This window comes from Marivita sp., assembly GCF_022763305.1.
Lineage (GTDB): Bacteria > Pseudomonadota > Alphaproteobacteria > Rhodobacterales > Rhodobacteraceae > Marivita.
In genome coordinates this window covers 1-55,528 of sequence record NZ_JALEGT010000062.1, presented here as the reverse complement: position 1 = coordinate 55,528, position 55,528 = coordinate 1, and the positions used below count along the sequence as shown (strand labels likewise).

The window sequence follows — 55,528 nt, the reverse complement described above, 5'->3', positions numbered from 1 at the left end:
TCGTCCGGCGTGACCCAATGCGCCTTGCAGTTCCGTTCGTACGGTCCAAGGTTCAGACCGTACTTTTCCTGCCGCAGGTAGTAGGAGCTGTCCACATCGCGCAAGAGCGGCAGCTTGCCGTTCTCCTTCGACCACGCTTCCAGTTCGGCCACCGGTTCGGTCAGGAAATACTGGTGGCTCATCACCGTCATCGGCACCGTGCGCCCGCCATATGGCTTGAACCATTCGCCGACGCGCTGGGCATAGTAGCCCGCCGCGTTCACCACTTTTTCGCAAGTGATGTCGCCCTTGTCCGTGTGCACGATCCATTCGTCGCCTTTTCGGCTGACGCCCGTCGCGGGACAGAACCGTTCGATCTTCGCCCCCATCATCCGCGCGCCTTTGGCAAGCGCCTGCGTGAGCTGCGCCGGGTCGATGTCACCGTCGTCGGGGTCATACAAAGCGCCCGCCAGATCGTGGGTTTCGATGAACGGATAGCGGTCCTTGATGTCGCCCACGGCCATCATCTCGAGGTTCATGCCCTGATAGCGCCCCATCGACCGGGCGCGTTCGAATTCCTGCATCCGCTCCTTGCTGTGGCCCAGACGGATCGACCCGGTGACGTGGTAGTTCATCGGGTAATCGACCTCGTCGGCCAGTGTCCGGTAGAGCGACAGCGAATAGCGCTGCATGTTCATCACGGCCCAGCTTGTGCTGAAAGACGGGCAGTTCCCCGCCGCGTGCCAAGTGGAGCCGGCTGTCAGTTCGTTCTTCTCCAGCAGCACGCAGTCCCATCCGGCCTTGGCGATGTGATAGGCACAGGACGCACCAACGACGCCACCGCCGATGATGACGACACGGGTGGTTGTGGGGAAATCGGACATGGGTGGTCTCCTCAGTTCCAGGCAAGGCGGAGCGCAAGCCCGCCAAAGACAATTGCGGACAGTTTTCCCAGCCAGCCCGAGGCGCGCTGGATGCGGGCCGCAGCAAGTCCGGCAAAGCCGCCCAGCAGGCAGTAGGTGGCAAGTTCCCCGAACGCGAGAAGCGTGCCGAGGATCAGGATCTGCTGCCACACTGGGCCAATGGCCGGATCGGCGAATTGCGGCAGGAAGGCGAGCACGAAAAGCCCCACCTTGGGGTTCAGGATGTTGGTCAGAAAGCCACGCCGGAATGCGCGCCACGTGTCGCTGCGTCCCTCGCGGCGGGCGGGGTCGGACGTGTCGCGCCAGGTGTGCCAGGCGAGCCAGAGCAAATAAGCCGCTCCGGCATAGCGCAGCGCGTCATAGGCGATGGGATAGGTGATCAGCAGGACGGCCAGACCTGCCGCGGCAATCGCGACATGGCCCATCACTCCCAGACCGATGCCCGCTGCAGCCGCCATGCCAGACCGAGCGCCACCGCGCATACCGCTGGCCAGCGTGAACATCATGTCCGCACCGGGGGTGATATACAGGATCAGCGCCGCCCCCATGAAAGTGATGTAGGTCCAAAGCGGAATGGAAAGGGCAAGCTCCAGCACGTCTCAGTCCTCGCGCTGCGGATCGGTGGGGTTGATTGTGTAGTAATCGCCCTTGCTGCGCGTATGGATATGACCGCGCAGGGTCAGGCCGGTCGGTCCGTCGATGGAGCCGGTGGAGAAACAGATGAACGGATCGTCCTCGTGGTCCCAGAACAGCGCCGATCCGCATATGGGACAGAACCCGCGCCGGGCTTTTTCGGACGACTGGAACCAGCGCACCTCGCCGGTGATTTCGAGCGTGCCGTTCGGAACGTAGGACGAGGCCCAGACATGCCCCGACTGCTTGCGGCATTGGGTGCAATGACAGGCCGCCGGTGCTCCGGCCTCACCATGGGCCGTATAGGTGACTGCGCCGCACAGGCAGCTCCCCTTCAGCATCATCGGCCCGGGCTGCACGACATCGCTCATCAATACACCGGCGGGGCAATGACCCAGATCGCAACGGCGGGCTCATCATAAGGGTTGATCCACTCGAACGGCTCGGCCTTGATCCGGAAACTGTCGCCCGGTGTCAGGGTGAAGCGGCGATCACTGATGACGAGGTCGAGCTTGCCCGACAGGATGTAACCGACCTCCTGCGTTGGGCGTGTGACGACTTCGCCTATGCGGCTGTGCGGCTGGAAGGTGGAATGCACCACCTCGAAATCGTCGGACAGGTCGGGCGAAAGCAATTCCTCCACCAACCCGCTGTCCCCGCTCCCGATGGGCCGTCGCGCACCGGCGCGCACGACATACCCGGCCTCGTCCGCCGCCGCCTGAGGCGTGCCGAACAGTAGCGAGACAGGGACATCGAACAGCTTGGCGATATGGCGCAGGTCGGTGATGGACGGCGCGGAAAGATCGCGTTCGATCTGGCTGACCCAGCCAACAGACCGCCCCAGCCGATCCGCCATGTCCTGCAAGGTCAGCCCGCGCGCCTTGCGCAGCGCCCGAAGGTCCGCGCCTAGCGTCTTGCTGTGAAGAACCGGATCGTGCTGCACGACTCGCCCATGAAAATTCCGTCCGGAATTTCATGGCATGGTTTGGTGAAAATTCAAAAGGAATTTTCATCATGGCGACGCGGTCGCCAAGGCCATTGCATCCCAACTGTTTGGAACCAAACCGCGAGACTGCTGGTTTGAAAGGTAAGCAACCCAAGTCGAGGACCACTCCCATGAACCGCATCATCTATGTTGTCGGACTGATCGTGATCGTCCTTGCGATCCTGTCCTTTATCGGCATCGCCTGAGCCTACTGCACGGCTGCAAAGCTTTCCTTGAGGATGCCCGCCAGAGCATCCGCGTCCTCTTGCGTGAACGCATCCGGCTGGTCGCTGTCAATGTCGAAGACCCCCAACAAGCGGCCCTTGCCGTTCCAGACCGGCAGCACGAGTTCAGACCTGGTCGAGGACGCACAGGCGATGTGCCCGGGGAACGCGTCTACATCGGGCACAAGCTGAACCTCTCCGGTGCGGGCCGCAGCGCCGCAAACACCGCGTGAGAACGGGATGGCCAAGCAGCCGTGCCCACCCTGATACGGCCCGATCTTGAGCAACTCCGGCCCTGCGACACGGTAGAACCCCGTCCAGTCAAAGCGGTCGTCTGCGTGATGCACCTCGCAGGCGATTGTGGCCATCAGGCTGACCGTATCGGTTTCGCCTTCGGTCAGCGCGGCGATGGTTTTGGCAAGCGTCGTGTAATCGGCCATGTCATGTCAGTAGGGGCCAGCCCCCACACCCCCGAGGTATTTGCAGCTCAAAGAAACTTAGATGCGTTCAATCGCGATGGCCGTGCCTTCGCCACCACCGATGCAGATCGCTGCCACACCCCGCTTCAGCCCACGCTTTTCCAGCGCGTTGAGCAGCGTCACCATGATCCGCGCACCGGATGCGCCGATGGGATGGCCCAGCGCACAGGCGCCACCGTTCACGTTCACGATGTCCCGGCTCAGGCCCATTTCATGCATGAACGCCATCGGCACCACGGCGAAGGCTTCGTTCACTTCCCAGAGATCGACATCGTCCTTGCTCCAGCCAATCCGGTCCAGCAGCTTTTGCGCAGCGGGCACCGGGGCCGTGGTGAAAAGGCCAGGTGCCTGCGCATGGCTTGCATGCCCCACGATCCGAGCGCGGGCAGCGGTCCCGGCCGCCTCTGCTGTCGTCAGAACCAGGGCCGCCGCGCCGTCAGAGATGGACGAGCTGTTGGCGGGTGTGACCGTGCCGTCCTTGCGGAAGGCGGGTTTCAATGTCGGGATCTTTTCGGGCCGAGCCGAGCCGGGCTGTTCGTCCTCGGAGACCACCACCTCTCCCTTGCGGGTCGAGATGGTAACCGGCGTGATCTCGTGTTCGAAAGCGCCGGATGCCTGCGCATCCAGCGCGTTGGACAGCGACCGCAGCGCGTAGTTGTCCTGAGCCTCGCGGGTGAACTGGAACGCCTCGGCGCATTCCTCTGCGAAGGTGCCCATCAGGCGACCCTTGTCATAGGCATCTTCCAGACCGTCGAGGAACATGTGGTCGATGACCTGCCCATGGCCGATCCGCGCCCCTCCGCGCATCTTGGGCAGCAGGTAAGGCGCATTGGTCATGGATTCCATCCCGCCCGCGACGATGGTGGTGGCACGCCCAAGGGCGATGGCGTCGAAGGCCATCATTGCGGCTTTCATGCCGGAGCCGCACATTTTGTTGAGCGTGGTCGCCGGCACCTCCTCCCCCAGACCGGCGGCGAACCCTGCCTGCCGCGCGGGGGCCTGCCCCTGACCAGCAGGCAGAACGCAGCCCATCAGCACCTCGTCCACGGCAGATGCACCAGACTGCGCCAGCGCCGCGCGGATGGCAGCCCCACCGAGATCGGCCGCGGTCACTTCCGAGAAAGCGCCCTGGAACCCGCCCATCGCGGTGCGCGCCGCACCGGTAATCACAACGTCCGTCATCCTCTGCCCCCTGTTCGACTGGTCGTGCCTTGCATACCGGATGGTAAGGATTGGCGTCTAGGGTGTCCTCAGATCACAGGACGAGGACACATGGAACTGATTGCCGAACACCACCCCGCCGCCACGCTGATCCGTGTCAATGCCAGCCGGATCGACGCGCCCAACGCGCTTCAGTTCAAGGAAGAGATGCGCACGCTCACCGGGCGGCAGGATGGGCGGTTCATCCTCGATCTGCAAAAGGTCGACTTCATCGACTCCAGCGGACTGGGTGCGGTCGTCGCCGCAATGAAACAGCTCCGCCCGGGGCAAAGTCTTGAGCTCGCGGCATTGCAGCCCATCGTGGACAAGGTGTTCCGCCTGACGCGGATGGATTCGATCTTTGCCATTCATGATGACGCGGATCAGGTCATTGCCACCGTCAAGGACTGAGGCATCGCATCTGCTTGCCCTATGTCTGCCTGCACTGGATGTCGTCACACCCCATCTCTTGCGCCGTGTCGATCACGCGCTGGACGGCACGCCAGCCGCATCGCTGCGGGACGACACGCAGATCGTGCTTGCCGAAGCGATCAACAATGTCGTGGAACATGCCTATACAGGGTCAGGATTCGGGGCTGTTGCTGTCTCGGTTTCTGTACTGGCGACGGCGCTCGAAATCACCCTGACCGATTGGGGGCGTCCTGTTCCCGATCTGGCGCTCTGCGAAGGACGCCCTGATCCTACACTGCTCAGCGAAGGCGGCTATGGCTGGTTCCTGATTCGCAGCCTGACATCCGAGACCCAGCACGTCAGGGTCGGCGCGGAAAACCGCCTTTTGATGAGAATCGATCTGCCGATGGCGTAGATTGGCCGACACGGTTTCGCCACATTTACGGGTATTGTTCCCGTTTCGGAAATAGTCATGAAAACAAGGGATAAATTCTAACGATTTCTGAAAACGATGCCCAGAAATGGCCCCAATCCCAGCGAAATCTGGCCTTGGTCTGACGTCAAACAGAGACTGTAGCTGCTGAAAGCTTCACCTCGGCGTCGCACCGTTAACAGCCCCCACCCAGTGTGCGGCGTCGAGGTACTTCCCCCCGGACATCACCTGATTGACCTGACCCTGCGTCTGCCTATGTTGCACCGCAACAAGGGAGGGACAAATCCTATGCGCGATTTTCAGATGCCGGGCCGCTCTGCGGTGATGGCGACAAACGGGATGTGCGCCACGTCGCATCCTCTGGCAGCTCAGGCCGCCGTCGACATCCTCAAGCGCGGTGGCAATGCCGTGGACGCCGCCATCGCGGGTGCGGTGATTCTCGGTCAGGCCGAACCGGCGATGACCGGCATCGGAGGCGATTGCTTTGCCCTGATCTCTCCCGCAGGCGGGGACGAAGTGATCGCGGTCAACGGATCCGGGCGCGCACCTGCCGGAGCCAAAGCCGATGACCTGCGCAACCGGGGTGAGGCAACAGTGCCACTCTACGGCCCCGAGGCGGTGACGGTGCCGGGCGCGATCGACGCCTTCTGCACAATGTCCGAGCGTTGGGGGCGGCTTGGCATCGCGGACAGCCTCGCACCCGCCATCGACTATATGGAAAACGGCCTGCCTGTGGCCGAACGTGTGGCGTGGGATTGGGCGAAAAATGCGCATCTGCTTCAGGGGCACGCGCGTACGCATTACCTCCTGCAAGGCGCCAACCCGCAACGCGGTCAGGTCTTCCGCCTGCCCGGAAACGCCGAGGTCCTCCGCCGCATCGCAAAAGACGGGCGTGACGGGTTCTACAAAGGCGAAGTTGCCGAAGACATGCTCGCCACGCTCAACGCGCTGGGCGGCGTGCACACCGAGGCCGATTTCACCAACGCCGCCACCACCATCGGCGCGCCGATCAGTGGCACCTATCAGGGGCGCGAGCTGCTCGAGCATCCGCCAAACGGGCAGGGCGCGACGGCGATCCTGCTGCTCAACATCCTGTCGCAGTTCGACATCGCCTCTCTCGATCCCTTCGGCGCAGAGCGTGCGCATATCGAAGCCGAGGCAACGAAGCTGGCCTATGACGCGCGCAACCGTTTCGTGGCCGATACCGAGCATATGACCAAGCTGGATCACATGCTGTCGATGGAGACGGCGCAGAAACTGGCCACTCTGATCGACCCGAAAAAGGCGATGGCAGGTCCCGCAGCGCTCAGCGAAGCGGTGCACAAGGACACGATCTACATCACCGTTGTCGACAAGGACCGCATGGTCGTGTCGCTGATCTATTCGGTCTTCCACAGCTTCGGCTCGGGCATTGCGTCCGAGAAATTCGGCATCCTGTTCCAGAACCGGGGTGCAGGGTTCACCCTTCAGGAAGGCCATTCCAACGAATATGGCGGCGGCAAGCGGCCGATGCACACGATCATTCCGGGCATGATCCGCGACGCAGGCCGTGTCGCCATGCCGTTCGGCGTCATGGGCGGTCAGTACCAGTCCTGCGGCCATGCCCGTGCCGTCACCAACATGACCGATTTCGGACTGGCCCCGCAGGAGGCGCTCGATGCGCCGCGCTGTTTTGCCGAGAACGGCAAGCTGATGGTGGAACGCGGCTATTCCGACGCGGTCCGGGCGCAGCTTGTGGACTTGGGGCACGAGGTGGAAACCCCAGAGGTTGCCATCGGGGGCGCCCAGGCGATCCTGATCCACGACCATGGCGTTCTGGAAGGGGCATCGGATCCGCGCAAGGACGGCTGCGCGATCGGATATTGATCAACGGTGCCCGGCTTTTCGAAAAGCCGGGCGCAACCCGTCGAAGGGTTGCACCGCCTCAGTAACTGTACTCGCCGTAAATCCGGCTGATGTCGCCGTTCCAGTCGCCGTTGTAATGGTCGATCAGTTCGTCCGCCATGGTCTTGCCGGTCTCCACGCTGTCCTTCAGCGCGTTCAGGAAATGGGTCTCGTCCGGCACCAGACCGCCCGCACCGGGACGCGCCCGCGCCACCAGACCGGCCTCGGAAATCTTCAACGCTTCGCGCGCAAGATCGTGCATCCTGATCCCGTTCACCTCGGCCTGAAGCCCGTCCACCGACGCGGCCACACGCAGCCCCTCGCGGGTTTCGGCATCCCAGTCCTTGACCAGATCCCACGCCGCATCCAGCGCCGACTGGTCATAGGTCAGACCGACCCAGAACGCAGGCAGCGCGCACAGCCGTCGCCACGGGCCACCATCGGCACCACGCATCTCGATGTATTTCTTCACCCGCGCTTCGGGGAAGATCGTCGTCAGGTGATCCGCCCAATCCGACAGGGTCGGCATTTCTCCCGGCATTGCGGGCAATTCACCCTTGAGGAAATCGCGGAACGACTGCCCCAGCGCGTTGTGATAAACCCCATCGCGGTAGACGAAATACATCGGCACATCGAGCGCGTATTGCACCCACGCCTCGAACCCGAAACCGTCCTCGAACACGAAAGGCAGCATCCCTGTGCGTGCATCGTCCAGATGCCGCCAGACCCGCCCGCGCCAGCTTTTGTGTCCGTTCAGCTTGCCTTCGAAGAACGGCGATGTGGCAAAGAGCGCGTTGGCCACCGGCTGCAACGCCAATGCGACGCGCAGCTTCTGCACCATGTCTGCCTCGGACGAAAAGTCGAGGTTCACCTGAACCGTGCAGGTGCGCCGCATCATGGTCGTGCCAGCGGTGCCGACTTTTTCCATGTAGCTGTCCATCAGCTTGTAGCGCCCCTTGGGCATCAGCGGCATGTCCTCGTGCCGCCAGATCGGCGCAGCACCCAGCCCGATGAACCCCACACCGATCTTGTCGGCAATGTCTTTCACGTCGCGCAGGTGGTCGTTCACCTCGTCGCAGGTCTGGTGGATCGTCTCCAATGGCGCACCGGACAGTTCCAACTGCCCACCGGGCTCGAGCGAGATGTTCGCGCCATCCTTCACCAGACCGATCAGGTTTGCGCCTTCCATCACGGGGTCCCAGCCATGCGCGTCACGCAGACCCTGCAGGACGGCAAGGATCGAACGTTCGCCTTCATAGGGCAGGGGGCGCAACGTATCCTTGCAATAGCCGAACTTCTCGTGCTCGGTGCCGATGCGCCAGTCATCCTTGGGCTTGCACCCCGAGGCCAGATATTCGGCCAGCTGGTCGTGGTGTTCGATGGGCCCGCCGCCGGATTGGGGGATGGACATGGCGCGTCTCCGGTCTGTCTGCTCGTCAATCGGGGTCAGCCTTGGGCTGATTTCCCGGGGCTGTCAATGCAGGCTCTGGATCCGTTTTTGAAGGTCAGCCCTGCGCCAGAGCACAATTGGCCCGGTGCCCTCGTGTTTCAAGGTCGCCGCCACACGGCCCGGGCTCAGCCCCGGCAGGCTGGCAAAGGCATCGAACAGGACATCCGCGCCTTCCGCGTTCACGGGAATGTGCAGCGCCGGTCCGCCCTCGTGCGTGATGATCCAATGGCGCGGGTGTTCCGTCGGGTCGAGGCTGAGCGACGTCATGGCGTCCAGATCCACCAACCCGCCATTCAGCGGCCCGAAATAGCCGATCCGCCGTTCCACCACCTGCACCACGCCCGGCCCGCCGCCACCCATCCGCGCGCGTCCGCGCTGCAGCCCGGCAAAGAACAGCGCCGCCCCCAGAAACAGGGCCAGATAGCCGATCCAAGTAAGAAGGCCGGGCCTGACGCCCACGACCCAATAGACCCCAAGCAGCAGCACCGCAGCCCCGATCAACGCCTCGCGCCAACGCAGGATCGTCGCGCTTACTTCGGGACGGATAAAGCTCATCGCGGGCCACCGGGAGCCGCACATCCGTCGACGGATGTGCGATTTTCGGTCGACCGAAAATCCGTCACGCCCAGTCCCCCAGCGTGCTTTGCCACAGCGTCAACGCCGCCACCGCAGCCGTATCGGCCCGCAGGATACGTGGCCCGAGGCTGATGGGGCTGGCGCAGTCCATCCCCCGCAGCCGCCTGCGCTCGTCCTCGGAAAATCCGCCTTCGGGTCCGATCAGGATCGCCCACGGCCCCGGCGCATCCGGCAGTCGCCCGCTCTCTCCCGCCAGCGCCTCGTCGCAAAATGCGATCCGCCGCGACGGGTCCCACTTGCCCAACACCCGATCCAACCGTGCGAGATCAGTCACCTCGGGAACGAAGACCCCGCCGCATTGCTCGGCCGCCTCGACCGCATGGGCCTGCAACCGGTCCTGCCGGATGCGCTCGGAATTGGTGTGCGCGGTCTGCACGGGCATCACCCGCCGCACGCCCATCTCCACCGCCTTTTCCACGATGAAATCCGTGCGCGCCTTCTTGATCGGCGCGAACATCAGCCAGACATCCGGCGGCATCACCTGCGGCTGCGACGGCTCCCGGCACACAAGGATGCCACCGCGCTTGCCCGCCTCGGCGACCTCGGCCTGCCACTCGCCATCGCGCCCGTTGAACAGCGCCACAGGGTCGCCAACCGCCATCCGCATCACGCCAAACAGGTAATGCGCCTGCTCCCGCGTCAGAGGAACCGGTTGTACCGCCCCAAGCGGCTGCTCTACAAAAAGCCTGACTTTCGCACGCATCTTCGAATTCATGGAGCAACACATATGCCCGGCCCGCAGATTTCACCAGACCAGAGCGGTCAGGTTGCCGATGCCGTCACGGGCAACTGGGTCGACACGCTCGCCCCGGCATGGTCTCGCCCGTACCTGCGATTAAGCCGCGCGGATCGTCCCATCGGCACATGGCTGCTCTATCTGCCCTGCGTCTGGGGTGCGCTACTTGCGATGTTCCACACCGGAGAGGCGCGGCTCTTTGATGCGTGGATCATCCTGGGCTGCGGCATTGGCGCCTTCCTGATGCGTGGCGCAGGCTGCACATGGAACGACATCACCGACCGCGACTTCGACGGCAGCGTTGCCCGTACCGCCTCGCGACCCATCCCGTCCGGTCAGGTCACGGTGAAACAGGCGCTGAGCTGGGCCGTGATCCAATCCCTTATCGCGTTCTGTATCCTGATCACCTTCCCGGTTCAGGCGATCCTGCTGGGCATCATCGCGCTGTTGCCCGTTGCGATCTATCCCTTCGCCAAACGCTTCACGTGGTGGCCGCAAATCTTTCTCGGCATCGCCTTCAACTGGGGTGCGCTGCTTGCATGGACGGCCCATACGGGCGAACTGCAATGGCCTGCGGTGTGCCTCTACCTGGCCGGCATGGCGTGGACACTGTTCTATGACACAATCTACGCCCATCAGGACAAGGAAGACGATGCGCTGATCGGCGTCAAATCCACCGCTCGCCTTTTTGGTGAGGCGACCCCCAAATACCTTGCATGGTTCCTCGTCCTGACCGTTGCGCTGATGGGCTATGCCATCATCCTCGCGGCTCCGCGTGGCGAGATCCTCGCCCTGGTGCTCGCGTTGGGCGGACCTTGGGCGATGGGCTGGCACATGATGTGGCAGATGCGGCGCCTCAAGCTGGATGACATGGACCGGCTGCTGCATCTCTTCCGGTCCAACCGGGATGCCGGTCTGATCCCTGTGCTGTTTTTCGCCACTGCCCTTTTCGCGTGATTGCCATCCGGAGCGGTGCAGCGTATCGCTTTGCCGAGTTCAACTGACGCGGACTGTGCATGCGCCTGTCTTCTGTTTTCATCCTCTTCTGTGCCTTCGCCACGGCAGCGGTCCTCAGCATCGGGGCCGCATGGGTGGCGGCTGGAGCAGTCGAGGAAAGCTCGGAACGGGCTGTGCGCACAGAGCTTGACCGCGACGCGCTGACCTGGGCCGATGTGGACACAAACGGATTGCTGGTCTTCCTGATCGGCACCGCCCCAACCGAAGCCGCCCGGTTCCAGGCGCTCAGCGCCGCCGGTCGCGTGGTCGATTCCGCCCGTGTCATCGACCAGATCGATATTGTCGACAGCGATGGCATCACGCCGCCCCGCTTCTCGGTCGAACTCTTGCGCAACGACAGCGGTGTGTCCATGATCGGTCTCTTGCCGGCTGCGTTGGACCGCGAGCAACTGGTCGCGGACATCACCCGCGCGGTGCCGGATGTACCCGTGGCCGATCTGCTGGAAGTCGCGGAATACCCTGTCCCGGACGGGCTTGAAGACGCGCTGACCTATGCCGTGTCCGTGCTGCGGGTTCTGGACCGATCAAAGATCTCGATCGAGGCGGGGCGCGTCGCGATCAAGGGTGCCGTCGAAAACGAAGACGCCCGCCGCCGGGTCGAGGCAGATCTTGCGCGCCGCGCCGAAGACAATCTGCGCCTTGCACTCGACATCACTGCACCCCGTCCCGTGATCTCGCCTTTCACGCTGCGCTTCATCAAGGACGCCGAGGGCGTCCGCTTTGATGCCTGCGCCGCCCCGACCGAAGACGATCGCGCCGAAATCCTCAAGGCCGCGGCCGAGGTTGGTCTGACCGGAAAGCTCGATTGCCGTCTGGGTCTTGGCACGCCGACCAATGACTGGGGAACTGCCACAGCCATGGGCATCCGTGCCATCGACGCGCTGGGTGGTGGCAGCATCACCTTTGCCGATGCCGATGTGACACTCTTTGCGCTCGAAGGCACCGATCAATCCCTGTTCGACCGGGTTGTAGGCGCTCTTGAAACCGACCTGCCGGACGTGTTCGTGGTCAATGCAACACTGCCCATACCGCCCGAAGCCGCGCCGGAAGGCATCCCCGAATTCGTCGCAACCCGCAGCCCGGAAGGCGAGGTGCAGTTGCGCGGTCGCATCAACAGCGAAATCGCCCGCACCACCGCCGACAGCTTTGCCCGCGCCGCCTTTGGCTCTGCCACCGTGCGGACAACCGCGCGGGTCGATGAAGCCCTGCCTGCCACATGGTCCAGCCGCGTTCTGGCTGGTCTCGAAGCACTGTCGCGGCTGTCCAACGGTGCCGTCACCGTAACACCCGACGCGCTGACCATTACGGGCAACACCGGCAACCAGAACGCCAGTTCCGAAATCGCGGGTCTGCTTGCGGACAAGCTGGGCGAAAGCGAGCATTTCGAGATCGACATCACCTATCAGGAGAAACTCGATCCCCTGCTGGGCATTCCGACGCCCGAGGAATGTGAGGCCCAGATCGTCGAGATCATCGGCGACCGCAAGATCACCTTTGAGCCGGGCTCGGCCACACTCGATCTTGCGACGCAGGACATCATGGACGAGATCGCAGAGCTGCTGAAACTCTGTGGCGACATTCCTCTGGTGATTGCGGGCCACACCGACAGTCAGGGTCGGGAAGAAATGAACCAGCAGCTGAGCCAGGACCGCGCCCAGGCCGTTGTCGACGCGCTGCGCCAGCGCCGCGTCCTGACCGCCAGCTACGAAGTCCGCGGCTATGGCGAAGAACAACCCATCGCCAGCAACGACACCGAGGATGGCCGCGAGGCCAACCGCCGCATCGAATTCAAGTTGCGCCGCCCCGAACCGGTCGAAGAGTCAGAAACCACGCTGGAAAGTATTGAAGATTCCGCGCCAACAGACGAAACATCTGCAAGCGACGGCGCAGAGGGCACCAGCGATGGACAGAACTGAGTTTGTCATCACGACAGCGATCATCCTTTTTGTTGCATTCTGTCTTGGATGGTTTGCCAATTGGCTCGTGCACCGGTTCACCCGTGTCAGCCAGGCGGACATGGATCAGCTGGAGCGCATGAGCCAGGAACTGCATGAGGCCGAAGAAACCCGCGATCAGGCGATCACCTACCTTCAGCAGCGCGAAGCCGAACTGACCAACCAGCTGGCCCAGACCGAAGCTGAACTTGCCGCCGCAATGGAAGGCCTGCGCGATGCCCGTCATGAGGCCGAAGAACTTCGCGTCTATCTCGAACGTGTGACCGCTACCCGCTGACGATCCGATATCATGTAAAGGGGCTTTGCCATGACAGCGACACGTATACTGGCTCTTGGCGTGGCCCTTCTGGGCAGCCCCGTTTTTGCAGAGGGCGATGTCCCGCCCGGCACGGTGTTCGTCTGCGACGAAGGCAGCGCCACCTCTCCCGCCATACAGGTGGTCATTCCTCCGCGCCCCGATGGCACAGCGACGCTGATGCTGGACAGCGAAGCGCTCGAAATGGCACCGGTTCCGGTGGGGTCGGGCTTTGGCTACGACATCGTCCTGCCTCTCGGGCATTTTCTTGTGCGCGGCAAAGGCAGCGAAGTCATGCTCTTTGTTGATGATCAGGACCCGAAACTCTGCGTTCTTCCAGCGGGGTTTGAAGCGCCAGACACCGCGACATACCCCAAGGCGGCGTCACTCGGCGGCAATGTCCGCAGCGGACCGGGCATCGACTTTGCCCGATCCGGCAGTTTGGGCTATGGCGCGCCCCTGTCGATCCTGACCGCAACCGGTGTGATCTTCGACGGCTACGAATGGTTCGAAATCGAAGACACGGGTGGCCAGCGCGGCTTTCACTGGGGCGGCATCATGTGCAGCTTGAACGCCGATCTTCCCGGTGTTTTCAGCACCTGTCCCGCCGACATCCAATAGGGTCACCGATCCGGCAGCGGGATGAACTCCGCATCGTCCCCCGGCGGCAACTGGAACCGACCCGAGGCCCAATCCCCGGCGCGCCAAGCTTCCTTGGCCTCTTCGATCCGCTCTTTCGACGATGCAACGAAGTTCCACCAGATATACCGCGACCCTTCCAGCGTTTCCCCGCCCAAAAGCATCACCCGCGCGCCCATCGGCCCGGCCTGCAGGGACAACCGATCCCCCGGACGGAACACCATCATCCGCCCCGCCTCATAGGTCTCTCCTGCTACCGTCACCGACCCTTCCACCACGTACACGCCCCGATCCTCGTGATTGTCGGGCAGTGGGATCGCAGCACCTGCTTCTAGCACAGCATCGGCATAGAACATCTCGGACGCGGTCTTGACTGGCGCGCGTTCGCCCCACGCATCGCCAAGGATCAGCCGCACGGATTTGCCCTCGCCCTCAAGGAACGGCAGCGCCTCCACCGGCGCATGTTCGAACTCGGGCGCGCGGTCCTCGTGATCCTTGGGCAAGGCGACCCAGGTCTGAATCCCGAAAAACGGCATCGGATCGGTCTGCGTGTCGTCGTCGGTGCGTTCGGAATGGGTGATCCCATGCCCCGCCACCATCCAGTTCACCGCACCCGGTTCGATCCACGCATCGGTGCCCAGACTGTCCCGGTGGTGCATCCGACCCCGAAAGAGGTACGAAATCGTCGCCAGCCCGATATGCGGATGCGGCCGTACGTCCAGACCCTTGGTCGGCAGGAACTCGGCCGGTCCCATCTGGTCGAAGAAAATGAACGGTCCCACCATCTGCCGACGCGGCGCGGGCAGGGCACGACGGACTTCGAAGCCACCCAGATCGCGGGCGCGCGGGATGATAACGGTTTCGATGGCGTCCACGTCATCCCCGGTCGGGCAATGCGGATCAAGGGCGGGATTCCAGCTCATGGCGGTGCTCCTTTTGTGTGATGAAGCTGAAGATAGAGTTTTTGCAAAAATGCGCAATAAAAGTCATTAGCGCAATATTTGCGCGAATTTGCACAAAACATGCAGCTCCCTCTGACGGATTACTCGAAGGTTAAAAGGACCGTTCCGGCTCCATTGTTTCGCGTGCGAAACATCAGGACCAGATCGGACCTATCTCTTTCTTCGGCGCGACCGCTGCTTGCGCAGACTGCTGCGCCCCCGTGCGTGGAAATCTGGCGGCCGTTTCGACACCCAGTCGAAGAACGCAGCAAGATGCGGATGCGCCCTCAGCGCTTCGGGTGTGTTGAACGCGCGCGCCAACTCGGCTTCGCTCAGGGTCGCATGGATTTCCTGGTGACAGATATGGTGCACAAGGATTGTCGGGCCGCCCTTGCCGCCTTTCAGTTTCGGGATCAGGTGATGCAGGCTTTGCCGCACCCCCGGCGGGATTGGGCGCAGGCATAAGGGGCAGATCGGATCGGTCTCGACCAAAGCAGCATGTCTCCGATGCGCGAGGCTTGTGCTGGAGCGTGGCTCAAGGCATCTAATTGAAACAAGGGGACGAAATTTCAAGGGAATCGGCATGGATTGGGACCTCTCGGCGCAACCGCCCATCGTCCAGAACGCGGCGGCTCTTGCGCTTCAGGGCTATGAAATCGCCCTGGTCTGGTTGCTGTCTCCAGCCGCCTGGTCTCAGTTCGCGCTGCTGATCCTGGCCTATCTTGCGGCCGTGATCGTTGCACGGCGCCTTCGACCGTTTCTGACCCGCCTCTTCACGCCTCCGGCGGACAGCCAGTCGCTTCTGTCGCGCATGCGTCGCGGTCTGCTGCTGGCGGTTCCTCTGGTGTTGCCGGTTCTCGCCTATGTCTTCGCCGCAATCGGTGAGCAGGTCACGCGGAGCGTGTTCGGAACCGGCACGGTAATCGCCTTCGGCAAGGGGGTGTTCCTCTTCCTCGCCGCGCGCGTGCTGGTGCGCGACATAATCAGCGATCCGTTCCTGAAACTGCTGGGCCGCTATGTATTGCTGCCCGTCGTGGCGCTTTATGCCGTGGGGCTGCTCGACCTCCTGACCGAGCGGTTGGACAACACGATTGTTTCGCTTGGAAACATCTCGTTCTCGGTGATGTCGCTGTTGCGCGGGGTGATCGCCGGGTCGCTTCTGTTCTGGCTGGGGCGCTGGTCGAACGATCAATCCGCCGCCTACATCAACAAGCAGGAAGAGATGCGCCCCGCCACGCGCCAGCTTGCGGCGAAGGCGGCGGAGCTCATGATCTTCGGCCTCGCCTTTATTCTGCTGATGAACATCATGGGCATCCCGCTCACCTCACTGGCGGTGTTGGGCGGTGCGATTGGTGTGGGTTTGGGTTTTGGTTTGCAGAAAATCGCATCGAACTACATCTCGGGTGTGATCCTGCTTCTTGAAGGGCAGGCGACCGTCGGCGACTATGTCGAACTCGACAACGGACAGGCGGGCACCATCGTCAAGACAACTGCGCGCGCGATGATCCTTGAAACCTTCGATGGACGCTGGATCGTGGTGCCGAATGAGGATTTCATCACAACGCGGATCATCAACTACTCGGATCAGGGCAGCGCCAACCGGCTCGAAGTGGCGTTTTCGGTCAGCTATGACACCGACATCAATCTTGTGCCGGACATCATCGTAGACGCCGTGTCCAAGCATCCCGGCGTGCTGCAATCGCCCGAACCGCCCGATGTAGAGCTGCGCGGCTTCGGTGACAGCGGCATCGACTTCGGGGTAGAGTTCTGGGTGAACGGTATTGACGACGGCAAGAACAAGTACGCCTCGGATGTGCTGTTTCTGATCTGGAAAGCGCTCAAGGAGCACAATATCGAAATCCCCTATCCCCACCGCGTTGTCGAACTGCGCAATGCGCCATCGGCAGAGTGACCGACGCGCTCGTCATCGGAGGCGGGCCTGCGGGCCTGATGGCGGCCGAGGCGCTGTTGGTGGCAGGGCGGGCCGTGACGCTGGTCGAGGCGAAACCGTCGATTGGCCGCAAGTTCCTGATGGCGGGAAAGTCGGGGTTGAACCTGACCAAGATGCAGGCCTTCGGACCGTTCCTCGCCTCCTACGGCGCAGGTCTGCATCCGACAATGCGGGCCTGTCTCAAAGCGTTTGGACCCGACGAGGTGAAAGCCTGGACCGAAGGCTTGGGCCAGACCACCTTCACCGGATCGACCGGTCGGTTGTTTCCCGATGCAATGAAAGCGTCACCCCTGTTGCGCGCGTGGCTGGCACGATTGGACGGGTTGGGGCTTGAGCGGCACACCCGCTGGCGTTGGGTCGATTTGGAACGGAACATGCACCACTTTGAGACACCCGAGGGCGCGCGTGTTCTGGCGCCTCGCGTGACGGTCTTTGCGCTGGGCGGCGCAAGCTGGGCGCGGCTGGGTTCTGACGGACACTGGGCAGAAGGTTTCGCGGCGAACGGGATCAAGGTCGTGCCGTTCCAACCGTCGAATGTCGGGCTGATGGTGGACTGGTCTGATCACATGACCCGCCATTTCGGTGCGCCGTTGAAGGGCATCGCCCTGCACGCGGGCGATCAGATGTCCCGCGGCGAGGTGGTGATCTCGAAACGCGGGCTGGAAGGCGGCGGCGTCTATCCCTTGGCCCCGTCCCTGCGCGAAGGGGCCGAGCTGACCTTGGACCTGTTGCCCGACCTGACGCTTGAGGCGGTGGCTGACCGTCTGGCAAAACCCAAAGGCAAGGCCAGCCTGTCAAACCATCTGCGCCGGGTTCTGAAACTGTCCCCGGCGGCGCAGGCCATCCTGCGGGAGTTTGTGCATCCCTTGCCGGATCATCCAACTGCCTTGGCAAAGATGATCAAGGCCGTTCCCATTCGTCACGCGGGCTTGCGCCCGATGGACGAGGCGATCTCGACGGCTGGAGGCGTGTCCTTCGACGCGCTGGACGACACGCTTATGCTCAAGGACCGACCCGGGACGTTCTGCGCGGGCGAGATGCTCGACTGGGATGCGCCGACGGGGGGGTATCTGCTGACCGCCTGTTTCGCGACTGGGCTTTGGGCGGGGCGTCACGCGGCGGAATACGACCGACTGTGACGTGACGTTGGGGCGTGACACGTCAACTTGCCCCGTGTCAGGTGATGCCAACGGAGGAGTTCTGCCATGACCACATACCCGCATATGCTGGCCCCGCTCGACCTTGGGTTCACGACGCTGAAGAATCGCGTGCTTATGGGGTCGATGCACACCAATCTGGAAGAGACCGGCGACTGGAACCGCGTGGCCGAGTTCTATGCCACCCGCGCACGGGGTGGCGTGGCGCTGATGGTCACGGGCGGCATGGCGCCCAACCGCGAGGGCGGGGTGTTTCCGGGTGCGTCCGGGCTTTTCACCGATCAGGACATCGCCAACCACCGGATCGTCACCGACCGGGTGCACGAGGCCGACGGCAAGATCGCGATGCAGATCCTGCACGCGGGGCGCTATGCTTATGGCAAGGAATGTGTGGCACCTTCTGCGATCAAATCCCCGATCTCTCCGTTCCCGCCGATCGAATTGGACGAGGACGGGATCGATAAGCAGATCTCCGACATCGTGACCGCTGCGAAACGGGCGCAGGAAGCCGGGTATGACGGGGTCGAGGTGATGGGGTCGGAGGGGTACTTCCTCAACCAGTTCCTTGTGACCCACACCAACAAACGTACGGACAGGTGGGGTGGATCGTACGAGAACCGCATGCGCTTGCCGGTCGAAGTGGTGCGCCGTGTGCGCGAGGCGGTGGGGCCGGAGTTCATCGTGATCTACCGGTTGTCGATGATCGACCTGGTGCCGAATGGGTCGACCCACGAAGAGGTCGTGCAACTGGCGCAGGCGATTGAACAGGCCGGGGCCACGATCATCAACACCGGCATCGGCTGGCACGAGGCGCGGATACCGACGATTGCCACAAGCGTGCCGCGTGCGGCGTTTGCGTGGGTCACGAAGAAGCTTATGGGCAAGGTGGGGATTCCGGTGATCACGTCGAACCGGATCAACACGCCCGAGGTTGCGGAAGAGGTGCTGGCGACGGGTTGCGCCGACATGGTCAGTATGGCGCGTCCATTCCTGGCCGATCCGGATTTCGTTGCGAAAGCGGCAGCGGGCAAGGCGGCGCAGATTGCGCCTTGTATCGCGTGCAACCAAGCCTGTCTGGATCACACGTTCCAGATGAAGATCTCGTCCTGCCTTGTGAATCCGAAGGCGTGTTTCGAGACCGAGTTGAAAGTTGAACCAGCGGTAAACGCAAAGCGCGTTGCGGTGGTGGGCGCGGGTCCGGCGGGCCTGTCAGCTGCGATCACGGCGGCAGAGCGCGGGCATCAAGTGACGCTGTTCGACAAGTCCGACGAGATTGGTGGTCAGCTCAACATGGCCAAGCAGGTGCCGGGCAAGGAAGAGTTCTGGGGGCTGGTCGACTGGTTCCGCACGATGGTCGCGGAAACCGGGGTCACAGTGTCCTTGGGCAAAGAGGTCACAGCGGATGATCTGATCGGCTTTGACGAGGTGATCATCGCCACGGGTGTTCTGCCGCGCGATCCGCAGATCCCCGGTCAGGATGGGCCGAACGTTCTGGGCTATGTGGATGTGCTGCGCGGCAAGGCGGCTGTTGGAAAGCGGGTTGCTGTGGTCGGTGCCGGGGGCATCGGGTTCGATGTGTCCGAGTATCTTGTGCATGAAGGCGAAAGCCCGACCGAAAACCTGCCTGAGTGGATGAAGGAATGGGGTGTCACCGACCCAGCCGACCAGAGGTCCGGTCTTGCGCCCGAGGGGCCACAACCCAGTGCCCCAGCGCGGCAGGTGACGCTGCTTCAGCGCAAGGCGGAAAAACCGGGCAAGCGGCTGGGCAAAACCACGGGTTGGATTCATCGCATGAGCCTGATGATGAAGGACGTGCAGATGAAAGCGGGTGTGAATTACGAGCGCATCGACGCCGAAGGTCTGCACATCTCGTATGGCGAGGCGCGGGAGCGGCCCGAGGTGATCGCCTGCGATACCGTGGTTCTGTGCGCCGGTCAGGTGTCGGAGCGGTCTCTGGCCGATGCGCTCGAGGCGCGTGGCGTGACCTGCCATGTGATCGGCGGGGCCGATGTTGCGGCGGAACTGGACGCGAGGCGGGCGATCGATCAGGGCACGCGGTTGGCGGCGACGCTGTAAGGAACGGCTGGGGCGCGCGATGCGTTGGGATGTCAGACAGCGGGGCATCCGGCCCCGCTTGGACATTCAACACATCAGGAGGCCCATAATGCCTGCAATCAGTGACGCAAAAATCCTGCTCATTTCGACCCATGGGTTCGAGCAATCCGAACTGGAATTCCCACGCGATCAACTGCGCGCCAAGGGGGCCAAGCTGCATGTCGCCACGCCCGACGGTAACGCGATCAAAGGCTGGGAGGGCAGCGACTGGGGGCGCGAGGCCGAGGCGGATGCCAGAATCGTGGACGTGTCGGTCGAGGATTACGACGCGCTGGTCATTCCCGGCGGTCAGATCAACCCGGACCTGCTGCGCGTCGACGAAGACGTGCTGGAACTGGTGAAAGCCTTTCACGATCAGGGCAAGACGATTGCCGCTGTCTGTCATGCGCCGTGGGTGCTGGTCGAGGCCGGTATCCTGAAGGGGCGCGAGGCGACCTCGTACCATTCTATCAAAACGGATGTGATCAATGCCGGGGCGCATTGGAAGGATGAAGCGGTGGTGGTCGACCAAGGCATCATCACCAGCCGTCAGCCGGATGATCTCAAGGCCTTCGTGTCGAAGATCGTGGAAGAGATCGAAGAAGGTCGACACCAGCGCAAGGCTGCGTGACGCCTGTCTGGAAGATCGGATGGAAAGCCGGGCGATGTGCCCGGCTTTTTGTCATTCGGTGACGGTGAAGGTGATGACCTCGCTGACCACTGGCGGAGTGTGCGGGACATGGAAATGGTCGCCCAGCACCAGCTGGATCGTGTGCTCTCCGGGTGGCAGGTCGAGCGTGGTCTGAGTCTGGCCGCCGCCGAAGTGGATGTGGTTCTCATCTGCGGGGATGCCGTTGGCGATCATCTCGGCATCGTCGGCCCCTTCACCAAAAGCGGCGCGGTTGAGCAGAATATGGTGATGGCCCGTGCCTTCCTTTTCGACACCTGCAGGGGCGACACCCATGCCGGCCAACCCGAAGATCACGGTGACGGGCGACTGAACGGTTGTGCCGTTTTCCAGATTGACGACATAGGCCATCGATTCCGGGTTTGACGGCGTGTCGCCCGCGTGGGCGAAACTTGCTGTCGAGATGGCCAAGGCGGCCGCGAAGATAAAGCGATACATGAATGTCCTCCCTGATGGGGAAGGGTGCCTTCCCCTGCGTCAAAGATAGGGCGCGCGTGTCGGTTTGCACAATCACGGTTGTGCGCAGGGCGTGGCAAAAGCCGTTTCCGTCTGCACGACATTGCCCAACAAAACCCAGATATTGTCTGCAGAGTGCCCAAGTCGCGCCTGATTTGACCGCCATACCCGGTTTGACGAAACACGAGGAACACGTATGGACCGTCTTACCGAAATGGAGGCCTTTGCCACGGTTGTGGATCAAGGCGGCTTTACCGACGCGGCCAAGAAGATGGGGATTTCCAAGTCCGCTGTCTCGAAGCATGTCTCCGCGCTCGAGGCCCGTCTTGGGGCACGTCTGCTGAACCGGACGACACGCCGTGTCAGCCCGACCGAGATCGGTCTGGCATATTACGACCGGGCGCGACGGGTGCTGAACGATGCAGGCGAGGCTGACGCGCTGGTGACGTCGATGCAATCGGCACCGTCCGGGCTGCTGCGGATCAGTGTGGCGACCGATTTCGGTGTGAACCATCTGTCGCCTGTGCTGGGTGAATTCCTGTCGGATTTCCCGGACATCACCGTGAACATGGTTCTGAACAACCGGTATGTTGAGCTGATTTCCGAGGGCTTCGACATGGCGGTGCGGATCGGCGAGCTGGAAGATAGCACGCTGCGCGCGCGGAAGCTGACCGAGACCACGAAACGGATGATCGCGGCACCGTCCTATTTCGAGAAATACGGCCGCCCGCGCCGGATCGACGATCTGAACGAACACAAGCTTTTGCACTACTCGAACCAGTCGAGCGGTAATGTATGGAAGGTGACGGCGCCCTCTGGCGAGAAGCGCCAGATCCGCACGGCGGGCTGGCTTTCGGTGAATGACGGGCAATCCCTGCTCAATGCCTGCGTGGCGGGTCTGGGCATCGCCTATCTGCCGTCGTTCCTTTATGCCGATGCGATGGACAAGGGGCTGGTCGAGGATGCGATCCCGGATCTGCCCATCGACACGCAGGGCATCTACGCGGTGTATCCGCCGGGCCGGTTCACCCAGCCCAAGGTGCGCGCCTTCATCGATTTCCTTGTGCATCAATTTGCCGACAAAGGTCCGAAGGACTGGTAATCCGATCCTCCCTCGTCTGTTCGCAGACCACCTTGACGCCCCGGATGCCATAGCCGGGGCGTTTTTTCGTGGTGGTTTCCGGGTTGCGACCCGAGCCGTGCGGGGGCAGTGTCTGGCGACCTCAACCCCTGTGCCGGAGATGCCGCTCATGCCCTTCACCCTTGCCACCTGGAACATCAATTCGGTCCGTCTGCGCGAAGGGCTGGTGGCCAAGCTGATGGCTGAGGAAGCGCCGGATGTGCTGTGCCTGCAGGAGTGCAAGAGCCCGGTCGAGAAGATCCCGATGGAGCAATTCCAGGCACTGGGCTATGGCCACATGATCGCGCGGGGGCAGAAGGGGTATAATGGCGTTGCCATCCTGTCGAAGCTTCCGATCGAGGATGTGGGTGACAAGGATTTTGCGGGCCTTGGCCATGCGCGGCATGTGGCGGGACGGCTTGAGAACGGGGTGACGATCCACAATTTTTACGTGCCTGCTGGCGGCGATGTGCCGGACCGGGAGGTGAACGAGAAGTTTGGGCAGAAGCTGGATTACCTGACCGAGATGCGGGACTGGTTCCATGCGGAACGGCCGGAGAAGGCCATTCTGGTGGGGGATCTCAACATCGCGCCGCGCGAGGATGATGTCTGGTCGCACAAGCAACTCCTCAAGGTGGTGAGCCATACGCCCATCGAGGTTGTGCATTTCGGCGAAACGCAGGATGCGGGGCGTTGGGTGGATGTGACCCGTCAGGATATTCCGGAAGGATTGCTGTATTCCTGGTGGAGCTACCGCGCGAAGGATTGGGATGCGGCTGACAAGGGACGGCGGTTGGACCACGTTTGGGCGACGCCGGACATTTCCAACGCGGCGCATTCCAGCCGGATCCTGCGGGATGCGCGGGGGTGGGACCAGCCCAGCGATCATGCTCCGGTGTTTGCGACGTTTGATCTGTGATACCCGCAAAGGTGTGATGATTTCTCACCTTCCTCGCGTATTTCGTGCAGATTTCCCAATTTAGGATTTTCAGCAGGTGAAAATTGGGAAGCACGCTCTGTAATTGTTTGGCACTCTGGTGACAGGCAAGGAAACACGGAGCATCTCATGGCCCTTCAAGACACCGATACCGCAGCGCGCCCCGGCTTTCTGCGGGGGTTCATCGACCATCCCGCCAGCGTGAACGAAACCTACCTACAGCATGCGGGGTTTGCGTTTGGTTTTGCCGGGCGGTTGTTTCTGGCGTCGATGGCGGCGCTGATCCATGCGGTGATCCCGCCGCTGTTCGAGACCACGGCCAGCCGGATGATCCGCCAGATGCACGCGCGGATCGAAGCGCGGCATACCAGCGCCGGACACTGAGCATGTGTCGCCTTGCGGCCTATCTGGGGCCTGCGGTTCCGATTGCGCATGTTGTCGTGGACCCGGCGCATTCGCTGCTGGAGCAGAGCCAGCACGCCAATGAGGCGAAGCTGGCGGTGCAGGGCGATGGGTTCGGTTTTGCGTGGTACGCCGAGGGCGAAGGGCCGGGGTTGTATCGCGATGTCCTGCCCGCATGGTCGGACGGCAACCTGCTGAGCCTGTGCAAGATGATCCGGTCGCCGCTGTTTCTGGCGCATGTGCGGGCGTCCACCACGGGCGAGACCACGCGGCTTAACTGTCATCCGTTTGCACATCGGCGTTGGTCGTTCATGCATAATGGGCAGGTGCCCGACATCGACCGCATCCGGCGTCCGTTGGAGGCGCTGTTGCCGGATGAGTTGTACCTTGCACGGCGGGGGACGACGGATTCCGAACTTATTTTCCTTCTATTGATGGCGCATGGGCTGGAGCGCGATCCGGCAAAGGCGGTGCAGGCTGTGGTGGCACTGTTGCAGGCGCACAGTTGCTACGGGCAGGGGTGCGAAGAGGCCGTGCGCCTGACCTGTGTCATGTCGGATGGTGAGGCAATCTATGCCTTCCGTCATGCCAGCGATGCCCGCGCGCCGAGCCTTTATGCTGCGGAAACGCGGGAGGGTGGCTGGATTCTGGCGTCAGAGCCGCTCGATGCCGAAACGCTGGTCTGGACGGCGATTGCGCCGGATGGGCTTGTCTGTCTGTCGCATCAGGGGATGAGCCGCACGCCTCTGGACCTGCGTCTGGCGCGCGCGGCTTAGGCGCGCATGTTGAGCAGGGCTTTGCGGCGGCGCGAGACGGTTTCGCGTCGGTCCTGCGCGCGTCCGACGCGGAAACTGCGCGCAACGAAGTCGATGTGATCGGCGGCGGCATCTGCCGCTTCGTCCGTCTTGCCGCGGATGATCGCATCCGCGATGCGCTTGTGCTGGTCCAGCAGCATCTCGCCTGTGCCGTCGATGGCGCGCAGGAAATCCCGGTTGTAGAACACGTTGCGTGCCATGAGCTGATAGATCGCGGACATGGTGTGCACCATGAGCGAGTTGTGGCTGGCATCGACGATGGCCGCGTGAAAGCGGACATCGGCATCGCGTGATGCTTCGGACTTGCCTTGGGCATGGGCCTCTTCGAGTTCGCGAATGATGCTTTTCAGCATGTCCCGGTCTTCCTCGGTGGCGCGTTCGGCGGCGAGCATGGCGGCAAAGCTTTCCTGTTCGCGGCGGAATTCGAGATAATCTTCGAACGCGGTGACATGGCGCGCGTAGAGATCGACAAGCGCGGGCGACATGGCTGACCCCACGAGCGGGGCAACGAAATTGCCTTCGCCGTGGCGGACGATGATCAGGCCGTTTTCCTCGAGCCGTTTGAGCGCCTCGCGCACCTTGGGGCGCGAGACTTTCATCTCGTCCGCCAATGTGCGTTCCGAGGGCAGGCGGGTGCCGTCCTTGAGCACACCGGAGACGATCAGCTCTTCGATGTGGTGGACGATGGTGTCCGCGACCGATTCGTGACCGACCGGTCCGAAGAGGTTTGCGACGGAGTTTGGCATGGCTCTTCCCAGGGTCTTGGATCGTTCAGTGGTAAAATAAGTGATCCTTTTGGGTGTGCAACGAAAATGTCGCAGCCATGCGTTTGGCGCAGGTCTGAGTTGCAGTCAAATGATAGCAAAAACAGATAATTGGCGAAATATGACTCTTCGAAATATTTTTTGTGATGCTGTGGCATACCGCGGTATTCCGGATGGGATTGGCGGACAGTGGTTACAAGATCGTTGATTTCAAGGGGTGGTAAATAATATGAACCACTGCATCCCGGGTGGATGTCCCGGTGATTTTTCCCGGCACAGACCGGACGACCCCGAGGAGGAAACATGAAAAACGTACTCACCAGCCTGGCCGTGGCAGCGGCTGTTCTGACAGCCCCGGCTGCACATGCCGCCGACAAGCTTGTGCTGAAGACACCGATCGCGTTCTCGACCGCGCTGCCGGGTCTGGGCACGCCGATCCCGCGTGTGGCGGACCAGTTGGACCTGATGTCGGGCGGGACGCTCAAGATGAAGGTCTACGAGCCGGGCAAGCTGGTCGATCCGTTCGAAATTCTGGACGCCGTCAGCACCGGGAAGATCAATTCGGGCTACACCACCGCCGGGTATTGGGCGGGCAAGATTCCCGCGTCGCCGCTGTTCTCGGCCGTGCCCTTCGGCCCCGAGGCGGGTGAATACATGGCGTGGCTCTATTACGGCAACGGCATGAGCCTGTATCAGGAAATGTACGATCAGGCGGGCTATAACGTCCACGTTCTGCCCTGCGCGATCATCGCGCCGGAGACGTCGGGCTGGTTCGCCAAGGAGATCAACACGCCCGCCGATCTGCAGGGGCTGAAGATGCGGTTCTTCGGTCTGGGTGGTAAGGTCATGCAGAAGCTGGGTGTGGCGACATCGCTTCTGCCGGGTGGTGAGATTTTCCCGGCACTGGAAAAGGGCGCGATTGACGCGACCGAGTTCTCTATGCCCGCCATCGACGCGCGGCTCGGGTTCCACAAGCTGGTCAAGTACAACTACTTCCCCGGCTGGCACCAGCAGGCGACCGTGTTCGAGTTGATGATCAACAAGGACGTCTGGAACGAGGCCTCGGACCAGCACAAGGCGATCATTGAAAACGCGTGCAAGGCGTCGATGGCCGACAGTTTTGCCGAAGGTGAAGCGATCCAGCACGCCGTGCTGATCGACAACGTCGAAAACAACGGTGTCGAGATCAAGCAGTGGTCGCAGGAGATGCTGGATACGTTCGAGCAGACCTGGAACGCCGTTGCTGAAGAAGAAGCTGCAAATAACGAGTTCTTTGCCAAGGTTCTGGCGGACATGAACGATTTCCGGGACGGTTACACGCTCTGGAAAGAGAATGCCTTCCTGCCGCGCAAGTAAGAGTGAGCAGCCGCGGCGTCCCCGATCGGGACGCCGCATTTTCATTTGTTTGTCGCTTTTTACGGAATTGGACGCCGGGTCTTTTCTGCCCGGCGAGGGACAGGAGGCACCGTCATGTCAGAGACATTTAAAGCCATGGAAGACCCGATCGAAACCTACGAACACATCCTCGAACATGAGGACAAGGACGCGCAGACCGTGGCTGTCGGGATCGACAGGATGGTCAAGGGCGTGGGGCATGTGGTCATGTGGGCGAATGTCCTGCTGATCGCGGTCATCGTTGCACAGGTGCTGTTCCGCTACCTGCTGAACCAGAACTTCCCCAAGCTTGATGAGATCCAGTGGCATTTCTACGGGTTGGTGACAATGGTCGGCATCTCCTATGCGCTGGTCACGGACAGCCATGTGCGGGTGGATATTCTGCACCTGCAACTGAGCCGCAGGGCGCAGCGGATCATCGAAGTGCTGGGCATCCTGACGCTTGTCGCGCCGTTCCTTTATCTGATGGTCGATCAGGGGTGGGATTACTTCTACGAAAGCTGGCGCGTGAACGAGCGGTCGTCTTCGCCGACGGGTTTGCCTGCGCGCTGGGCGTTCAAGGCGATCATCCCGATCTCGTTTGTGCTGCTGTCCTTCGCGGCTTTGGCGCGGTTGATCCATGATGTGCATGCATTGTTCGTTGCGGGGGAGGAAGAACGGCAGGGCCGGGACCTGCGTTTGATCCTGTGGGCGCTTGTGAGCTTTGCCGCGCTGGCGGTGTCACTGACGTTCCTTGTGCACACGACCGAGGAAAAGCTGGTCATCGCCATGTTCCTGACCTTCATCGCGCTGTTGTTCACCGGGTTTCCGGTGGCCTGGGTGTTGGCTGGGACAGGCGTGCTCTATTGCGGGGTCGCGTATCTCTTCGACAACGGGATGATGAACTGGACCGGGCTTGAGGAGACCCTCATCGGTCTGGATTACCTGAGCCTTGGGGCGGTCGTTAACCGGGTCTATGCGACCATGTCGAACGCGGTTCTGGTGGCCTTGCCGATGTTCATCTTCATGGGGTTGATGCTGGACGAATCCGGTGTGGCCGAGAAGCTGATGTCCTCGATGCAGCGCCTGTTCGGACGGACGCGCGGCGGGCTGGCAATCACGGTGACGATGATCGGGATCATTCTTGCGGCCTCGACCGGGATCATCGGCGCGTCCGTGGTTCTGCTGGGCGTGCTGGCGCTGCCGTCGATGGTGGAGCAGAAATATTCGCCGATGCTGGGCACTGGTGTGGTGGCGGCTTCGGGCACGCTGGGCATTCTGATCCCGCCGTCGATCATGCTGGTGATCATGGCAGACCAGATGGCGCTGTCGGTGGGGGATCTCTTCATGGCGGCGATGCTGCCGGGGGTTCTGATCGGGGTTCTGTACCTGACCTATATCTTCGTCATCTCTTACCTGAAGCCGTCGGTCGCTCCGGCCCCTGAAGGCGCCGTGCGCCCGGATTGGGCGGCTGTGAAGGATGTGCTGATGGCTATCCTGCCGACGCTTGGTTTGATCCTTGCGGTTCTCGGGTCGATCTTCGCCGGCATCACCACGCCGACCGAGGCGTCTGGCATCGGGGCCCTTGGAGCGACGGCGCTTGCGCTGGGGTATCGCAAGCTGACGCTGAAAAAGCTGGTGAATGTGCTGAAGTCCACCTTCAATACCACGGCCTATATCTTTGCGATCTTCCTTGGGGCCACAGTGTTTTCCTACGTGCTGCGCGAACTGGGTGGGGACCAACTGATCGAGGACATGATCCTTGGCACCGGGTTCGGGCCAAATGGCACGGTGATCGTGATCCTTGGAATTGTGTTCCTGCTGGGCTTTGTCCTTGACTGGATCGAGATCACGCTGATCGTGCTGCCGCTGATGCGCCCGATCATCAATGCGCTGGGGTTGGATATTCCGGGCTACGGTGTTGTCGATGAGGCCGCACTGGTCTGGTTCGTGATCCTTGTGGCCGTCACCTTGCAGACGTCGTTCCTGACGCCGCCGGTTGGATTTGCGCTCTTCTACCTCAAGGGGGTGTGCCCGCCTGAAATCAATCTTGGGCATATCTACAAGGGCGTTGTTCCCTTCGTTCTTCTTCAGCTGACCGGACTGGCGTTGGTGTTTTTCATGCCATGGCTTGCAACGTGGCTGCCTTCGGTGGCTTACTGAACGGGGCGAGAAGGAGAAGGCCGATGACGGACGAATCCTTGCTGAAGGACCTGCGCGCGGTGGTCGGGGCACGTCATGTCCTGACCGGCGCCAAGCAGACCGAGCGGTTCCGCAAGGGCTTCCGCTCGGGTGAGGGCGACGCGCTGGCCGTGGTGCAACCTGCGACGGTTCTGGAACAGTGGCAGGTGCTGCAAGCCTGTGTGGCGGCGGACAAGATCGTCATTATGCAGGCGGCCAATACCGGGCTGACCGAAGGGTCGACGCCGAAGGGGTCGTATGACCGCGATGTGGTTCTGATCAATACGCGGCGGATGGATGCGATCCACACCTTGCGCGGTGGTGAGCAGGTGGTGAGCCTTCCCGGGGCGACGCTCTTTGCCCTGGAAAAGCTGCTGAAGCCTTTGGGCCGACAACCCCATTCGGTGATCGGATCGTCCTGTATCGGCGCGTCCATCGTCGGCGGCGTTTGCAACAACTCCGGTGGGTCGCTGATCGAACGGGGGCCGAGCTATACCGAGCTGTCGCTGTTTGCGCGGATTACTGCGGACGGTGAATTGGAGTTGGTCAACCATCTGGGGGTCGCGCTGGGAGATACGCCGGAGGAGATCCTGACCCGCGTGCAGAGGGGCGACTTTGGCGAGGCCGATCTGGAGCCGACGAAAAAGCGCGCCTCGGATACCGAATACCACAGGCTGGTGCGCGACGTGGATGCGGACAGCCCGGCGCGGTTCAACGCGGACAAGCGGCGGCTTTACGAGGCGGCTGGGTGTGCCGGGAAACTGGCGGTCTTTGCAGTGCGGCTGGACACCTACCCGATCAATGAGACCGAACAGACCTTCTATATCGGGACGAATGATCCCGATGCGCTGACCGATCTGCGGCGGCATATCCTTGTACAATTCGAGAGTTTGCCGGTGTCCGGCGAATACATGCACCGTGAGTGTTTCGATATTTCAGAGACCTACGGCAAAGACACGGTTTTGATGATCGACAAGCTGGGCACCGACAAGCTGCCGATGTTCTTTGCGATAAAAGGTGCCGTCGATGCCCGGTTGAACAAGCTTTCGCTGACGCGCGGGTTCACGGACCGGTTCATGCAGTTTGTGTCACGCATGGTGCCGAAGCTTTTGCCGAAGCGGCTGACCGAATACCGGGATCGGTACGAGCATCACCTGATCCTCAAGATGCGGGACGGGGGTGTGCGCGAGGCGCGGGGTTTCCTCAAGTCTTTCTTCGCCGAGCACGAGGGCGATTTCTTTGAATGCACCCCGCGCGAAGACAAGCTGGCCGGATTAAACCGCTTTGCGGCGGCTGGTGCTGCGATCCGCTATCAGAATGTGCATCGTGACGAGGTCGAGGACATCCTCGCGCTGGATATTGCGCTCAAGCGGAACGAGCGCTCATGGCTGGAGCAGTTGCCTGCGCATATCTCGGACAAACTGGTACACCGGCTCTACTATGGCCACTTCTTCTGCCACGTGCTGCATCAGGATTACATCGTGAAGAAGGGTGTGGATGTTGCTGCGCTGAAGGCGGAAATGCTGGAATTGCTGGACCAGCGCGGGGCGGAATACCCTGCCGAGCATAACGTCGGCCATATCTACAAGGCCAAGCCGGACCTTGCGGAATTTTACAAATCCATCGACCCGACGAACAGTTTCAACCCTGGCATCGGCAAGATGTCGCGTTGCAAGCACTACGCGTGAGATATTTGTTTAATTGTGAACCAATTTGCCATGCGCCTGATGCATGGATGATATGACGTTGCCTTACTGCCCCAAGGGAACCGGGCATGCTAGGAGCGCGTTAGGTTGTTGAGTAAGATTGCGCCCAAGCAATTTGTTCAACGATAAACTATTGGCCAGAACGGCCAGACCAAGGGAAGAGGGATTATGAAAGACAGCCCCCAAGATATTGACCCGGTCGAATCCCAGGAATGGCAAGACGCGATTGAAGACGTGATCCTTCGGGATGGCGCGGATCGTGCGCATTTCCTGCTCGACAAAGCGGTGCAGCAGGCACGCGCTGCGGGCGCGAAGCTGCCGTTTTCGGCGACCACACCCTATCAGAACACCATCGCGCCGGATGACGAAGTCGACATCCCCGGCGATACCGAGATGGAATGGCGTATCCGCACCATCAACCGGTGGAACGCGATGGCGACCGTGGTCAAGCGGAACAAGGTCAGCAGCGAATATGGCGGGCATATCGCCTCCTTCGCATCGTCGGCGGCCTTGTATGATATTGGTCTCAACCATTTCTGGCGGTCGAAATCCGCGATCCACGGCGGCGATCTGGTGTTCTTCCAAGGCCACGTCATTCCCGGCATCTATGCCCGGTCGTTCATGGAAGGCCGCATCAGCGCCGAACAGCTTGAGGCGTTCCGGTCCGAGGTTGATGGCGGTGGTCTGAGTTCCTATCCGCACCCGTGGCTGATGCCGGATTACTGGCAGTTCCCGACCGTTTCGATGGGTCTGGGGCCGCTCATGGCGATCTATCAGGCGCGGTTCATGAAATATATGCACAACCGTGGCCTGATCGACATGGGCGACCGCAAGGTGTGGTGCTTCCTTGGCGACGGAGAGATGGACGAGCCGGAAAGCCGGGGTGCCATCGATTTGGCCGTGCGCGAAGGGCTCGACAACCTGATATTCGTCATCAACTGCAACCTCCAGCGTCTTGATGGCCCGGTGCGCGGTAACGGCAAGATCGTGCAGGAGCTTGAGGGTGACTTCCGGGGTGCCGGTTGGGACGTGATCAAACTGCTGTGGGGTCGGGGCTGGGACGAGTTGCTGGAGCGGGACACGTCCGGCAAGCTGCGCCAGTTGATGGATGAAACCGTCGATGGCGATTACCAGACATTCAAGTCGAAGGATGGCGCGTATATTCGCGAGCATTTCTTTGGCAAATACCCCGAGACGGCCGCTCTGGTCGAAGACTGGACCGACGATCAGATCTGGGCGCTGCGCCGGGGCGGGCATGATCCGAAGAAGGTCTACAACGCGTTCCTGCGGGCGACCAAGGCCAAGGGCACGCCGACCTGTCTGCTGGTCAAGACCGTCAAAGGCTATGGCATGGGCACCGCTGGCGAAGGCCAGAACACCACGCACCAGCAGAAAAAGATGCAGTTCGACCAGCTCAAGGCGATGCGGGATCGGTTCCAGATTCCGGTCACCGATGAAGAGCTGGAGAAGGACGTGCCGTTTGTCAGTTTGAACAACGCACAGAAGGCCTATCTGGCGGATCGCCGGAAAGAGCTGGGCGGGTCGTTCCCTGTGCGCCATTGGAAAGACGCACCGAAGCTGGAAATCCCGGCACTGGAGCAGTTCAAGGGTCAGCTTGAGTCGACGGGGGATCGCGAGATTTCCACGACAATGGCATTCGTGCGTATCCTGACGACGCTGCTCCGTGACAAGAAGATCGGCAAGAACATCGTGCCGATCGTGCCGGATGAAAGCCGCACCTTCGGGATGGAAGGTCTGTTCCGGTCTGCGGGGATCTACAACCCGCTGGGGCAGAACTACACCCCGCAGGATAAAGACCAGATGATGTTCTACAAAGAGAGCCTGGATGGTCAGGTTCTTCAGGAAGGCATCAACGAAGCGGGCGCGATGGCGGACTGGATCGCGGCGGCAACGTCGTATTCCAACCACGGCGTGCCGATGATCCCGTTCTTCATCTATTACTCGATGTTCGGCTTCCAGCGGATCGGCGATCTGGCCTGGGCCGCGGGGGACAGCCGTGCGCGGGGCTTCATGCTGGGTGGGACTGCCGGGCGGACCACGCTCAACGGCGAAGGGTTGCAGCACGAGGACGGGCATTCGCACATCCTTGCGGGCACCATTCCGAACTGCATCAGCTATGACCCGACCTTCAGCTATGAAGTGGCGGTGATCGTGCAGCACGGTTTGCAGCGGATGTTTGTCGATCAGGAAGACGTGTATTTCTACCTGACGCTGATGAACGAGAACTACAGCCACCCGGAGATGCCGATGGGTGCTGAAGAGGGCATCATCAAAGGTCTCTACCGGCTGCACAAGACAGCGAAGCCGGGCAAGAAGCACGTGAACCTGATGGGGTCGGGGACGATCCTTGTTCAGGCGCTAAAGGCGGCCGAGATGCTCAAGGAAGACTTCGGTGTCACGTCGGACATCTGGTCGGCCACATCGCTGAACGAGTTGGCGCGGGATGGTCAGGATTGTGCACGTCACAACCGTCTGAACCCGCTGGCCGAGCCGAAAGTGCCGTATGTCACCCAGCAGCTAGAGGGTGCGAAAGGTCCGGTGATTGCCGCAACGGACTACATGAAGAACTACGCCGAACAAATCCGCGCCTTTGTGCCGGGTCGGTTCACGGTTCTGGGCACCGATGGCTATGGCCGGTCGGACAGCCGCGTGAACCTGCGCCGGTTCTTTGAAGTGGACGCCAACCACATCGCCGCCGCTGCGATGGTCGATCTCTACCGCGAGGGCGCGGTGACCGAGAAAGACCTGCAACTGGCTTTGAAGAAATACGACATCGACGGCGACAAGCCGAACCCGCGTCTGGTGTGAGCGGGAGGAGACCAAGATTATGACCGTAGAAGTTAAAGTACCCGACATTGGCGATTTCACCGATGTGCCTATCGTCACCGTTCTGGTGAGTGTAGGTGACACGATTGCCGTCGAAGATCCGATTGTCGAACTTGAGTCCGACAAGGCGACGATGGAAGTGCCAAGCTCTGCCGCCGGCGTGGTGAAAGAGATCAAGGTGTCCGAGGGCGACAAGGTGTCGGAAGGATCGTTGATCCTGATCCTCGAGGCTGATGGCGCAGCTGATGCGCCGAAAGAGGCTGCGAAGGAAGAGCCAAAAGCTGAAGCGCCGAAGGCGGCGGCACCGGCTGCTGCGCCTGCACCGGCACCTGCCAAAACCGATGCCGGGTTTGGCAAGATTCACGCATCGCCGTCGGTGCGGGCCTTCGCCCGGACCGTGGACGTCGATCTGGCCACGGTGAACGGCACCGGTCGCAAGGGGCGCATCCTGCGGGAAGACGTGATGAAGGCGCTGAAAGCCACAGCGGCCCCGGCTGCTGCGAGTGGCGCTGTGTCTGGTGGCATGGGGATTCCGCCGATCCCGGCTGTGGACTTTTCCAAGTTCGGGCCGATCGAAGAGATCGAGATGCCCCGGATCAAGAAGATCTCTGGCCCGGCGCTGCACCGGTCCTGGCTCAACATTCCGCATGTCACGCATAATGACGAGGCGGACATCACGGATCTCGACAAGTACCGCAAGGAAATGGACACGATGGCCAAGGACAACGGCTATCGCGTGACGCTTCTGTCCTTTGTCATCAAGGCGTCGGTGTCTGCTCTGAAAGAGCATTGGGAGTTCAATTCGTCGATCCATCCCGATGGCGACAAGCTGATCAAAAAGGACTTCTACAATATCGGCTTTGCGGCGGATACGCCGAACGGTCTGATGGTTCCGGTGATCAAGGATGCGGATCGCAAGGGTCTGGTCGAGATTTCCAAGGAGCTGATGGAGCTGTCGAAAGCGGCACGGGAAGGCAATCTCAAGTCCAAAGACATGCAGGGCGCGACCTTTACCATTTCGTCGCTTGGCGGCATCGGGGGCACCAGCTTTACCCCCATCGTAAACGCGCCCGAAGTGGCGATCCTCGGTCTGACCCGGTCCAAGATGGCGCCGGTCTGGAATGGTGAGGAATTCGTGCCGCGCCTGATGCAGCCACTGTCGCTGTCTTACGATCACCGTGCCGTCGATGGCGCCTTGGCCGCGCGCTTCTGCGTGACGCTCAAGACGCTGCTGGGCGATATGCGCAAGTTGATGTGGTAAGGGGGACGATCTGATGGATGTCAAAGTACCCGATATCGGGGATTTCAAAGACGTACCCGTTGTCACCGTTCTGGTCAGCGTGGGCGACACTGTGTCAGCAGAAGACCCGCTGATCGAACTGGAATCCGACAAGGCGACGATGGAAGTGCCATCGCCTGCGGCTGGCAAGATCACCGAGATCAAGGTGGCCGAAGGCGACAAGGTCTCTGAAGGCACCGTGATCATGGTTCTGGAAAGCGCGGACGCCAAAGCGGACGAGGCGCCGAAGGCGGCAGAGACAGCGCCTGAAGTGCCGAAATCTGTCGCGGCAACCGGCACCGCGTCCGGCAAGGGCGATGTGCATGCCGAGGTTGTCGTTCTGGGCTCTGGCCCCGGTGGCTACACGGCGGCATTCCGGGCGGCGGATCTGGGCAAGAAAGTTGTCCTGATCGAGAAGTACCCGTCACTGGGTGGTGTGTGTCTGAACGTGGGCTGTATCCCGTCGAAGGCTTTGCTGCACGTGGCCAAGGTGATCACCGAGGCTGAGGAGATGTCCTCGCACGGGATCAGTTTCGGCAAGCCGAAGATCGACCTTGATGAACTGCGCGACTTCAAGAATCGCGTCGTTGGTCAATTGACCGGCGGTCTGAGCGGTCTTGCAAAGGGGCGCAAGGTTCAGGTGGTCCAAGGCTATGGAACCTTTACCGGGCCGAACATGATCGAAGTGATCGGTGACAGCGGCAAGACCAATGTCAGCTTTGATCAATGCATTATCGCTGCCGGGTCCGAGCCGGTGAACCTGCCGTTCATTCCACATGACGACGAGCGGGTGATCGACTCGACCGGGGCGCTGGAGCTGCGGGATATTCCGAAGCGGATGCTCATTCTGGGCGGTGGGATCATCGGTCTGGAAATGGCCTGTGTCTATGACGCGCTGGGGTCGAAGATCTCGGTTGTGGAGTTCATGGATCAGCTGATGCCGGGCGCTGACAAGGACATCGTCAAACCGCTCCACAAGCGGATCGAGGGCCGGTACGAAAACATCTGGCTCAAGACCAAGGTGACGGCTGTCGAGGCGCAGAAGAAAGGCCTCAAGGTCACGTTCGAGAATGACAAGGGCGAGACCTTTGACGATATGTTCGACAAGGTGCTGGTGGCGGTGGGCCGCAAGCCGAACGGCAAGCTGATAGACGCCGAAAAGGCGGGTGTGGCTGTGGATGATCGCGGCTTTATCGCCGTGGACAACCAGCAGCGCACGGGTGTGCCGCATATCTTTGCGATTGGCGATGTGGTTGGTCAGCCGATGCTGGCGCACAAGGCCGTGCACGAAGGCAAGGTCGCGGCAGAGGTTGCCGCCGGACACAAGCGGTTCTTTGATGCGCAGTTGATCCCATCGGTGGCCTATACCGACCCCGAAGTGGCGTGGTGCGGCGTGACCGAAACGCAAGCCAAGGCGCAGGGGATCAAGTACGAGAAGGGCGTGTTCCCTTGGGCGGCTTCCGGGCGGTCCCTGTCGAATGGACGCAACGAGGGGATCACCAAACTGCTCTTTGATCCGGAAGATGACCGCGTGATCGGGGCCTGCATCGTCGGCACCAATGCCGGTGATCTGATCTCGGAAGTGGCACTTGCCATCGAGATGGGCGCGGATGCGGTTGATCTGGGCCACACGATCCACCCGCACCCGACCCTGTCGGAAACCGTGAACTTTGCCGCCGAGATGTTCGAGGGCACGATCACCGATCTGATGCCGACGAAGAAGAAAAAGGCGTAAACGCAAAAGAAGAGGGGGCCGGTTGGCCCCCTTTTTCGTCGGTCAGGTTGTCGGCTTATATGCCGAGGAACGGTTGCGCGATGCGTGGCACCAGACCCTTGAACTTGAGCGGCGCGTCTGTGACAGCAAGGCAGATGCAATCCTCGGAGATGTCCGCGACCGGCGTGTGGTTCAGATCTTCGCTGGCAACTTCGATTTCGCCCCGGCCGAAATACCCGCCTTCGTCCTGAAAGGCGCCCTTGAGAACCAGAGTCAGTTCCAAGCCGTGGTGCCCGTGATCCGGGATCGCGGTGCCGGCCGGAATATAGAGAAGACGTGCCGTTGCTTCGCTTGAGGTGGGCAGGATCGCCTGCTTCACACCCATGCCGACCGGACGCCAGCGTACGTTGTCCAACCCGCCACCGACGTAATCGCACAGGGGGGCTGGCAGGATGTCGTCCTGCACACGGATCGGTGCGGAGTTTTCCTCAATGCCGCTGTCTTGGGCGTGGATCATGTCCAGCACCGATGCAAGGCTGTTGCCGGACAACTCGACCGTGTCGCATGTGTCGAGCAGGGCACCGCCCACCGCATCATAGCTGCCCAAGGCAGACCGGCATTCATCGCACAGCGAGATATGTGTCGCCACGATCAGGTTGACGGCCTCGGGCAGATCACCCGCCGAATAGGCCATCAAGAGATCGTCAGTGAGGTGGTGTTTTACAGTCATGTCAGTGTCACTTCATCGAGTGGCGCAAGCGTTCGAGCGCCAACCTAATGCGGGATTTGATCGTGCCCAGAGGAAGACCTGTCTGATCCGCGATTTCGCTGTGGGACAAGTCTCCGAAATAGGCCTTTTCAATCAGCTCCCTTTGTTTCTCGGGCAGGTCGCGCAGGGCACGACCCAGTTGCTCGCTCTCCTGTTGCAGCCCGATCACATCCGCCTGGTCGGGCTCTGCTTCCGGCCCCCAGGGAAGATCCTCGGGTTCCGGGCGCCGCTGTTTTCGCAGCACATCTATCTTCTTGTTCCGGGCGATGGTGAAAATCCATGTCGATGGACTTGCCCGGCTCGCATCGTAGAGATGCGCCTTGTTCCAAACGGTAACGAGCACTTCCTGCGCGCATTCCTCGGCCAGCGCTGCGTCCATGCCCGTCCGCATCAGAAACGCTTTCACCCGGGGACCGAAATGTCCGAACACCCGGATGAACGCGGCTTCGTCCCGCGCATCGCGGACCGCAATCAGGTCGTCGACCCACGGTAAGACGTCGTTTCGCATTCCTGCAGTCAATGTATCCGTTCCGTTCGCGCGTTCTGCGCAGGATTCGCGCATTTCCATCCCCTTGGCAACGGGAGAGACTTGGCAATCCGACGAAAGCACGGTTGTCGTGAACATGCCGAAGATACGGCGCATCTACACGTTTGGATCAAAGAATATTTTGTTTTTCTTTTCATCCGGTCTGTGGCTTGGAGCGTAAACAAAACTAGACACATCACAGAAGAGAGACAGCCATGCCGTTTGAAGCCCGCGCCAGCGCCCCAAAGAAGATTGCCGTGATTGGCGCAGGGATTTCGGGAATGGGGGCCGCGCACATGCTGTCCGAGGACCATCACGTCACATTATTCGAGGCCGAGCCGCGTCTTGGAGGGCATGCACGGACCATCGTTGCGGGCAAGAATGGCGACCAGCCGGTGGATACCGGTTTCATCGTTTTCAACTATGCGAATTACCCCCATCTCGCACGGCTGTTCAACGCGTTGGATGTGCCGGTCACCAAGAGCAGCATGAGCTTTGGCGCAAGCCTCGATGGCGGGCGGATCGAGTACGCGCTGGCGACTTTTGGGTCGGTGTTCGCGCAGAAAAAGAACCTCGTGAACCCCAAGTTCCTGCGGATGCTGGCAGACATTGCCAAGTTCAACAAACGGGCGCTCGATGCCACGCGCGACCGCAGCCTCAATCTTGGGGCGTTTCTGGAACAGCTGGGGACAGGGGATTGGTTCCGGGACTATTATCTGCTGCCGCTTACTGGTGCGATCTGGTCGACGCCGACGGAAAAGGTGATGGATTTCCCCGCGCATGCTTTGGTGCAGTTCATGGAGAACCATGCGCTGTTGTCCGTATCGGGCCAGCATCAGTGGTATACGGTCGAGGATGGTTCCATCGAGTATGTGCGGCGCCTGGAAGTGTCGTTGAAACAACGTGGTGTCACGCTGCGCCTGGGCGCGCCCATCGATGCGGTGCGCCGCGATGTGATGGGAGCCGAGATCAAGGCACATGGCGGCGAGTGGGAGCGCTATGACGAGGTCGTCTTTGCGACCCATTCAGACGATACTCTGCGCCTTCTCTCTGATGCGACACCACTGGAAAAGCGTGCTCTTGGTGCCATCAAGTACCAGCCCAACCGCGTCGTGTTGCATGCCGATGCGAGTGTGATGCCGAAGAAGCGGATTTGCTGGTCTTCGTGGAATTACACCGAGACCGAAGCCAAAGAACTGAACACCATCGACCTGACCTACTGGATGAACAGCCTTCAGCCGATCCCACAGGATGACCCGCATTTCGTGACGCTGAACACCACCCGTCCGATCCGCGAGGAGTTGATCTATGACGAATGCACCCTGCGTCATCCGGTCTATGACCTAGAGGCGCTGGCCGCGCAGGAGACCGTACGCGACATGAACGGAACGAAACGGACGTGGTTCTGTGGCGCATGGATGAAGAACGGGTTCCATGAAGACGGATTGGGCAGCGCGGTGGATGTCGTCGACGCGATCCGTGCCCGCAACGCAGTTGCAGTGGCCGCGGAATGAGGGTTGTCGATCATATCGTCGGGTACACCTATCATGGTCGCAAAGGCAGCACGGACAATGCGTTCCGCTACTCGATCGACTACGTGATGCTGGATGCCGAGGCCAAGCCTAAAACGCCTTGGCTGTTCTCGCGCAACAGGGGCAACGTGGCGAGCCTGCAGGACATCGATCACGGAGGTACGCCGGGCGAGGGACGCGGGGCTGTTTGGGCGCGCGAGGTTCTGGACGCCCACCAGGTGCGGGCGCGGGGGCGGTTGTTGCTGCTCGCACAGCCAAGGTTCTTGGGCCATGTCTTCAACCCTGTGTCGTTCTGGCTGGCGCATGATGAGAGCGACAACCTCGTCGCCGTGATTGCGGAGGTGACGAACACCTTTGGCGACCGCCATTCCTACCTGTGCCGCAAGCCTGACAATTCGCCGATCAAATCGTCGGACCGATTGCAGGCCACAAAGATTTTCTATGTCTCGCCCTTCCAGCCTGTCGAAGGCGGGTACGAGTTCAGGTTCGACATCCGACCGGACAAGATCGGGATCTGGATTGACTATTCGCAGGCCTCCGGAGGTTTGATCGCCACGCTGACCGGTCCGCGCAAGGTGATCAGCAATGGGTCGATTCTGCGGTCGCTCGTACGCCGCCCGATGGGCTCGCGTCGGGTATTGGCTCTGATCCACTGGCAGGCGCTCAAGCTGTGGTGGAAGGGCTCGCGCTATCGCACCCGTACAGAACCGCCCCTGGAGGAAGTCAGCCAGTGATGAGGGCAGATCGGCAGAACCTGGGAGCCTACGCGGTGTTCGCGGCGGTGCTCGCGGCGGCGGGTTTGCCGATATATATCCATGCGCCGAAATTCTATGTCGATGAATACGGCGTCAGCCTTGCCGCTTTGGGCTCTGTCCTCTTTGGACTGCGCTTGTTCGATGTCATTCAGGACCCGCTTTTGGGCAAGCTGGCCGTCGCGGTCCGCCGGTACCAGGGTGTGGCTGTCGGAGTCACGCTGGCGATCATGGGGGCCGCAATGCTGGGTCTGTTTGCGGTGACACCACCGACCAGCCCGATTCTGTGGTTCGCCGTGATGCTGACGCTCGTGTTTTCGGCGTTCAGTTTCCTGACCATCAATTTCTACGCACGCGGCGTCCAGAAGGCGCAGGCGCTGGGCGGCGACACCGGGTATCTGCGAGTCGCGCGCTGGCGAGAAACGGGTGCCTTGCTTGGCGTGTGTGTGGCTTCGGTGATGCCGTCGGTTTTTCTGGCCATCGCATGGCCGGAATTCGTGGCCTACGCGGCCGTATTTGCGCTGGCCTGTTTGATCGCAGGGATCGCGATGCATAATGAATGGCGCGGTGCCACAGCCGAGCCGTCTGAGGGCTTTGGAATTGTCCTAAAGGATCAAATCTCGCGGCGCCTGCTGCTGATCGCGCTGGTCAATGCGGCGCCGGTCGCCGTGAGTTCGACACTGTTTTTGTTTTTCGTGGAAAGCCGTTTGGATGCGCCGGGTTGGGAAGGGCCGCTGTTGCTCCTGTTCTTCGTGGCTGCAGCAGGCGCCGCACCTCTTTGGGCCGCTCTGGCAGAACGGATCGGTGCCAAGGCCGCGCTTCTTGCGGCGATGCTTTTGGCCATTGTGGCCTTCAGCTTTGCGATGATGCTGGGCAGCGGCGACACGGTCTGGTTCGCCTTGATCTGCTTGGCCTCGGGGGCCGCAGTCGGTGCCGATCTGACCTTGCTGCCGGCTGTCTTTGCCCGGCGGATGGAGCAGGTGGCGCCGGAAGCGTCCGAAGGGTTTGCGCTCTGGGGATTCGTGTCGAAATTCACACTCGCCTTTGCGGCGATTGCGTTGCTGCCGATCCTCGAGGCCAGCGGGTTTGTCTCGGGCGCGGAAAACAGCGAGGCCGCGCTGAGGACGTTGACTTTGCTCTACGCAGGCGTGCCCTGCGCTTTGAAACTGGTGGCGATCGGTCTGCTGATCGCGACACCGCTTGGAAAGGAATGACGTCATGGAGACAGTCTTTCTCGTTTTTCTCGGAGCAAGCCTGATGCTGATCCTGGGCTTCCTGAAGACCCGATATTTCGGGTTCGTCGGGCAAGCTCCGCATGATTATGTGAACGCCCCCGGCGATGCGTTCGATCTGCGCACCCATCTGAATGGGGAAATCATTTGCGAAGGCGTGATCTATGGTCCGACGGGCCGTGTGACCTCGCGGTTTGTCGGGGATTTCGACGCAGTCTGGACCGGGAACACCGGCGTGATGAAAGAGCGGTTCGTCTACGACAGTGGCGACGAGGTGCTTCGCGAATGGAACCTGACGCTTGGCAATGACGGGCGCATCCGCGCAACCGCCGCGGACGTCGTGGGGGAAGGCCTGGGCGTGCAAAGCGGACCGACAGTGCAGTTGCGTTACAAATACAAGCTTCCAGACGCGCAGGGGGGGCATGTTCTGGATACCACGGACTGGATGTATCTGGCACCGAATGGAACCATCGTGAACCGCAGCCAGTTTCGGAAATACGGAATCAAGGTGGCTGAACTGGTGGCTACGATGCGCAGGAAGGAAGCAGCGTGAGAGAATGGGCGGGCAAAAGGTACTGGCTGGTTGGAGCAAGCGAAGGTCTGGGCGCCGCGCTGGCACACAAGATGAGCGCGGCCGGTGTACACCTTGTCCTGTCCGCCCGCAGCGAGGATAAACTGAACGAACTTGCAGCGCAGCTTCCCGGTAAATCCGATGTCGTCCCGGTCGATGTGTCCGACGCAGACTCGGTCAAGGCCGCTTCCGAGGCAGTGGGCGAAATCGATGGTGTCGTTCAGCTCGCGGGCGTCTACTGGCCCTTTGGGGCGAAGGCGTGGGATGCCGATCAGGCGACGATGATGGCGGACATCAACTTCACCGGTGCGATGCGATTGATGGGGGCGGTCGTTCCGAAATTCGTGGAACGCGACGCCGGGCATATCGTGCTGACCGGGTCGTTGTCCGGCTTCCGGGGCTTGCCCGGAGCGGCAGCCTATACGTCGTCAAAGGCGGGGGTGATGACATTGGCAGAGTCGCTCTATGCGGATCTGCACAAGACAAATGTGCGGGTGCAGTTGATCAACCCCGGATTCGTCAAGACACGCCTGACCGACAAGAACGATTTCAACATGCCCTTCATCATGGAGCCCGAGGACGCGGCGCGCGAATTCTTCGAGCACATGAATTCGGATGCGTTCAAACGCAGCTTTCCGACGCTGTTTTCATGGGTGTTCCGCGGCAGCCAGTTCTTGCCAGATTGGCTCTACTACCGGCTGTTTGCGTAAGATCAATGTGAAAGATTCGTTTCTCTTCCATGTTTGGACAGGCCACATGGGAGATTCGAGATGAACCATATCAGTGCAAACAAGGTTGCCGCCGTCATCGTGATGGCCCGCGAGTTGGATCGCGCCGAAGGTGAGATGCGCGCTTTCATCGACCGCATGGACGAAGAAGAACAGGCCGAGCTGGTGACCATCATGTGGATCGGGCGTGGCGCATTCGAGGTCGAAGACTGGGACGAAGCGTTCCAGACTGCGATCAACGAAGCAACAACACCGACTGCGGATTATCTGATCGGAACGCCGCATCTGGCCGATCACCTTGAGGCTGGGTTGGACGCGCTTGGGATTTCGGCCATCGACGAGGAAAACCAGTTGATGTGAGCGTCAGCGCAGGGCGCGTCCCTTGAGGATCGCGTCAGGTCCGAACCGTTCCCGGATCGCATCCGTGGCGCGTTCGGCCTTGGCGCGTTTGATGCCCTGTGGATCAAGCAGGTCGCCCGAAATGTCTGCCGCGTCAGCCGGGCCCAGATCGCTGATCCCGGCACCGAGGAGGCGATACGGCCCCTGATCGCCCACCTGGTCGAACAGGGCGCGGGCGGTGCGATAGATGCGGTCTGCGATCTGCGTCGGATCACTGAGCGATGTCCGCTTGGTGATCAGCGTGAAATTCGACCGCTTGAGTTTGAGCGTCACGACACGGCCTGCCAGCCCCTTGGCCTTGGCGCGGTCGGATACTTTTTCACACATGCGCCAGAGATGGCCATCCAGCAGGTCGGGATCGCTTGTGTCCTCGTGGAAAGTGGTCTCGTTCGAGATGGATTTCGTCGGACTGTGCGCAGAGACGCGGCGCTGGTCCTGTCCGCGTGCAAGATGGTAAAGACGGTGCCCCATGCTCCCGAAGCGATGCGTGAGATCGTCAAGTTCCCAGCGCAGGAGGTCGTCGAATGTGCGAATGCCTGCGCGGTCCAGCGCGTCTTGCGTCGCGGTGCCGACTCCCCAGATCAACCGGACGGGTTTTGGCCGCAGGAAGGCTTGCGTTTCTGCCTTGCCGATCACCGAAAACCCGCGCGGCTTGTCGAGGTCCGAGGCGATCTTTGCGAGAAACTTGTTGTGGCTGAGCCCGATGGAGCCGGTCAGGCGAAGTTCGTCCCGCATGCGTTTGACCAGCCGCGCGAGCATGACAGCCGGTGGGTGTCCGTGCAGCCGCGCCGTGCCGGACAAGTCGATGAACGCCTCGTCCAGAGACAGGGGTTCGATGGACGGTGTGAGTTCTTCCATCAACTGCCGGATGGCGCGGGAGGCTTCGACATAGGCCTCCATCCGGGGTTTCACGATCACGGCGTCCGGGCAGAGTTGCAGCGCCTTGAACATCGGCATGGCCGAGCGCACCCCCCGGATGCGGGCGACATAGCAGGCGGTCGAGACCACACCGCGCCGCCCGCCGCCGATGATCACGGGCTTGTCGGCCAGATCGGGGTTGTCGCGCTTTTCCACCGACGCGTAGAACGCGTCGCAATCCATATGTGCAATGCTGAGGTCATAGAGTTCGGGATGCTCAAGCACGCGGGGACTGCGGCACGCAGGGCAGCGCGCACCGGCATCGAATTCGGTCAGGCAATCGCGGCAGAGGGCTGGCATTGGGCGGGTATCCGGACAGGCGGTTTGACGATACACCCGGCTTTGGGTGGACGAAAGGTTGGATCATGCAGGCATTCGGCGGGGCGAAGCTTATCCTCTTTCTCGGGGATCGGATCGTCGTTCTGCGCCGCGACGACCGCCCCGACATTCCCTGGCCCGGTCGGCTCGACCTGCCGGGTGGCGGACGGGAGGGTGACGAAACCGCTGAGGCCTGTGTCCTGCGCGAGACGCTCGAAGAGGTGGGCCTTGCTCTGTGCCCGGAGGATCTGATCTGGCGCGGCCGTCACAAGCGTGGCGTCTTTTTCGCTGCGCATCTTCCTTGCGAGATGGAGCGCAGGATCGTGTTCGGATCAGAGGGACAGGGTTGGATGCTGATGGCGGCCGATCGCTATGTTGAACACCCCGAGGCGATCCCGCACTTTGCGCAGATGGTCCGGCGCTATCTCGATCAGCTGTTGTTGGGCTGAACCGCCTGAGGCGATTGCATTTCCGCCACGATCGCCTGAGCGGCGGCACGTGGGTCGGCGGCCTTCCAGACGGGGCGGCCGACCACGATGTGATCGACGCCGTTCTTGACCGCATTCGCCGGTGTCGCAACGCGTTTCTGATCCCCGAGATCGGAACCGGCCGGGCGCACGCCGGGGGTGACGATCAATCTGCCCGAGGCTTCGGGCAGCGCGCGGATCAGCGCAGCTTCGTTGGGAGAGGCGATGACGCCATCGGCCCCTGCGTCGAAAGCGCGACCGGCCCGTTCGACCACGAGATCGGCAACCGTGCCATCCTTGATCAGGGCACCGTCGAGGTCGCTGCGCTCGAGCGAGGTGAGGATTGTTACGGCAAGAATTTTGAGGTCCGAACCGGCCGCCCCTTCCTTCGCGGCGCGGACGACGTATGGGTCACCATGCACGGTCAGAAAATCCAGATCGTATTGTGCCAGCCCGCGCACGGCGGCTTCGACGGTTGCACCGATGTCGAAGAGCTTCATGTCTAGGAAGATGCGCTTGCCCTGTTCCTGCTTCAGCTCGTTGGCGAGGGCGAGACCGCCGCCTGTCAGCATGCCGAGACCGATCTTGTAGAAGGACACCGCATCACCCAGTGTTTCGGCCAATTGCAGTCCAGCAAGCGCGTTGGGGACGTCCAGCGCTACGATCAAGCGGTCATCGGCCATGGTGGTATTCCTTCCTGCAGACTGGCCCCGTCTTACAAGCGTGTGAGGACGCGTCAAGGAACATCCCCCCGCATCAGGCGTTCTTTGCGCAGACAGGAGAACAGCATGAACTCGAACACGGTAATCAACCGGCGCACTGGATTCGGGCGCCCTTTCGCGATCATCACCGCTGCGGTCGTCTTGGCCGGGCTGGTCATCTGGGTGTTTGACCCGGTCGGTCCAGCGCAGGGTAATCCTTATCTGGAAGATGCCGGCACCGGCAATTTCGAAACTCCTGACGTTCCTGATCGGGATTCAAACGGTCTGTGAGGCCAAGACGCTGATGTTTACTTGCCGATCACGGGCTCTTGAACGGCATGGCACGCGTCCCCATTTTCCTCATGAAGGCCCTGCCATGGGACGTGCCGATTGCGGGCGTTCCGGACCAAGGGGTGCTTAACGAAAGGAGAATGCCATGAACTTGGAGAAGTTCACGGAGCGGTCGCGCGGTTTCATTCAAGCGGCCCAGACGATTGCCATGCGGGAAAGCCATCAGCGGCTGGCGCCCGAACATATCCTCAAAGCCTTGATGGACGACGAACAGGGGTTGGCCTCCAACCTCATTCAACGTGCCGGCGGTGCGCCGCAGCGCGTTGTTCAGGCTTTGGATGGCAAGCTTGCCAAGATCCCCAAAGTGTCAGGTGATGCCGGACAAGTCTATCTGGACAGTGCAACGGGCAAGGTGCTCGATGAGGCGGAAAAGATCGCCAAAAAGGCGGGCGACAGCTTTGTCCCGGTCGAGCGGATTCTCATGGCGCTGGCCATGGTCAAAAGCCCGGCGCAGGAAGCATTGGAAGCAGGAGCGGTCAATGCGCAGGCGCTGAACTCTGCCATCAATGACATTCGCAAAGGCCGGACGGCTGACAGTGCCAGTGCGGAGGATCAGTACGAAGCGCTCAAGAAATTCACGCTCGACCTGACCGAACGTGCGCGCGAAGGCAAGATCGACCCGATCATCGGCCGGGACGACGAAATTCGCCGTGCCATGCAGGTACTGAGCCGCCGGACCAAGAACAACCCCGTTCTGATCGGTGAGCCGGGCGTGGGCAAGACCGCGATTGCCGAAGGTCTGGCACTGCGCATCGTCAATGGCGATGTGCCGGAATCCCTGCGCAACAAGCGGTTGTTGGCCTTGGACATGGGCGCGCTGATCGCCGGTGCGAAGTATCGCGGTGAGTTCGAGGAACGGCTTAAAGGCATCCTGTCCGAAGTGACGGCGGCTGCCGGTGAGATTATCCTTTTCATCGACGAGATGCACACGCTGGTGGGTGCGGGTAAGGCGGATGGTGCGATGGATGCGTCCAACCTGCTGAAACCTGCCCTTGCGCGTGGAGAGTTGCACTGCGTGGGTGCGACGACGCTCGACGAGTACCGTAAGCACGTGGAAAAGGACGCGGCACTTGCCCGCCGGTTCCAGCCTGTGATGGTGCAGGAGCCGACGGTCGAGGATACGATCAGCATTCTGCGCGGCATCAAGGAAAAGTACGAGTTGCACCATGGCGTGCGGATTTCGGACAGCGCCTTGGTGGCAGCGGCAACCCTGTCGCATCGCTATATCACCGACCGGTTCCTGCCGGACAAGGCCATCGACCTGATGGACGAAGCTGCGTCGCGTTTGCGGATGGAAGTGGACAGCAAGCCCGAGGAACTCGACGCGCTGGACCGCGATATCCTACAGAAGCAGATTGAGGTTGAGGCCCTGCGTCTTGAAGACGATCAGGCGTCGAAAGACCGTCTGGCCAAGTTGGAAAAGGATCTTGCCGATCTGCAGGAGCAGTCCGCCGAGATGACAGCCAAATGGCAGGCGGAGCGCGACAAGCTGGCGTCGGCACGGGATGTCAAAGAGCAACTCGACCGCGCGCGGGCCGAGCTGGAGATCGCCAAGCGGGAAGGCAACCTCGCCAAGGCCGGAGAGCTGTCCTATGGGGTGATCCCGCAGCTTGAAAAACAGTTGGCCGAGGCTGAAAGCAACGATGACGATGTCATGGTTGAAGAAGCCGTGCGCCCCGAGCAGATCGCGGGTGTGGTCGAACGCTGGACGGGTATACCGACCTCCAAGATGCTCGAAGGCGAGCGGGACAAGTTGTTGCGGATGGAAGAAGGTCTGCACAAGCGGGTCATCGGCCAGGATCAGGCTGTGCGTGCCATCGCCAACGCGGTGCGCCGTGCGCGGGCGGGCCTCAACGACGAGAATCGTCCTTTGGGCAGCTTCCTGTTCCTTGGGCCGACCGGCGTGGGTAAGACAGAACTGACCAAGGCCGTGGCCGAGTTTCTGTTCGACGACGACAACGCCATGGTGCGGATCGACATGTCGGAGTTCATGGAGAAACACGCCGTGTCCCGTCTGATCGGTGCGCCTCCGGGCTATGTCGGCTATGACGAAGGCGGTGTGTTGACCGAAGCCGTGCGGCGGCGGCCCTATCAGGTCGTGCTGTTCGACGAGGTCGAAAAGGCGCATCCGGACGTGTTCAACGTGCTCTTGCAGGTGCTGGATGATGGTGTGCTGACCGATGGTCAGGGCCGGACGGTGGACTTCAAACAGACGTTGATCGTGCTGACATCGAATCTTGGGTCGCAGGCGCTAAGCCAACTGCCGGAAGGCTCTGACTCGGGTCAGGCCAAGCGCGACGTGATGGACGCGGTGCGGGCGCATTTCCGCCCCGAGTTCCTGAACCGTCTGGACGAGACCGTGATCTTCGACCGCCTCAAGCGCGAGGATATGAACGGGATCGTGGACATTCAGATGGCACGTCTGCTCAAGCGGCTTGCCGCGCGCAAGATCGACCTGCAGCTGGACGATGCCGCGCGCAAATGGCTGGCGGAAGAGGGATACGATCCTGTTTTCGGGGCGCGTCCGCTCAAGCGGGTGATCCAGCGCGCTTTGCAGGACCCGTTGGCGGAAATGCTGCTTGCGGGGGACATCGCGGATGGCGATCTGGTGCCTGTGACGGCTGGGGCCGATGGTCTGATCATCGGGGACCGCGTTGCCGCATCGAACCGGCCGCGTCCGGATGATGCCGTGGTGCACTGAACGAACGGAAAGGCGGGGCGAAATCCCCGCCTTTTTTCATGCCGCACTCCTGTTATGGGTTTGTTCATCACCCCGGAATAAGCTGTGGACAGAGGTTAATGATCGTTTGCCAGACACAAGATGTTGGCTTACACATGAAAGCCAACACCATTGGAGGCATGGATGACAGCGGCGGACGATCTGCGGGGGTTCTTGGGCGACGACCGCTTTGGCTGTGTCATGGCGGATCCCCCGTGGCGGTTTCAGAACCGCACCGGCAAGGTCGCGCCCGAGCATAAGCGCCTGGCGCGCTATCCCACGATGGAATTGGACGAAATCTGCGCGCTGCCCGTGGCCGAGCATCTGGCAGACCGCGCGCATTGCTACCTATGGGTGCCCAATGCGCTGTTGCCCGAAGGGCTTCAGGTGCTGAATGCGTGGGGCTTTGAATACAAATCGAACATCATCTGGGAAAAGGTCCGCAAGGATGGCGGGCCGGATGGGCGCGGTGTCGGCTTCTACTTCCGCAACGTGACCGAGATTCTGCTGTTCGGTGTACGGGGCAAGGATGTGCGCACGCTGCCACCGGGCCGGTCGCAGGTGAATTACATGGAAGCGGAAGAGCCTGACGGTGATGTGCTCAAGACCCGCAAGCGCGAGCATTCGCGCAAACCGGATGAGCAGTACAAGATCATCGAAAGCTGTTCCTGGGGCCCGTATCTGGAACTGTTCGGGCGTGGCGTACGGGACGGCTGGACCGTCTGGGGCAATCAGGCGAGCGACGATTACAAGCCGACCTGGAAGACCTATAAACATAATTCGGGTGTCGCCGCGGAGTAAGGCGTTTCGATCAATCGAAACGCGATGATGCTTCGATGCATCATCACCCCGCACCGGGGTCAGTTCTGAATGATGGGCGCGGGCAAACCGATCAGCAGAAGAGGACAGGGGTTGCCCACACCTCTGTCGATGCGGTCCTTCAGCTTTTGCCAATGGGTTGTGGCGGCACCGAACTTGTCGCTGACGAAATGCTTGGCGAAGGCTTCGGCAAAGGGCGTCTGCTGGTCGATCAACCGCTGCACCGCGTCGCGCTGGCGCTTGGTGCGGTCCTTCATGCCGAAACTGTCGACCATCTCGGCCTCGTCAATGAACCCGTGTTTCTCGATGCAGCGCTGAATGATGCCGCGCATGTCATCCTGAAGGCTGGCCCCCCGTGTGATCAGAATACCGACCGAGATCGCGGATTGCGCGTGCAGGCGCTGGAAGTTTTCAAGATCGCGGTCAAAGAACGGGTCCTTGTTGTTCCACTCGATTTCAAGCGCGACCTTGCCCAACGAGGTGGTGCGGACATGGTCGATCTCGTGACTGTGAGCAACGGTTTCCCGGCCATCGACAATCATCCTGAAGTCGAAGCTGTGTTTGGGCCATTGCTGGGCATAGAGTCGACGGCGCAGGCGTTGAGTTGAAGGCGCTTCGCCACCGCCCGAGCCGATGAGCTCTTCGGCGGGGATGGTCAGGTCTCGCAGAGCGCACTCAAGTTCGCCTGCGATTTCGGGAAAATCGACCGACAGGATCGCGCCCGCATGGTTGCGGGTTTCGATGTCAAATCCAGCGCTGCGAAGGTGCTCGAACATGGCCGCAGAGTACGGCTTTCGGTCAATGCCTCAAGGGGCCATTTTCCGGCCGTCGGGCACGAAAAAGGGCGGCCAGAGACCGCCCTTTGTTGCGCATATGCGCGAAAGCCTCAGCTTTCCGGCAGGATCACCGTGTCGATCACGTGGATCACGCCGTTCGAGGTTTCGATGTCAGCGGTGGTCACGGATGCGTTTTCCACCATAACGCCATTGTCGAGGTCGATGGTCACGGAAGAGCCCTGAACGGTCTCGGCCTCCATGTCGTCCATAAGGTCGGTCGACATCACTTTGCCCGGAACCACGTGATAGGTGAGGATCGCCACCAGCTGATCCTTGTTTTCCGGCAGCAGCAGGTTCTCGACGGTGCCTTCCGGCAGAGCGGCGAAGGCTTCGTCGGTCGGTGCGAACACGGTGAACGGGCCTTCACCCTTCAGCGTGTCGACAAGGCCGGCTGCCTGAACCGCCGCGACGAGGGTTTCGAACGTGCCGGCTTCGACTGCGGTGTCGACGATGTCCTTGGAGTGACCTCCGGCGAAGGCGGTGCCTGCCAGCAGCGATGCGGCAGTTGTGAGGGCGATTGTTGTCTTGCGAAACATGTAAGTCGTCCTTTTTGTCATGCGTTGCGATGTGTCACGCACATCTGGACCTGAAACGCAGGGCAAACGGATTTGGATCTGCGGGGATCTCCGCCGATGGGACTTGACGAAATCGCGGCGCCGCCTAAGCCGCAAGACATTGCTTTTTCAACTGAAATTCTTGTGATCGGGCGTCAGCGTTCCGTCATCATTCGAGCCCGATCGCAGCTTTTGCGATGCCATCCAGAAGCGCTTCGATCGTCTTCATTGCGCCATCCGGAAAGGTGCGGAATCCGATCGTGGTGATGTCGGGTGTCTCGGGGCGGACCATGACAAAGATGTCGTAAGGGCAGAAGACGATGTTCATCGGCTCTGCCTCCATCACCTCTCGAGAGAGCTTAGCAGAACAGAAGCTGTAGACATCGGCGTGCAGGAAAAGTGTGATGTCCGACCCGACATCGCCTTTGGTGCGTTCCAGCATGTCGCCTGTATGGCTGACATGATCAATCACCAGCCCTGCATCGAGGATGGCGTTTTCCAGCCCGAAGGTCACATCGTCAAAGGATTGATCCGTGTCGTAGGTGACGAGGTCGGCCGCCGAGACCGAAGATGCCGCGATTGTCAGGAGCAGTTTAGCAAGCAGGCGTTTCATGGGGTCTCCTCATGTGGCAAGCCTTGTCATAGGCTGGGACCGTTGGGGCAGCTTAACCTGTTCCATGCTATAGATGCAATGAATTGAATGTGAGGGTGCCATGGGCGTCGCCATGTATGCGTTGAATTTCCTGGCGCTGCTGTTCGTCGGTGTGATCGGATTGGTCGTCTTGGCGGCTGTGATCCTGGGGATCATCGACCGGACGCAGACCAGTGATGCGATCCGGCGCAATTATCCGGTTCTGGGGCGGTTCCGGTCGTTGTTTTCGACTCTGGGAGAATTCTTCAGACAGTACTTCTTTGCGATGGATCGCGAAGAGCTTCCGTTCAATCGGGCGCAGCGGGAATGGGTGAAACGGTCCGCAGAAGGGCACGGCAACACCGTGGCTTTCGGCTCGACCCGCAATACCGGCATTGTCGGAACGCCAATCTTCGTGAATGCACCCTTCCCGCCAATCGACAATCAATTCGCCAAGTCTGAGCCAAAGGTGATCGGGCCGGGTGCGCGCATTCCCTACACCGCCGGATCGTTCTTCAACCTGTCCGGCATGAGCTATGGCGCGATTTCGAAACCTGCCGTTCGGGCCCTGAGCAAGGGTGCGAAGCGGGCAGGGATCTGGATGAACACCGGCGAAGGCGGGTTGTCACCCTATCACCTTGAAGGCGGGTGCGACATCGTCTTTCAGATCGGCACGGCCAAATATGGTGTGCGCGATGCCGAGGGTCGGCTGGACGAGGGCAAGCTGCGCGAGATTGCAGCACATGACACGGTGCGCATGTTCGAAATAAAGCTGAGCCAAGGTGCCAAGCCCGGAAAGGGTGGTATTCTTCCTGGCGAAAAGGTGACGCCGGAGATCGCGCAGGTTCGCGGCATCCCCGTGGGGCAGGACAGCATCTCGCCCAACCGTCATGAAGAGGTCGATGACTGGAACGATCTGCTCGACATGATTGCGCGCTTGCGGGAGATCACCGGCAAGCCGACCGGGATAAAGATGTGTATCGGGTCCGAAGACGGTGTGGCCGGATTGTTTGACGCCATCGTCGCACGGGGCGAGGCGTTGGCCCCGGATTTCATCACGCTGGATGGCGGCGAAGGCGGCACCGGCGCCGCGCCGATGCCTCTGATCGATCTCGTCGGCATGAGCATCCGAGAGGCGTTGCCCATAGTCGCCAACCTGCGCAACGCGCATGGGCTGCGCGACCGCATTCCCTTGGTGGCCAGCGGCAAGCTGGTGAATCCCGGTGATGTGGCCTGGGCGCTGGCAACCGGGGCGGATTTCGTCACCTCGGCGCGCGGGTTCATGTTTGCGCTGGGCTGCATCCAGGCGCTCAAGTGCAATCGCAACACCTGTCCCACCGGGATCACGACGCATAATCCGCGCTTCCAGTCCGGTCTGGTGGTCGAGGACAAGGAGTTGCGAGTCGCCGCCTATGCCAGAGAGATCATCAAAGAGGTGGAGACCATCGCCCATTCCGTCGGCGTCGCCGAACCGCGTCTGATGCGGCGCAGCCACGTGCGCGTGGTGCAACCGGATGGGCGCAGCATCCTGATGTCCGATCTCTGGCCGCAGACGGTGCAGGCATGACGCGGGGGTTCACGCCTCGCGCGCTGGGCGAGATCGCGATCCGGTGCCGCGACTACGAAGCAATGGTGGCGTTCTACGAATCCGTGTTGGGCCTCACGGTGCTCCCGGATGGGAGGCGACCCGGCCCACCGCAGAGAATCACGCTCTTTCATCTGGGCGAAAGCTTTGGCGGGCACACGGCGGTTCTTGCCCTCTTCGAAGAGCCCGGGTCATCCAGTGACATCCCAGAGGCCTCCGCGCTGCACCATCTTGCGCTGAGCCTGCCATGGGAGGAACAGGACGCCGCGAAGCTGTGGCTCGAAGAGCAGGGTCTGCCCGCCCGTTTCCAGGAGTTCGAGTGGGTTGGCTGGCGTGGTCTGTTCACGCGAGACCCCGATGGAAACACGGTTGAACTGGTGGCGGCCTCGCCCAACACGAGCGGATAATGTGGTCATGCCCACACCGGGGAGGTGACGCGGGGCAATTGACGCGACCGCGTGCATCTGGTCCAAGGCGCACAAAGCACATCTGATCGGGACTGCCTGCCATGACCAACTCCAAGCGCATCGTTCTTTCCAGCGATCACGCAGCCATTGACCTGCGTCAGGCTGTGGCCCGGCATATCGCGGTCCAAGGGTGGGACGTGGTCGACATCGGCCCTACGACAACGGAAAGCACGCATTACCCCAAGCATGGTCAGGCTGCAGCGGAGCGTGTGGCGTCTGGCGAGTGCAGTCTTGGCATTATCCTCTGCGGGACTGGACAGGGCATCATGATGGCGGCCAACAAGGTCAAAGGCATCCGCTGCGGGGTCTGCTCCGACACATTCTCGGCCCGCATGATCCGGCAGCACAACGATGCGAACATGCTCTCCCTCGGGGCGCGCGTCGTGGGTGAAGGCCTCGCGCTCGATATCGTGGATGCCTTCCTGACGGCGGAGTTCGAAGGCGGACGGCATGCCACGCGCGTCGACATGATCGAAGGCTGACGCCCGATCCGTCTTCGGAGCGTGATCAAACATTTCAAGATAGCCACGCACACGTGAGACATCTTGCTTTGGTGGTTTGAAGATCTGCCTCTATGTCTTGTGGGACAACGGACAAAGAGGACAGACATGGCGCATCGTTGGAAGAACACCCTCAGTGCAGAAGACGTCAGCCCCTACGCGGCCTTTCTGAACCGCCGCCAACTGATGGCGGGACTTGCTGCAGGTGGCATCGCCGGTGCGCTTCCGGCAGGGGCCCGTGCGCAGAAGGCGCTGGAACCGAACGCCTGGGAAGAGATCACCAACTACTGCAACTACTATGAGTTCGGCACCGGCAAGGAAGACCCCGCGCGGTACGCCAAGGCGCTGACGATTGATCCTTGGACCGTCCGCATTGACGGCCTTGTGGACAAGCCGGGCGATTACAGCTTTGCCGACATCCTGTCCCAGATGACCATCGAGGAGCGAGTCTACCGGTTCCGCTGCGTCGAGGCCTGGTCGATGGTGGTGCCATGGAACGGCTTCGAACTTGCCGATCTGCTCGATTGGGTCGGCGTGCAGTCGGGCGCGAAATATGTGGCCTTCGAAACCGTCCTGCGCCCGGACGAGATGCCCGGCGTTTCGAGCCGCGTTCTTGACTGGCCCTATGTCGAAGGCCTGCGTCTGGACGAGGCGATGCATCCTTTGACCATGATGGCCACCGGGATTTACGGACGCGACATTCCCAAACAGAATGGCGCGCCGATGCGTTTGGTGGTGCCATGGAAATACGGCTTCAAGTCGATCAAGTCAGTGGTGCGCATCTCGTTGGTCGAAGACGAACCGCCCGCAAGTTGGAACATCGCCAACCCGCGCGAATACGGCTTTTACAGCAACGTGAATCCCGAAGTGGATCATCCGCGCTGGTCACAGGCGACGGAACGCCGGATCGGAAGCGGCATCTTCGCCAAGCGCGAACCGACCCTGATGTTCAACGGATACGAAGACGAGGTGGCCGGTCTTTATGACGGCATGGACCTGCGGGAGTTCTTCTGACCGTGGTTGATGGGCTGAACACGACATTGCGGCGGCTCCCGCCTTGGACACTGTACGCTCTGGCGCCCATCCCCGTGGTGGTCCTGTTCTATCTCGGTCTGACCGGAGGGTTGGGCATCGACCCTGCCAAGCGGATCGAGCACGAACTGGGCCTCTGGAGCCTGTGGCTTCTGATTGCTGGTCTCGCCGTGACGCCACTGCGCCGGTGGGTCGGGATCAACCTGCTCCGGTTCCGTCGGGCCATCGGCGTGATCACCTTCTTCTACCTGACGGCTCATCTCCTGACGTGGCTGGTGCTCGATGTGCAGTTCCAGAATGTCTGGGCCGATATCATCAAGCGCTGGTATATCACTGTGGGGATGGCAGCCTTCATTCTGATGGTCCCGCTGGCGCTGACATCCAATGACCTGAGTCTCAGGCGCCTGGGTGCTGCGACGTGGCGCAAGCTGCACAAGCTCATTTACCCCGCAGCAATCCTGGGGGCTGTGCACTTCCTGTTGCTGGTGAAGGGGTTTCAATGGGAACCGATCCTGTACACGGCAGTGATCGTCGGCCTCCTCTGCACCCGGATTCGCGCTGATCGTCTGCCCGGTCTCCGGCTGTTTCGGCAAGCGTGACACGCAGGTCTTGCGTGCTCGCAACGGGGACTCACTAAATCTGGACAGTCCTTGTCTGCAATTGCGTGGGATCGCCTCCGCGGGAACAATTGTTGCGCCAAACACCTGTTTTCGCGGAAAAAAGAAACCCGAAGAAAAAGTGACGACAGCTGCATTTTTTCGCTTGCGGACTCGCCGGAGTAACCGTAGAACCCCCTTCACCGGCGGCGCTGAGGTG

Annotated in this window: 57 protein-coding genes (1 of these 57 cut by a window edge); 37 read left to right on the top strand and 20 right to left on the bottom strand. The window is 61.2% G+C overall.

Translation table 11 applies throughout. The features are described from left to right. The 4 genes in view from MRY75_RS12415 to MRY75_RS12400 are tightly spaced (at most 11 nt apart) and all read right to left on the bottom strand, a layout consistent with a single transcriptional unit that may run on beyond the window. Positions 1-863: the 5' end (the start) of an FAD-dependent oxidoreductase gene (locus MRY75_RS12415; protein WP_292308244.1), read on the bottom strand. It extends 1,576 nt beyond the left edge of the window; the window shows 863 of its 2,439 coding nt (coding positions 1-863); its start codon is at positions 861-863; its stop codon lies beyond the left edge, outside the window. A gap of 11 nt (positions 864-874) precedes the next feature. After that, on the bottom strand, positions 875-1,498 hold the full coding sequence (locus tag MRY75_RS12410; RefSeq protein WP_292308242.1) for a LysE family translocator: 624 nt from the start codon (positions 1,496-1,498) through the stop codon (positions 875-877). A gap of 3 nt (positions 1,499-1,501) precedes the next feature. Next, positions 1,502-1,906 (bottom strand): GFA family protein, encoded by a 405-nt coding sequence (locus tag MRY75_RS12405; RefSeq protein ID WP_292308241.1) that lies wholly within the window; start codon positions 1,904-1,906, stop codon positions 1,502-1,504. Continuing rightward, the gene (locus MRY75_RS12400) at positions 1,906-2,478 is read right to left on the bottom strand and encodes a helix-turn-helix domain-containing protein (RefSeq protein ID WP_292308239.1); all 573 of its coding nucleotides are present in this window, start codon (positions 2,476-2,478) and stop codon (positions 1,906-1,908) included. Before MRY75_RS12400 ends, MRY75_RS12405 begins: the two co-directional genes overlap by 1 nt. A 32-nt stretch (positions 2,479-2,510) precedes the next feature. Between MRY75_RS12400 and MRY75_RS12395 the strand changes: the two genes are divergently transcribed. Then, positions 2,511-2,726, top strand: a complete 216-nt coding sequence (locus tag MRY75_RS12395; RefSeq protein ID WP_292308238.1) for a hypothetical protein — start codon at positions 2,511-2,513, stop codon at positions 2,724-2,726. A 2-nt stretch (positions 2,727-2,728) separates the two neighbouring features. On the opposite strand, the gene MRY75_RS12390 is transcribed toward MRY75_RS12395, so the two are convergent. Together MRY75_RS12390 and MRY75_RS12385 are read right to left on the bottom strand one after the other, a co-directional pair. Further along, positions 2,729-3,184 (bottom strand): GAF domain-containing protein, encoded by a 456-nt coding sequence (locus tag MRY75_RS12390; RefSeq protein ID WP_292308236.1) that lies wholly within the window; start codon positions 3,182-3,184, stop codon positions 2,729-2,731. A 57-nt stretch (positions 3,185-3,241) separates the two neighbouring features. Then, positions 3,242-4,405, bottom strand: coding sequence for an acetyl-CoA C-acyltransferase (locus MRY75_RS12385; RefSeq protein WP_292308235.1), 1,164 nt, complete (start codon positions 4,403-4,405; stop codon positions 3,242-3,244). 90 nt (positions 4,406-4,495) lie between these two features. Here MRY75_RS12385 and MRY75_RS12380 point away from each other — a divergent pair, with 90 nt between their 5' ends. The 3 genes from MRY75_RS12380 (at position 4,496) to MRY75_RS12370 (ending at position 7,133) form a co-directional block, all read left to right on the top strand. Then, a complete protein-coding gene (locus MRY75_RS12380) occupies positions 4,496-4,834 on the top strand; it encodes an STAS domain-containing protein (protein ID WP_292308233.1) in 339 nt (112 codons plus the stop codon). Next, positions 4,794-5,249, top strand: a complete 456-nt coding sequence (locus MRY75_RS12375) for an ATP-binding protein (RefSeq protein WP_292308231.1) — start codon at positions 4,794-4,796, stop codon at positions 5,247-5,249. The genes MRY75_RS12380 and MRY75_RS12375 overlap by 41 nt, the downstream gene beginning before the upstream one ends. A 306-nt stretch (positions 5,250-5,555) precedes the next feature. Beyond that, positions 5,556-7,133 (top strand): gamma-glutamyltransferase family protein, encoded by a 1,578-nt coding sequence (locus tag MRY75_RS12370; RefSeq protein ID WP_292308229.1) that lies wholly within the window; start codon positions 5,556-5,558, stop codon positions 7,131-7,133. A gap of 58 nt (positions 7,134-7,191) precedes the next feature. On the opposite strand, the gene MRY75_RS12365 is transcribed toward MRY75_RS12370, so the two are convergent. The 3 genes from MRY75_RS12365 to MRY75_RS12355 form a co-directional block, all read right to left on the bottom strand. After that, complete coding sequence (locus MRY75_RS12365) at positions 7,192-8,562, bottom strand: glutamate--cysteine ligase (protein ID WP_292308227.1); 1,371 nt, start codon at positions 8,560-8,562, stop codon at positions 7,192-7,194. 63 nt (positions 8,563-8,625) lie between these two features. Beyond that, on the bottom strand, positions 8,626-9,156 hold the full coding sequence (locus MRY75_RS12360) for a hypothetical protein (protein WP_292308225.1): 531 nt from the start codon (positions 9,154-9,156) through the stop codon (positions 8,626-8,628). Positions 9,157-9,220: 64 nt separating this feature from the next. Continuing rightward, complete coding sequence (locus MRY75_RS12355; protein WP_292308314.1) at positions 9,221-9,940, bottom strand: 16S rRNA (uracil(1498)-N(3))-methyltransferase; 720 nt, start codon at positions 9,938-9,940, stop codon at positions 9,221-9,223. A 24-nt stretch (positions 9,941-9,964) separates the two neighbouring features. Between MRY75_RS12355 and ubiA the strand changes: the two genes are divergently transcribed. The 4 genes from ubiA to MRY75_RS12335 are packed head-to-tail and all read left to right on the top strand — an operon-like array spanning position 9,965 to position 13,861. Beyond that, the gene (gene ubiA, locus MRY75_RS12350; protein ID WP_292308223.1) at positions 9,965-10,930 is read left to right on the top strand and encodes a 4-hydroxybenzoate octaprenyltransferase; all 966 of its coding nucleotides are present in this window, start codon (positions 9,965-9,967) and stop codon (positions 10,928-10,930) included. A gap of 59 nt (positions 10,931-10,989) precedes the next feature. Next, positions 10,990-12,906 carry an OmpA family protein gene (locus MRY75_RS12345; protein ID WP_292308221.1) on the top strand — a complete coding sequence of 639 codons (1,917 nt, stop codon included), beginning with the start codon at positions 10,990-10,992 and terminating at the stop codon, positions 12,904-12,906. After that, entirely contained in the window at positions 12,893-13,222 is a 330-nt protein-coding gene (locus MRY75_RS12340) for a hypothetical protein (protein WP_292308219.1), read from the top strand. The genes MRY75_RS12345 and MRY75_RS12340 overlap by 14 nt, the downstream gene beginning before the upstream one ends. Positions 13,223-13,252: 30 nt before the next feature. After that, positions 13,253-13,861 (top strand): hypothetical protein, encoded by a 609-nt coding sequence (locus MRY75_RS12335; RefSeq protein ID WP_292308217.1) that lies wholly within the window; start codon positions 13,253-13,255, stop codon positions 13,859-13,861. A gap of 2 nt (positions 13,862-13,863) precedes the next feature. Here MRY75_RS12335 and MRY75_RS12330 read toward each other — a convergent pair whose 3' ends face one another. Together MRY75_RS12330 and MRY75_RS12325 are read right to left on the bottom strand one after the other, a co-directional pair. Then, a complete protein-coding gene (locus MRY75_RS12330) occupies positions 13,864-14,802 on the bottom strand; it encodes a pirin family protein (RefSeq protein WP_292308215.1) in 939 nt (312 codons plus the stop codon). A gap of 189 nt (positions 14,803-14,991) precedes the next feature. Next, positions 14,992-15,312: an HNH endonuclease gene (locus MRY75_RS12325; protein WP_292308213.1), complete on the bottom strand. Its 321-nt coding sequence runs from the start codon at positions 15,310-15,312 to the stop codon at positions 14,992-14,994. Positions 15,313-15,403: 91 nt separating this feature from the next. On the opposite strand from MRY75_RS12325, the gene MRY75_RS12320 reads away from it, so the two are divergent. From MRY75_RS12320 to MRY75_RS12305, 4 genes are all read left to right on the top strand, one after another. After that, positions 15,404-16,732, top strand: a complete 1,329-nt coding sequence (locus MRY75_RS12320; protein ID WP_292308211.1) for a mechanosensitive ion channel domain-containing protein — start codon at positions 15,404-15,406, stop codon at positions 16,730-16,732. Continuing rightward, a complete protein-coding gene (locus tag MRY75_RS12315; RefSeq protein WP_292308209.1) occupies positions 16,729-17,910 on the top strand; it encodes a TIGR03862 family flavoprotein in 1,182 nt (393 codons plus the stop codon). Before MRY75_RS12320 ends, MRY75_RS12315 begins: the two co-directional genes overlap by 4 nt. A gap of 66 nt (positions 17,911-17,976) precedes the next feature. After that, positions 17,977-20,004 (top strand): NADPH-dependent 2,4-dienoyl-CoA reductase, encoded by a 2,028-nt coding sequence (locus MRY75_RS12310; RefSeq protein ID WP_292308207.1) that lies wholly within the window; start codon positions 17,977-17,979, stop codon positions 20,002-20,004. Between the two features lie 88 nt (positions 20,005-20,092). Then, entirely contained in the window at positions 20,093-20,653 is a 561-nt protein-coding gene (locus MRY75_RS12305) for a type 1 glutamine amidotransferase domain-containing protein (RefSeq protein ID WP_292308205.1), read from the top strand. 51 nt (positions 20,654-20,704) lie between these two features. Here MRY75_RS12305 and MRY75_RS12300 read toward each other — a convergent pair whose 3' ends face one another. Further along, the gene (locus tag MRY75_RS12300) at positions 20,705-21,148 is read right to left on the bottom strand and encodes a DUF4399 domain-containing protein (RefSeq protein WP_292308203.1); all 444 of its coding nucleotides are present in this window, start codon (positions 21,146-21,148) and stop codon (positions 20,705-20,707) included. A gap of 214 nt (positions 21,149-21,362) precedes the next feature. Here MRY75_RS12300 and MRY75_RS12295 point away from each other — a divergent pair, with 214 nt between their 5' ends. The 4 genes from MRY75_RS12295 to MRY75_RS12280 all read left to right on the top strand — a co-directional run bounded on the left by MRY75_RS12295 (position 21,363) and on the right by MRY75_RS12280 (position 24,401). After that, a complete protein-coding gene (locus MRY75_RS12295; protein WP_292308201.1) occupies positions 21,363-22,268 on the top strand; it encodes a LysR family transcriptional regulator in 906 nt (301 codons plus the stop codon). Between the two features lie 148 nt (positions 22,269-22,416). Beyond that, entirely contained in the window at positions 22,417-23,205 is a 789-nt protein-coding gene (locus MRY75_RS12290; protein WP_292308200.1) for an exodeoxyribonuclease III, read from the top strand. A gap of 147 nt (positions 23,206-23,352) precedes the next feature. Then, entirely contained in the window at positions 23,353-23,607 is a 255-nt protein-coding gene (locus MRY75_RS12285) for a DUF6356 family protein (protein ID WP_292308198.1), read from the top strand. 2 nt (positions 23,608-23,609) lie between these two features. Next, positions 23,610-24,401, top strand: coding sequence for a class II glutamine amidotransferase (locus tag MRY75_RS12280; RefSeq protein WP_292308196.1), 792 nt, complete (start codon positions 23,610-23,612; stop codon positions 24,399-24,401). Here MRY75_RS12280 and MRY75_RS12275 read toward each other — a convergent pair. Further along, positions 24,398-25,186, bottom strand: coding sequence for a FadR/GntR family transcriptional regulator (locus tag MRY75_RS12275; RefSeq protein WP_292308194.1), 789 nt, complete (start codon positions 25,184-25,186; stop codon positions 24,398-24,400). The two genes, MRY75_RS12280 and MRY75_RS12275, sit on opposite strands and share 4 nt — an antisense overlap. 321 nt (positions 25,187-25,507) lie before the next feature. Here MRY75_RS12275 and MRY75_RS12270 point away from each other — a divergent pair, with 321 nt between their 5' ends. From MRY75_RS12270 to lpdA, 6 genes are all read left to right on the top strand, one after another. Next, positions 25,508-26,560 carry a TRAP transporter substrate-binding protein gene (locus MRY75_RS12270; RefSeq protein ID WP_292308192.1) on the top strand — a complete coding sequence of 351 codons (1,053 nt, stop codon included), beginning with the start codon at positions 25,508-25,510 and terminating at the stop codon, positions 26,558-26,560. Positions 26,561-26,674: 114 nt separating this feature from the next. Next, positions 26,675-28,741 (top strand): TRAP transporter large permease subunit, encoded by a 2,067-nt coding sequence (locus MRY75_RS12260; protein WP_366934928.1) that lies wholly within the window; start codon positions 26,675-26,677, stop codon positions 28,739-28,741. 23 nt (positions 28,742-28,764) lie between these two features. Continuing rightward, entirely contained in the window at positions 28,765-30,447 is a 1,683-nt protein-coding gene (gene dld / locus MRY75_RS12255; protein ID WP_292308190.1) for a D-lactate dehydrogenase, read from the top strand. A 186-nt stretch (positions 30,448-30,633) separates the two neighbouring features. Continuing rightward, the gene (aceE, locus tag MRY75_RS12250) at positions 30,634-33,294 is read left to right on the top strand and encodes a pyruvate dehydrogenase (acetyl-transferring), homodimeric type (RefSeq protein WP_292308188.1); all 2,661 of its coding nucleotides are present in this window, start codon (positions 30,634-30,636) and stop codon (positions 33,292-33,294) included. A 19-nt stretch (positions 33,295-33,313) separates the two neighbouring features. Beyond that, complete coding sequence (gene aceF, locus MRY75_RS12245) at positions 33,314-34,573, top strand: dihydrolipoyllysine-residue acetyltransferase (RefSeq protein ID WP_292308186.1); 1,260 nt, start codon at positions 33,314-33,316, stop codon at positions 34,571-34,573. A 13-nt stretch (positions 34,574-34,586) separates the two neighbouring features. After that, positions 34,587-36,326, top strand: a complete 1,740-nt coding sequence (gene lpdA / locus MRY75_RS12240; protein WP_292308184.1) for a dihydrolipoyl dehydrogenase — start codon at positions 34,587-34,589, stop codon at positions 36,324-36,326. A gap of 55 nt (positions 36,327-36,381) precedes the next feature. Here lpdA and MRY75_RS12235 read toward each other — a convergent pair whose 3' ends face one another. After that, a complete protein-coding gene (locus MRY75_RS12235; RefSeq protein WP_292308182.1) occupies positions 36,382-37,035 on the bottom strand; it encodes a ChrR family anti-sigma-E factor in 654 nt (217 codons plus the stop codon). A gap of 7 nt (positions 37,036-37,042) precedes the next feature. Beyond that, positions 37,043-37,582: a sigma-70 family RNA polymerase sigma factor gene (locus MRY75_RS12230; RefSeq protein ID WP_292308310.1), complete on the bottom strand. Its 540-nt coding sequence runs from the start codon at positions 37,580-37,582 to the stop codon at positions 37,043-37,045. A 233-nt stretch (positions 37,583-37,815) separates the two neighbouring features. Here MRY75_RS12230 and MRY75_RS12225 point away from each other — a divergent pair, with 233 nt between their 5' ends. Genes MRY75_RS12225 through MRY75_RS12200 form a run of 6 tightly spaced genes read left to right on the top strand, consistent with a single transcriptional unit; the run spans position 37,816 to position 42,775 of the window. Continuing rightward, complete coding sequence (locus MRY75_RS12225; RefSeq protein WP_292308180.1) at positions 37,816-39,114, top strand: FAD-dependent oxidoreductase; 1,299 nt, start codon at positions 37,816-37,818, stop codon at positions 39,112-39,114. Further along, complete coding sequence (locus tag MRY75_RS12220; protein WP_292308178.1) at positions 39,111-39,866, top strand: DUF1365 domain-containing protein; 756 nt, start codon at positions 39,111-39,113, stop codon at positions 39,864-39,866. The genes MRY75_RS12225 and MRY75_RS12220 overlap by 4 nt, the downstream gene beginning before the upstream one ends. Beyond that, complete coding sequence (locus MRY75_RS12215) at positions 39,866-41,098, top strand: MFS transporter (RefSeq protein ID WP_292308176.1); 1,233 nt, start codon at positions 39,866-39,868, stop codon at positions 41,096-41,098. Before MRY75_RS12220 ends, MRY75_RS12215 begins: the two co-directional genes overlap by 1 nt. Before the next feature lie 4 nt (positions 41,099-41,102). Beyond that, positions 41,103-41,669 (top strand): DUF3833 family protein, encoded by a 567-nt coding sequence (locus tag MRY75_RS12210; RefSeq protein ID WP_292308174.1) that lies wholly within the window; start codon positions 41,103-41,105, stop codon positions 41,667-41,669. After that, entirely contained in the window at positions 41,666-42,397 is a 732-nt protein-coding gene (locus MRY75_RS12205; protein ID WP_292308172.1) for an SDR family NAD(P)-dependent oxidoreductase, read from the top strand. The genes MRY75_RS12210 and MRY75_RS12205 overlap by 4 nt, the downstream gene beginning before the upstream one ends. Positions 42,398-42,457: 60 nt before the next feature. After that, positions 42,458-42,775 (top strand): DUF3775 domain-containing protein, encoded by a 318-nt coding sequence (locus tag MRY75_RS12200; RefSeq protein WP_292308170.1) that lies wholly within the window; start codon positions 42,458-42,460, stop codon positions 42,773-42,775. A 3-nt stretch (positions 42,776-42,778) separates the two neighbouring features. Here the strand turns inward: MRY75_RS12200 and MRY75_RS12195 are convergent, their stop codons facing one another. Continuing rightward, positions 42,779-44,032 (bottom strand): DNA polymerase IV, encoded by a 1,254-nt coding sequence (locus MRY75_RS12195; protein WP_292308168.1) that lies wholly within the window; start codon positions 44,030-44,032, stop codon positions 42,779-42,781. Between the two features lie 65 nt (positions 44,033-44,097). Between MRY75_RS12195 and MRY75_RS12190 the strand changes: the two genes are divergently transcribed. Continuing rightward, positions 44,098-44,499 (top strand): NUDIX hydrolase, encoded by a 402-nt coding sequence (locus tag MRY75_RS12190; protein WP_292308157.1) that lies wholly within the window; start codon positions 44,098-44,100, stop codon positions 44,497-44,499. Here MRY75_RS12190 and pyrF read toward each other — a convergent pair. Further along, positions 44,481-45,200 carry an orotidine-5'-phosphate decarboxylase gene (gene pyrF / locus MRY75_RS12185; protein ID WP_292308156.1) on the bottom strand — a complete coding sequence of 240 codons (720 nt, stop codon included), beginning with the start codon at positions 45,198-45,200 and terminating at the stop codon, positions 44,481-44,483. The two genes, MRY75_RS12190 and pyrF, sit on opposite strands and share 19 nt — an antisense overlap. Positions 45,201-45,305: 105 nt before the next feature. On the opposite strand from pyrF, the gene MRY75_RS12180 reads away from it, so the two are divergent. The 3 genes from MRY75_RS12180 (at position 45,306) to MRY75_RS12170 (ending at position 49,089) form a co-directional block, all read left to right on the top strand. Further along, positions 45,306-45,509 carry a hypothetical protein gene (locus MRY75_RS12180; protein ID WP_292308154.1) on the top strand — a complete coding sequence of 68 codons (204 nt, stop codon included), beginning with the start codon at positions 45,306-45,308 and terminating at the stop codon, positions 45,507-45,509. 145 nt (positions 45,510-45,654) lie between these two features. Further along, positions 45,655-48,270 carry an ATP-dependent chaperone ClpB gene (clpB, locus tag MRY75_RS12175; protein ID WP_292308153.1) on the top strand — a complete coding sequence of 872 codons (2,616 nt, stop codon included), beginning with the start codon at positions 45,655-45,657 and terminating at the stop codon, positions 48,268-48,270. Positions 48,271-48,432: 162 nt separating this feature from the next. Next, the gene (locus MRY75_RS12170) at positions 48,433-49,089 is read left to right on the top strand and encodes an MT-A70 family methyltransferase (protein ID WP_292308151.1); all 657 of its coding nucleotides are present in this window, start codon (positions 48,433-48,435) and stop codon (positions 49,087-49,089) included. A 59-nt stretch (positions 49,090-49,148) separates the two neighbouring features. On the opposite strand, the gene MRY75_RS12165 is transcribed toward MRY75_RS12170, so the two are convergent. The 3 genes from MRY75_RS12165 to MRY75_RS12155 all read right to left on the bottom strand — a co-directional run bounded on the left by MRY75_RS12165 (position 49,149) and on the right by MRY75_RS12155 (position 51,110). Continuing rightward, a complete protein-coding gene (locus MRY75_RS12165) occupies positions 49,149-49,883 on the bottom strand; it encodes a BglII/BstYI family type II restriction endonuclease (protein ID WP_292308150.1) in 735 nt (244 codons plus the stop codon). Between the two features lie 110 nt (positions 49,884-49,993). Beyond that, entirely contained in the window at positions 49,994-50,479 is a 486-nt protein-coding gene (locus MRY75_RS12160; RefSeq protein WP_292308148.1) for a fasciclin domain-containing protein, read from the bottom strand. A gap of 187 nt (positions 50,480-50,666) precedes the next feature. Then, positions 50,667-51,110 carry a DUF302 domain-containing protein gene (locus MRY75_RS12155; protein WP_292308147.1) on the bottom strand — a complete coding sequence of 148 codons (444 nt, stop codon included), beginning with the start codon at positions 51,108-51,110 and terminating at the stop codon, positions 50,667-50,669. A gap of 100 nt (positions 51,111-51,210) precedes the next feature. Between MRY75_RS12155 and MRY75_RS12150 the strand changes: the two genes are divergently transcribed. The 5 genes from MRY75_RS12150 (at position 51,211) to msrQ (ending at position 55,311) form a co-directional block, all read left to right on the top strand. Further along, positions 51,211-52,695 (top strand): FMN-binding glutamate synthase family protein, encoded by a 1,485-nt coding sequence (locus MRY75_RS12150; RefSeq protein WP_292308145.1) that lies wholly within the window; start codon positions 51,211-51,213, stop codon positions 52,693-52,695. Then, on the top strand, positions 52,692-53,120 hold the full coding sequence (locus MRY75_RS12145) for a VOC family protein (RefSeq protein ID WP_292308144.1): 429 nt from the start codon (positions 52,692-52,694) through the stop codon (positions 53,118-53,120). Before MRY75_RS12150 ends, MRY75_RS12145 begins: the two co-directional genes overlap by 4 nt. 101 nt (positions 53,121-53,221) lie before the next feature. Continuing rightward, positions 53,222-53,662, top strand: a complete 441-nt coding sequence (gene rpiB, locus MRY75_RS12140) for a ribose 5-phosphate isomerase B (protein ID WP_292308142.1) — start codon at positions 53,222-53,224, stop codon at positions 53,660-53,662. Positions 53,663-53,788: 126 nt separating this feature from the next. After that, positions 53,789-54,694: a protein-methionine-sulfoxide reductase catalytic subunit MsrP gene (msrP, locus tag MRY75_RS12135; RefSeq protein WP_292308140.1), complete on the top strand. Its 906-nt coding sequence runs from the start codon at positions 53,789-53,791 to the stop codon at positions 54,692-54,694. 2 nt (positions 54,695-54,696) lie between these two features. Continuing rightward, on the top strand, positions 54,697-55,311 hold the full coding sequence (gene msrQ / locus MRY75_RS12130; RefSeq protein WP_292308138.1) for a protein-methionine-sulfoxide reductase heme-binding subunit MsrQ: 615 nt from the start codon (positions 54,697-54,699) through the stop codon (positions 55,309-55,311). Positions 55,312-55,528: the final 217 nt, after the last annotated feature.

Coding starts and splice junctions, on each gene's coding strand:
- MRY75_RS12405 (WP_292308241.1), bottom strand. CDS start 1,906: ATGAGCGATGTCGTGCAGCCCGGGCCGATGATGCTGAAGGGGAGCTGC.
- MRY75_RS12395 (WP_292308238.1), top strand. CDS start 2,511: ATGGCATGGTTTGGTGAAAATTCAAAAGGAATTTTCATCATGGCGACG.
- MRY75_RS12390 (WP_292308236.1), bottom strand. CDS start 3,184: ATGGCCGATTACACGACGCTTGCCAAAACCATCGCCGCGCTGACCGAA.
- MRY75_RS12385 (WP_292308235.1), bottom strand. CDS start 4,405: ATGACGGACGTTGTGATTACCGGTGCGGCGCGCACCGCGATGGGCGGG.
- MRY75_RS12380 (WP_292308233.1), top strand. CDS start 4,496: ATGGAACTGATTGCCGAACACCACCCCGCCGCCACGCTGATCCGTGTC.
- MRY75_RS12375 (WP_292308231.1), top strand. CDS start 4,794: ATGATGACGCGGATCAGGTCATTGCCACCGTCAAGGACTGAGGCATCG.
- MRY75_RS12370 (WP_292308229.1), top strand. CDS start 5,556: ATGCGCGATTTTCAGATGCCGGGCCGCTCTGCGGTGATGGCGACAAAC.
- MRY75_RS12365 (WP_292308227.1), bottom strand. CDS start 8,562: ATGTCCATCCCCCAATCCGGCGGCGGGCCCATCGAACACCACGACCAG.
- MRY75_RS12360 (WP_292308225.1), bottom strand. CDS start 9,156: ATGAGCTTTATCCGTCCCGAAGTAAGCGCGACGATCCTGCGTTGGCGC.
- MRY75_RS12355 (WP_292308314.1), bottom strand. CDS start 9,940: ATGCGTGCGAAAGTCAGGCTTTTTGTAGAGCAGCCGCTTGGGGCGGTA.
- ubiA (WP_292308223.1), top strand. CDS start 9,965: ATGCCCGGCCCGCAGATTTCACCAGACCAGAGCGGTCAGGTTGCCGAT.
- MRY75_RS12345 (WP_292308221.1), top strand. CDS start 10,990: ATGCGCCTGTCTTCTGTTTTCATCCTCTTCTGTGCCTTCGCCACGGCA.
- MRY75_RS12340 (WP_292308219.1), top strand. CDS start 12,893: ATGGACAGAACTGAGTTTGTCATCACGACAGCGATCATCCTTTTTGTT.
- MRY75_RS12335 (WP_292308217.1), top strand. CDS start 13,253: ATGACAGCGACACGTATACTGGCTCTTGGCGTGGCCCTTCTGGGCAGC.
- MRY75_RS12330 (WP_292308215.1), bottom strand. CDS start 14,802: ATGAGCTGGAATCCCGCCCTTGATCCGCATTGCCCGACCGGGGATGAC.
- MRY75_RS12320 (WP_292308211.1), top strand. CDS start 15,404: ATGGATTGGGACCTCTCGGCGCAACCGCCCATCGTCCAGAACGCGGCG.
- MRY75_RS12310 (WP_292308207.1), top strand. CDS start 17,977: ATGACCACATACCCGCATATGCTGGCCCCGCTCGACCTTGGGTTCACG.
- MRY75_RS12305 (WP_292308205.1), top strand. CDS start 20,093: ATGCCTGCAATCAGTGACGCAAAAATCCTGCTCATTTCGACCCATGGG.
- MRY75_RS12300 (WP_292308203.1), bottom strand. CDS start 21,148: ATGTATCGCTTTATCTTCGCGGCCGCCTTGGCCATCTCGACAGCAAGT.
- MRY75_RS12295 (WP_292308201.1), top strand. CDS start 21,363: ATGGACCGTCTTACCGAAATGGAGGCCTTTGCCACGGTTGTGGATCAA.
- MRY75_RS12290 (WP_292308200.1), top strand. CDS start 22,417: ATGCCCTTCACCCTTGCCACCTGGAACATCAATTCGGTCCGTCTGCGC.
- MRY75_RS12285 (WP_292308198.1), top strand. CDS start 23,353: ATGGCCCTTCAAGACACCGATACCGCAGCGCGCCCCGGCTTTCTGCGG.
- MRY75_RS12280 (WP_292308196.1), top strand. CDS start 23,610: ATGTGTCGCCTTGCGGCCTATCTGGGGCCTGCGGTTCCGATTGCGCAT.
- MRY75_RS12275 (WP_292308194.1), bottom strand. CDS start 25,186: ATGCCAAACTCCGTCGCAAACCTCTTCGGACCGGTCGGTCACGAATCG.
- MRY75_RS12270 (WP_292308192.1), top strand. CDS start 25,508: ATGAAAAACGTACTCACCAGCCTGGCCGTGGCAGCGGCTGTTCTGACA.
- MRY75_RS12260 (WP_366934928.1), top strand. CDS start 26,675: ATGTCAGAGACATTTAAAGCCATGGAAGACCCGATCGAAACCTACGAA.
- dld (WP_292308190.1), top strand. CDS start 28,765: ATGACGGACGAATCCTTGCTGAAGGACCTGCGCGCGGTGGTCGGGGCA.
- aceE (WP_292308188.1), top strand. CDS start 30,634: ATGAAAGACAGCCCCCAAGATATTGACCCGGTCGAATCCCAGGAATGG.
- aceF (WP_292308186.1), top strand. CDS start 33,314: ATGACCGTAGAAGTTAAAGTACCCGACATTGGCGATTTCACCGATGTG.
- lpdA (WP_292308184.1), top strand. CDS start 34,587: ATGGATGTCAAAGTACCCGATATCGGGGATTTCAAAGACGTACCCGTT.
- MRY75_RS12235 (WP_292308182.1), bottom strand. CDS start 37,035: ATGACTGTAAAACACCACCTCACTGACGATCTCTTGATGGCCTATTCG.
- MRY75_RS12230 (WP_292308310.1), bottom strand. CDS start 37,582: ATGCGAAACGACGTCTTACCGTGGGTCGACGACCTGATTGCGGTCCGC.
- MRY75_RS12225 (WP_292308180.1), top strand. CDS start 37,816: ATGCCGTTTGAAGCCCGCGCCAGCGCCCCAAAGAAGATTGCCGTGATT.
- MRY75_RS12220 (WP_292308178.1), top strand. CDS start 39,111: ATGAGGGTTGTCGATCATATCGTCGGGTACACCTATCATGGTCGCAAA.
- MRY75_RS12215 (WP_292308176.1), top strand. CDS start 39,866: ATGAGGGCAGATCGGCAGAACCTGGGAGCCTACGCGGTGTTCGCGGCG.
- MRY75_RS12210 (WP_292308174.1), top strand. CDS start 41,103: ATGGAGACAGTCTTTCTCGTTTTTCTCGGAGCAAGCCTGATGCTGATC.
- MRY75_RS12200 (WP_292308170.1), top strand. CDS start 42,458: ATGAACCATATCAGTGCAAACAAGGTTGCCGCCGTCATCGTGATGGCC.
- MRY75_RS12195 (WP_292308168.1), bottom strand. CDS start 44,032: ATGCCAGCCCTCTGCCGCGATTGCCTGACCGAATTCGATGCCGGTGCG.
- MRY75_RS12190 (WP_292308157.1), top strand. CDS start 44,098: ATGCAGGCATTCGGCGGGGCGAAGCTTATCCTCTTTCTCGGGGATCGG.
- pyrF (WP_292308156.1), bottom strand. CDS start 45,200: ATGGCCGATGACCGCTTGATCGTAGCGCTGGACGTCCCCAACGCGCTT.
- MRY75_RS12180 (WP_292308154.1), top strand. CDS start 45,306: ATGAACTCGAACACGGTAATCAACCGGCGCACTGGATTCGGGCGCCCT.
- clpB (WP_292308153.1), top strand. CDS start 45,655: ATGAACTTGGAGAAGTTCACGGAGCGGTCGCGCGGTTTCATTCAAGCG.
- MRY75_RS12170 (WP_292308151.1), top strand. CDS start 48,433: ATGACAGCGGCGGACGATCTGCGGGGGTTCTTGGGCGACGACCGCTTT.
- MRY75_RS12165 (WP_292308150.1), bottom strand. CDS start 49,883: ATGTTCGAGCACCTTCGCAGCGCTGGATTTGACATCGAAACCCGCAAC.
- MRY75_RS12160 (WP_292308148.1), bottom strand. CDS start 50,479: ATGTTTCGCAAGACAACAATCGCCCTCACAACTGCCGCATCGCTGCTG.
- MRY75_RS12155 (WP_292308147.1), bottom strand. CDS start 51,110: ATGAAACGCCTGCTTGCTAAACTGCTCCTGACAATCGCGGCATCTTCG.
- MRY75_RS12150 (WP_292308145.1), top strand. CDS start 51,211: ATGGGCGTCGCCATGTATGCGTTGAATTTCCTGGCGCTGCTGTTCGTC.
- MRY75_RS12145 (WP_292308144.1), top strand. CDS start 52,692: ATGACGCGGGGGTTCACGCCTCGCGCGCTGGGCGAGATCGCGATCCGG.
- rpiB (WP_292308142.1), top strand. CDS start 53,222: ATGACCAACTCCAAGCGCATCGTTCTTTCCAGCGATCACGCAGCCATT.
- msrP (WP_292308140.1), top strand. CDS start 53,789: ATGGCGCATCGTTGGAAGAACACCCTCAGTGCAGAAGACGTCAGCCCC.